The organism is Neisseria sp., from assembly GCF_041804105.1.
Taxonomy (GTDB): Bacteria; Pseudomonadota; Gammaproteobacteria; order Burkholderiales; family Neisseriaceae; genus Neisseria.
On the sequence record NZ_JBHCJY010000070.1, the window covers coordinates 1 to 49,377 of the forward strand.

At 56.9% G+C, this 49,377-nt stretch carries 47 protein-coding genes; 17 read left to right on the forward strand and 30 right to left on the reverse strand.

Features of this window, described 5'->3' with window-relative positions:
- From acnD to prpB, 11 genes are all read right to left on the reverse strand, one after another.
- Positions 1-2,102: Fe/S-dependent 2-methylisocitrate dehydratase AcnD (gene acnD, locus ACEYDX_RS06645; RefSeq protein ID WP_373741235.1), on the reverse strand; the 2,102-nt coding region annotated here is incomplete at its 3' end.
- 269 nt (positions 2,103-2,371) lie between these two features.
- A complete protein-coding gene (locus ACEYDX_RS06650) occupies positions 2,372-2,767 on the reverse strand; it encodes a hypothetical protein (protein WP_373741236.1) in 396 nt (131 codons plus the stop codon).
- Entirely contained in the window at positions 2,764-3,183 is a 420-nt protein-coding gene (locus ACEYDX_RS06655; protein WP_373741237.1) for a nuclear transport factor 2 family protein, read from the reverse strand. Before ACEYDX_RS06655 ends, ACEYDX_RS06650 begins: the two co-directional genes overlap by 4 nt.
- A gap of 179 nt (positions 3,184-3,362) precedes the next feature.
- The gene (gene tam, locus ACEYDX_RS06660; protein ID WP_373741238.1) at positions 3,363-4,151 is read right to left on the reverse strand and encodes a trans-aconitate 2-methyltransferase; all 789 of its coding nucleotides are present in this window, start codon (positions 4,149-4,151) and stop codon (positions 3,363-3,365) included.
- Between the two features lie 18 nt (positions 4,152-4,169).
- The gene (locus ACEYDX_RS06665; protein WP_373741239.1) at positions 4,170-4,700 is read right to left on the reverse strand and encodes a hypothetical protein; all 531 of its coding nucleotides are present in this window, start codon (positions 4,698-4,700) and stop codon (positions 4,170-4,172) included.
- 347 nt (positions 4,701-5,047) lie between these two features.
- Positions 5,048-5,761 carry an SDR family oxidoreductase gene (locus ACEYDX_RS06670; protein WP_373741240.1) on the reverse strand — a complete coding sequence of 238 codons (714 nt, stop codon included), beginning with the start codon at positions 5,759-5,761 and terminating at the stop codon, positions 5,048-5,050.
- A gap of 245 nt (positions 5,762-6,006) precedes the next feature.
- Positions 6,007-6,468, reverse strand: a complete 462-nt coding sequence (locus ACEYDX_RS06675; RefSeq protein WP_373741241.1) for a hypothetical protein — start codon at positions 6,466-6,468, stop codon at positions 6,007-6,009.
- 201 nt (positions 6,469-6,669) lie between these two features.
- The gene (locus ACEYDX_RS06680; RefSeq protein ID WP_373741242.1) at positions 6,670-7,188 is read right to left on the reverse strand and encodes a hypothetical protein; all 519 of its coding nucleotides are present in this window, start codon (positions 7,186-7,188) and stop codon (positions 6,670-6,672) included.
- A 166-nt stretch (positions 7,189-7,354) separates the two neighbouring features.
- Positions 7,355-7,939: an O-methyltransferase gene (locus ACEYDX_RS06685; RefSeq protein WP_373741243.1), complete on the reverse strand. Its 585-nt coding sequence runs from the start codon at positions 7,937-7,939 to the stop codon at positions 7,355-7,357.
- A gap of 429 nt (positions 7,940-8,368) precedes the next feature.
- The gene (gene prpC, locus ACEYDX_RS06690) at positions 8,369-9,523 is read right to left on the reverse strand and encodes a 2-methylcitrate synthase (protein WP_373741244.1); all 1,155 of its coding nucleotides are present in this window, start codon (positions 9,521-9,523) and stop codon (positions 8,369-8,371) included.
- 337 nt (positions 9,524-9,860) lie between these two features.
- Positions 9,861-10,736: a methylisocitrate lyase gene (gene prpB, locus ACEYDX_RS06695; RefSeq protein WP_373741245.1), complete on the reverse strand. Its 876-nt coding sequence runs from the start codon at positions 10,734-10,736 to the stop codon at positions 9,861-9,863.
- A 198-nt stretch (positions 10,737-10,934) separates the two neighbouring features.
- Here prpB and trkA point away from each other — a divergent pair, with 198 nt between their 5' ends.
- A complete protein-coding gene (trkA, locus tag ACEYDX_RS06700) occupies positions 10,935-12,344 on the forward strand; it encodes a Trk system potassium transporter TrkA (RefSeq protein WP_373741246.1) in 1,410 nt (469 codons plus the stop codon).
- Positions 12,345-13,199: 855 nt separating this feature from the next.
- Here the strand turns inward: trkA and ACEYDX_RS06705 are convergent.
- A complete protein-coding gene (locus ACEYDX_RS06705; protein ID WP_373741247.1) occupies positions 13,200-15,440 on the reverse strand; it encodes a nitric-oxide reductase large subunit in 2,241 nt (746 codons plus the stop codon).
- Between the two features lie 404 nt (positions 15,441-15,844).
- On the opposite strand from ACEYDX_RS06705, the gene nirK reads away from it, so the two are divergent.
- From nirK to ACEYDX_RS06720, 3 genes are all read left to right on the forward strand, one after another.
- The gene (gene nirK / locus ACEYDX_RS06710) at positions 15,845-17,035 is read left to right on the forward strand and encodes a copper-containing nitrite reductase (protein ID WP_373741248.1); all 1,191 of its coding nucleotides are present in this window, start codon (positions 15,845-15,847) and stop codon (positions 17,033-17,035) included.
- Positions 17,036-17,276: 241 nt separating this feature from the next.
- Positions 17,277-17,738: a c-type cytochrome gene (locus ACEYDX_RS06715; protein WP_373741249.1), complete on the forward strand. Its 462-nt coding sequence runs from the start codon at positions 17,277-17,279 to the stop codon at positions 17,736-17,738.
- A 120-nt stretch (positions 17,739-17,858) separates the two neighbouring features.
- The gene (locus ACEYDX_RS06720) at positions 17,859-18,611 is read left to right on the forward strand and encodes a formylglycine-generating enzyme family protein (RefSeq protein ID WP_373741278.1); all 753 of its coding nucleotides are present in this window, start codon (positions 17,859-17,861) and stop codon (positions 18,609-18,611) included.
- A gap of 569 nt (positions 18,612-19,180) precedes the next feature.
- On the opposite strand, the gene ACEYDX_RS06725 is transcribed toward ACEYDX_RS06720, so the two are convergent.
- Positions 19,181-19,699 (reverse strand): TetR/AcrR family transcriptional regulator, encoded by a 519-nt coding sequence (locus ACEYDX_RS06725; protein ID WP_373741250.1) that lies wholly within the window; start codon positions 19,697-19,699, stop codon positions 19,181-19,183.
- A 77-nt stretch (positions 19,700-19,776) separates the two neighbouring features.
- Between ACEYDX_RS06725 and ACEYDX_RS06730 the strand changes: the two genes are divergently transcribed.
- Positions 19,777-20,286 (forward strand): HPP family protein, encoded by a 510-nt coding sequence (locus ACEYDX_RS06730; RefSeq protein WP_373741251.1) that lies wholly within the window; start codon positions 19,777-19,779, stop codon positions 20,284-20,286.
- A 125-nt stretch (positions 20,287-20,411) separates the two neighbouring features.
- Here ACEYDX_RS06730 and ACEYDX_RS06735 read toward each other — a convergent pair whose 3' ends face one another.
- The 6 genes from ACEYDX_RS06735 to rpsF form a co-directional block, all read right to left on the reverse strand.
- Positions 20,412-21,257 carry a 23S rRNA (adenine(2030)-N(6))-methyltransferase RlmJ gene (locus ACEYDX_RS06735; protein ID WP_373741252.1) on the reverse strand — a complete coding sequence of 282 codons (846 nt, stop codon included), beginning with the start codon at positions 21,255-21,257 and terminating at the stop codon, positions 20,412-20,414.
- Positions 21,258-21,351: 94 nt separating this feature from the next.
- A complete protein-coding gene (fghA, locus tag ACEYDX_RS06740; protein ID WP_373741253.1) occupies positions 21,352-22,194 on the reverse strand; it encodes an S-formylglutathione hydrolase in 843 nt (280 codons plus the stop codon).
- A gap of 706 nt (positions 22,195-22,900) precedes the next feature.
- On the reverse strand, positions 22,901-23,353 hold the full coding sequence (gene rplI, locus ACEYDX_RS06745; RefSeq protein WP_373741254.1) for a 50S ribosomal protein L9: 453 nt from the start codon (positions 23,351-23,353) through the stop codon (positions 22,901-22,903).
- An 18-nt stretch (positions 23,354-23,371) separates the two neighbouring features.
- Positions 23,372-23,602: a 30S ribosomal protein S18 gene (gene rpsR, locus ACEYDX_RS06750; RefSeq protein WP_054599043.1), complete on the reverse strand. Its 231-nt coding sequence runs from the start codon at positions 23,600-23,602 to the stop codon at positions 23,372-23,374.
- A 5-nt stretch (positions 23,603-23,607) separates the two neighbouring features.
- The gene (gene priB / locus ACEYDX_RS06755; RefSeq protein WP_373741255.1) at positions 23,608-23,904 is read right to left on the reverse strand and encodes a primosomal replication protein N; all 297 of its coding nucleotides are present in this window, start codon (positions 23,902-23,904) and stop codon (positions 23,608-23,610) included.
- A 12-nt stretch (positions 23,905-23,916) separates the two neighbouring features.
- Entirely contained in the window at positions 23,917-24,291 is a 375-nt protein-coding gene (gene rpsF / locus ACEYDX_RS06760; protein WP_373741256.1) for a 30S ribosomal protein S6, read from the reverse strand.
- Between rpsF and ACEYDX_RS06765 the strand changes: the two genes are divergently transcribed.
- Positions 24,290-24,490: a hypothetical protein gene (locus tag ACEYDX_RS06765; protein WP_373741257.1), complete on the forward strand. Its 201-nt coding sequence runs from the start codon at positions 24,290-24,292 to the stop codon at positions 24,488-24,490. The genes rpsF and ACEYDX_RS06765 overlap by 2 nt on opposite strands.
- 81 nt (positions 24,491-24,571) lie before the next feature.
- On the opposite strand, the gene ACEYDX_RS06770 is transcribed toward ACEYDX_RS06765, so the two are convergent.
- Both ACEYDX_RS06770 and ACEYDX_RS06775 read right to left on the reverse strand, forming a co-directional pair.
- On the reverse strand, positions 24,572-25,003 hold the full coding sequence (locus tag ACEYDX_RS06770) for a hypothetical protein (RefSeq protein ID WP_373741258.1): 432 nt from the start codon (positions 25,001-25,003) through the stop codon (positions 24,572-24,574).
- Positions 25,004-25,162: 159 nt separating this feature from the next.
- Positions 25,163-25,888 (reverse strand): 16S rRNA (uracil(1498)-N(3))-methyltransferase, encoded by a 726-nt coding sequence (locus ACEYDX_RS06775; protein ID WP_373741259.1) that lies wholly within the window; start codon positions 25,886-25,888, stop codon positions 25,163-25,165.
- Between the two features lie 110 nt (positions 25,889-25,998).
- Between ACEYDX_RS06775 and ACEYDX_RS06780 the strand changes: the two genes are divergently transcribed.
- Positions 25,999-26,787, forward strand: a complete 789-nt coding sequence (locus ACEYDX_RS06780; protein WP_373741260.1) for an inositol monophosphatase — start codon at positions 25,999-26,001, stop codon at positions 26,785-26,787.
- A 381-nt stretch (positions 26,788-27,168) separates the two neighbouring features.
- Here ACEYDX_RS06780 and hpnD read toward each other — a convergent pair whose 3' ends face one another.
- The 5 genes from hpnD to ACEYDX_RS06805 form a co-directional block, all read right to left on the reverse strand.
- On the reverse strand, positions 27,169-28,020 hold the full coding sequence (gene hpnD / locus ACEYDX_RS06785; RefSeq protein WP_373741261.1) for a presqualene diphosphate synthase HpnD: 852 nt from the start codon (positions 28,018-28,020) through the stop codon (positions 27,169-27,171).
- 166 nt (positions 28,021-28,186) lie between these two features.
- Positions 28,187-29,899: a proline--tRNA ligase gene (locus tag ACEYDX_RS06790; RefSeq protein ID WP_373741262.1), complete on the reverse strand. Its 1,713-nt coding sequence runs from the start codon at positions 29,897-29,899 to the stop codon at positions 28,187-28,189.
- 147 nt (positions 29,900-30,046) lie between these two features.
- Positions 30,047-31,201, reverse strand: coding sequence for an NnrS family protein (locus tag ACEYDX_RS06795; protein WP_373741263.1), 1,155 nt, complete (start codon positions 31,199-31,201; stop codon positions 30,047-30,049).
- 332 nt (positions 31,202-31,533) lie between these two features.
- Positions 31,534-32,070 carry a hypothetical protein gene (locus tag ACEYDX_RS06800; protein WP_373741264.1) on the reverse strand — a complete coding sequence of 179 codons (537 nt, stop codon included), beginning with the start codon at positions 32,068-32,070 and terminating at the stop codon, positions 31,534-31,536.
- A gap of 4 nt (positions 32,071-32,074) precedes the next feature.
- On the reverse strand, positions 32,075-32,452 hold the full coding sequence (locus tag ACEYDX_RS06805; RefSeq protein ID WP_373741279.1) for a hemerythrin domain-containing protein: 378 nt from the start codon (positions 32,450-32,452) through the stop codon (positions 32,075-32,077).
- A 148-nt stretch (positions 32,453-32,600) separates the two neighbouring features.
- Between ACEYDX_RS06805 and ACEYDX_RS06810 the strand changes: the two genes are divergently transcribed.
- Positions 32,601-33,044 carry an Rrf2 family transcriptional regulator gene (locus tag ACEYDX_RS06810; protein WP_373741265.1) on the forward strand — a complete coding sequence of 148 codons (444 nt, stop codon included), beginning with the start codon at positions 32,601-32,603 and terminating at the stop codon, positions 33,042-33,044.
- Between the two features lie 364 nt (positions 33,045-33,408).
- Positions 33,409-34,515 (forward strand): TonB family protein, encoded by a 1,107-nt coding sequence (locus ACEYDX_RS06815; RefSeq protein WP_373741266.1) that lies wholly within the window; start codon positions 33,409-33,411, stop codon positions 34,513-34,515.
- A 483-nt stretch (positions 34,516-34,998) separates the two neighbouring features.
- On the opposite strand, the gene ACEYDX_RS06820 is transcribed toward ACEYDX_RS06815, so the two are convergent.
- The gene (locus ACEYDX_RS06820; RefSeq protein ID WP_373741267.1) at positions 34,999-35,139 is read right to left on the reverse strand and encodes a hypothetical protein; all 141 of its coding nucleotides are present in this window, start codon (positions 35,137-35,139) and stop codon (positions 34,999-35,001) included.
- A 37-nt stretch (positions 35,140-35,176) separates the two neighbouring features.
- Here ACEYDX_RS06820 and ACEYDX_RS06825 point away from each other — a divergent pair, with 37 nt between their 5' ends.
- Together ACEYDX_RS06825 and ACEYDX_RS06830 are read left to right on the forward strand one after the other, a co-directional pair.
- Entirely contained in the window at positions 35,177-35,833 is a 657-nt protein-coding gene (locus ACEYDX_RS06825) for a MotA/TolQ/ExbB proton channel family protein (RefSeq protein WP_373741268.1), read from the forward strand.
- A gap of 3 nt (positions 35,834-35,836) precedes the next feature.
- The gene (locus ACEYDX_RS06830) at positions 35,837-36,286 is read left to right on the forward strand and encodes an ExbD/TolR family protein (RefSeq protein ID WP_373741269.1); all 450 of its coding nucleotides are present in this window, start codon (positions 35,837-35,839) and stop codon (positions 36,284-36,286) included.
- Positions 36,287-37,065: 779 nt separating this feature from the next.
- Here the strand turns inward: ACEYDX_RS06830 and nagZ are convergent.
- The 3 genes from nagZ to ACEYDX_RS06845 all read right to left on the reverse strand — a co-directional run bounded on the left by nagZ (position 37,066) and on the right by ACEYDX_RS06845 (position 41,097).
- Complete coding sequence (gene nagZ / locus ACEYDX_RS06835) at positions 37,066-38,151, reverse strand: beta-N-acetylhexosaminidase (protein WP_373741270.1); 1,086 nt, start codon at positions 38,149-38,151, stop codon at positions 37,066-37,068.
- A gap of 278 nt (positions 38,152-38,429) precedes the next feature.
- Positions 38,430-39,938, reverse strand: a complete 1,509-nt coding sequence (locus ACEYDX_RS06840; protein WP_373741271.1) for a DegQ family serine endoprotease — start codon at positions 39,936-39,938, stop codon at positions 38,430-38,432.
- Positions 39,939-40,218: 280 nt separating this feature from the next.
- Positions 40,219-41,097, reverse strand: coding sequence for a chorismate mutase (locus tag ACEYDX_RS06845; protein WP_373741272.1), 879 nt, complete (start codon positions 41,095-41,097; stop codon positions 40,219-40,221).
- A gap of 580 nt (positions 41,098-41,677) precedes the next feature.
- On the opposite strand from ACEYDX_RS06845, the gene ACEYDX_RS06850 reads away from it, so the two are divergent.
- From ACEYDX_RS06850 to ACEYDX_RS06875, 6 genes are all read left to right on the forward strand, one after another.
- The gene (locus ACEYDX_RS06850; protein ID WP_373741273.1) at positions 41,678-43,786 is read left to right on the forward strand and encodes an AsmA family protein; all 2,109 of its coding nucleotides are present in this window, start codon (positions 41,678-41,680) and stop codon (positions 43,784-43,786) included.
- A gap of 405 nt (positions 43,787-44,191) precedes the next feature.
- Positions 44,192-45,562, forward strand: a complete 1,371-nt coding sequence (locus ACEYDX_RS06855) for an MATE family efflux transporter (RefSeq protein WP_373741280.1) — start codon at positions 44,192-44,194, stop codon at positions 45,560-45,562.
- A 353-nt stretch (positions 45,563-45,915) separates the two neighbouring features.
- Complete coding sequence (gene murB / locus ACEYDX_RS06860; protein WP_373741274.1) at positions 45,916-46,935, forward strand: UDP-N-acetylmuramate dehydrogenase; 1,020 nt, start codon at positions 45,916-45,918, stop codon at positions 46,933-46,935.
- Between the two features lie 9 nt (positions 46,936-46,944).
- A complete protein-coding gene (locus ACEYDX_RS06865; protein WP_373741275.1) occupies positions 46,945-47,763 on the forward strand; it encodes a TetR/AcrR family transcriptional regulator in 819 nt (272 codons plus the stop codon).
- A 122-nt stretch (positions 47,764-47,885) separates the two neighbouring features.
- Positions 47,886-48,458, forward strand: a complete 573-nt coding sequence (locus tag ACEYDX_RS06870) for an SCP2 domain-containing protein (RefSeq protein ID WP_373741276.1) — start codon at positions 47,886-47,888, stop codon at positions 48,456-48,458.
- A 349-nt stretch (positions 48,459-48,807) separates the two neighbouring features.
- On the forward strand, positions 48,808-49,377 hold a 570-nt coding region (locus tag ACEYDX_RS06875), incomplete at its 3' end, for an NAD(+)/NADH kinase (RefSeq protein WP_373741277.1).

A 49,377-nucleotide genomic window follows, 5' to 3' on the forward strand; every position in this document is an offset into this window, starting at 1 on the left:
ACCATTTCGTTGAAGAGTTTGGGGTTGGCGAAGGTGGCGCGTTGGGCGGTCAGGTGGTCGCCGCGGTGGGTGGCGTAGCTGTTGAAGTCTTCTTCGGGCAAGCCCATTTTGGCGAGGTATTCGCCTGCCGCGCTGGTGGGCAGGATGGCGTTGCTCGGCGACAGGTGGTCGGTGGTGATGTTGTCGGGCAAAATCGCCAGCGGGCGCATGCCTTTTAAGGTGCGCTCGCCTGCCAGCGCGCCTTCCCAGTAGGGCGGACGGCGGATGTAGGTGGACATCGGCCGCCAGTCGTAGAGCGGACTCGGGGCTTTTTCGGCTTTGCCGGTGTCGAACATGGGGACGTACACGTCGCGGAACTGCTGCGGTTTGACGTATTCGGCGACGATGGCGTCGATTTCTTCGTCGGTCGGCCAGATGTCTTTCAGGCGGATTTCGCGGCCGTCTGAAACGCCGAGTACGTCGTTTTCGATGTCGAAACGGATTGAGCCTGCGATGGCGTAGGCGACGACGAGCGGCGGCGATGCCAAAAAAGCCTGTTTCGCATAGGGGTGGATGCGGCCGTCGAAGTTGCGGTTGCCTGACAACACGGCGGTGGCGTAAAGGTCGCGGTCGATGATTTCCTGCTGGATTTTAGGATCGAGCGCGCCGCTCATGCCGTTGCAGGTGGTGCAGGCGAAGGCGACGATGCCGAAGCCGAGTTTTTCCATTTCAGGCAGCAGCCCCGCTTCTTTCAGGTAGATTTCCGCCACTTTCGAGCCGGGTGCGAACGAGGATTTCACCCACGGTTTGCGCGTCAAGCCCAAGCGGTTGGCGTTGCGGGCGAGCAGCGCGGCGGCCACCACGTTGCGCGGGTTGGAGGTGTTGGTGCACGAGGTAATCGCGGCAATGATGACCGCGCCGTCGGGCATCAGGCCGTCTGAAGGTGTTTCGTAGGGCTGCGCCAAGCCTTTGGCGGCCAAATCGGTAGTAGCGAAACGCGCGTGCGGGTTGGACGGCCCGGCCATGTTGCGCACCACGGTGGACAAATCGAACTTCAACACGCGCGGATAAACGGCGGTTTCAAGCGCGTCCGCCCACAAGCCGGCGGTTTTCGCATAGTTTTCCACCAGTTTCACCTGCGCATCGTCGCGGCCGGTCAGTTTCAGATAGGCAATCGTCTGTTCGTCAATCGAGAACATCGCCGCCGTCGCGCCGAATTCGGGAGTCATATTGGAAATCGTCGCGCGGTCGCCGATGGACAAACTGCGCGCGCCTTCGCCGAAAAATTCGACAAATGCACCAACCACACGCTCTTTGCGCAAAAATTCGGTCAGCGCGAGCACGATATCGGTAGCGGTAATCCCCGGCTGGCGTTTGCCCGTCAGCTCCACGCCGACAATGTCCGGCAGGCGCATCATCGAAGCGCGTCCCAGCATCACGGTTTCGGCCTCCAAACCGCCCACGCCCACCGAAATCACGCCGAGCGCGTCCACATGCGGCGTATGCGAGTCGGTGCCGACACAGGTATCGGGGAAAGCCACGCCGTTTTTCACCTGAATCACCGGCGACATTTTTTCCAAATTGATTTGGTGCATGATGCCGTTGCCCGCCGGAATCACGTCCACATTTTCAAACGCGGTTTTCGTCCAATTGATAAAGTGGAAACGGTCTTCGTTGCGGCGGTCTTCGATTTCGCGGTTTTTGCGGAAGGCATCGGGATCGTCGCCGCCGCACTCCACCGCCAGCGAATGGTCGACGATGAGCTGCGTCTGCACCACCGGATTCACCTTGCTCGGGTCGCCGCCCTTTTCCGCAATCGCATCGCGCAAACCCGCCAAGTCCACCAGCGCGGTCTGCCCCAAAATATCGTGGCAAACCACCCGCGCAGGGAACCACGGAAAATCGATTTCCTGTTTGTTTTCAATCAATTGCTTGAGCCAAGATTGCAATGTAGTCTTATCTACATTATCGGCTCGGTTGACGAGATTTTCTGCCAAAATGCGGCTGGTGTACGGCAGCTTGTCGTAAGAACCCGGCTTGATGTCTTCGCACGCCGCTCGCGCGTCGAAGTATTCCAGATTGCTGTTGGGCAGGGGTTTGCGGTAAATCGCGTTGGTGGTCATGGCGTTGCTCCTTAAAAAATGTTTTTCTTGTTCAACAGGTTTTTCAGACGGCCTTGGGTTCGGTAACGGTTTTCAGGCTGCAAGGCCGTCTGAAAATCAGGTTTCAGGCAGCCTGAAAGGGAATCGGTGGCGGGTTGGCCACCTTACGGGGTTGCGGGTAGGACGGGGTACCCGCCTTTTCGTATGTTCAGTCTGTATTTTTCAGACAGGCATTTGCTTTACAACTCAGGCCGTCTGAAAAGTCCGTAGGTCGGGCATCAATGCCCGGCCTACGCGGCTGTTTTTATTCCCGACACCAGCAGCGCGGTAATCACGCAAAAGAGCAGCCATTGCCCCTGTTTGCCGTATTGCACGGCAGGCGCGCGCGAGACGGCAAGGGTGCCGAACCAGAAAACGGCGTAGGCGGCGTACAGTAGCGTGAAAAAACCGATCAGCGCGGTGCTGTACGGCAATAAGTCCAAGCCCGTCAGCAGGATGCAGCCGCCCGAGAGCAGCAAATCGGCACTTACCATCTGAAACGAAGCGCGGCCGCACAGCCAGTAGGCGAAATGCGGCGTGTCGTCGCGTTCGGGGCGCAGGCGGCGGTATTCCTTGTCGCCGATGAACATATGCACGGGCTGGGCAAGCAGGATAAGCAGCCCTGCGGCAATCAGCCAGCCGTTCATGATGCTTCCCCGCCCAACAATGCCGCCGCATCGCCGACAGGCAGCGAGATGTGTTCGTGTACCAGCTGCCATTGTCCGTTCCGTTTTTCAAAACAGTCGGTTTGGCGCACGGTCATTTCCTGCCTGCCGCCGTCGGCGCATTGCACCCATACGTTCTGAATGCCGGCCACCACGCCGACACCGCCGCCGATAAAACAACGGCTGCTTTGGATGGTTGCCCCGCTGTTGCTGATTTGGGCAAACTGCGCGGCAATTTCGGCGCGGGCAGCACCGCTGCCTTCCAAACAGCGGGCGGCGGTATCAAAATGCAGCACGTCCTGCGCCCAATGGCGCATCAGTTCGTTTGCATTCTTGGCTCGGGTCATTTCTTCCACCATACCGAGCAGTATGGTGCGGTCGTCTTCTTGCATGGTCATGATTGTCTCCTTGTTCAATCTTACGGTGTCCAATAAGTTTCGTAGGTCGGGCATTGATGCCCGACATTGCCTAGTGCCGCTTCATTCCGTCGGGCATGAATGCCCGACCTACGGGGTTTTTCGTAGGGTGGGTGTGAACCCACCGTTTTGCCGTTTTGTATGTTCAAGCTACCCGCGTTTCAGACGGCCTGCCCTTTGTGCGCCACGATAAACATTCGCGGCAGTGCGAGCAGCACGTTGCCGTCGTGCCGGCGCGGGTAGTATTGGTTTAACTGCTCGATGTATGCCTGCATAAATCCGCGTTGCTGCGCTTCGTCCAGACAGGCCAGATAGGGGCGCAGCGCGGTGGCGGCGAACATATCGGCGATGGCCTCGGCGTCGGGCAAAACGTGGTAGTACACCGTGCGCCAAATATCGACTTCGCAGCCTTGCGCCGCGAACAGGTCGTAATAACGGCGCACCTCCCACACGGGCGGACGGCTGTCGGCGGTTTGGGTCAGGTGCCGCCATTCGGGCAGGGCGGCGGTTTCGCGCATGAGCAGATGCGAAGGTTCGTCCAAATTGTCGGGCATCTGCGCCGCCAGCACGCCGCCCCGTTCCAATTGGCGGATAAGGTGCGGCAGCAGCGTTTGCGGCGTGTCCGACCATTGCAGCGACGCGTTGGCGAACACAATGTCCTGCGGCGTTTCCGGCTGCCAGTCATGGAAATCCTGCAATACGAAACGGCAGTCGGGCAATTTTTCCCGCGCGGCGGCGAGCATGGCGGGCGAACTGTCCACGCCCGTGATGTCCGCCTGCGGCCACGCTCGGCGCAACAGGGCGGTGCTGCTGCCCGAGCCGCAGCCCAAATCGGTTATCCGCCGCGCCTTGATGTGTGCAATCCGCGCCAGCAGCTCGGCCGGCGGGCGGTTGCGTTCTTTTTCGAAACGCTGGTAGTGTTGCGGATTCCAGTCTTGGTTCATGTGCATGGTTTCAGACGGCCTTAGTTAAAGTTTCCGCATCCTGCCGGCCAACCGCCGCACCAGCAGCACTGCCAACACGGTAAACGTCAGCATTCCGGCTGCGGATTTGGCGACGGTAAAAAACGGGGCGGCTGCCGCAGCAAGCTGCGGTGTTTCGGGATGGGCGGACACCGCCGCAATCACGCAGAAATTTTCCAGATAGTCCGACACCGCCGCGGCAACGGGCAGCAGCGGCAGCCGTTTCGACAGCATGGCCGGAAGGCGTACTCCCGCAGACAGCAATCCGGTCAGACGGGAATAGGTATAGCCGAACAGGGCAGGGTAAACCATGTCGGCGGCCATCTGCCGGTACAGGAAAAACCGCCTGCCCTCTGCCCCCAAACGGTCGGCATACGTTTGCAGATATTCGCTGCCGTAACCGCCCGCCAGCATATCGGGCAGGGTCAGGCCGTCTGAAAAACGGCTCAGTTCGGGCAGCGTGTAAAACAGCATCAGCAGGTAAACGGCGTTGGTTGCCGCAAGCCAAAACCAGATGGAGTGCCAGTATTTGTTCATCAAACCTCCGTTTCTCAGGATTTCAGGCAGCCAAGGGTACGCACCGTTTTTGTATGTTTGCACCGGGTTGCATTCAGACGGCCTGTTCTGCTTTGCGTATCCGCAGCCCCGTTGCGTCGGTTTTCAATGGGTTTTTCCTTGTCGGGCATGAATGCCCGACCTACGGTTTTTTTTCGTAGGGCGGGTGTGACCCCACCGTTTTGCCGTTTTGCATTTTCAGGCTGCCGGAATGTTTTTCAGACAGGCATTCGTTTTGACGGTTGAGGCCGTCTGAAAAGTTTGGTGTCTGACCTGCCAAGTTCTCTTCCGTTCCTTCCGATTGACCCACCCTATTTGAGCGGGACGGCTCACAGCCCTTTGCGCATGATTTTTTGCGCCAAGCCCGGGGCGATGCGGTTAATCAGGTGAAGCAGTTTGGTTTTGCCGCCCATGATTTCGTATTTTTCGCGGGTAAAGGCGTGCCAGAATTCTTCGGCGAGCGCGTCGGGGCTGATTTTGCCTTTGCCGCGTCCGTGGGTCATCGCGGTATCCACCAAGGGCGGCATGAGTTCGTAAACGCGCACGGATGTACCTTCCAACTGCCAGCGCAGGGTTTGCGAAAAGCTGTGCAGGGCGGCTTTGCCCGCGCAATAGAGTGCGGCCGCTTCTTTGGGTACGAGTGCCAGTCCTGATGTGATGTTGACCACTGCGCCGTTCGGCTGAGCTGTAAGTTGCGGCAAAAAGGCGTGTGTGAGCAGCACGGGGGCCAGCAGGTTGGTGTCCAGTTCGTGCCGGATGTCGGCTTCGCTTTGTGCGGCGAAAGGCTGGTTCAGTTGGATGCCGGCGTTGTTGACCAGTACGGATACGTCGGGATGGTTGCGCAACAGGCGTTCGCGGTCTTCGCGCAGGGTAATGTCGGCGGTTTCGTAACGTGCGCCGGAAAGCTCCGCCGCCGCTTTCTGCAAAACTTCGGCGCGCCTGCCGACCAAAATCACGCGGTGGCCTGCGGCATGGAAGCGGCGGGCGAGTGCGAGACCGATGCCCGAGCCGCCGCCGGTGATGAGTGCGGTGTGTAGAGTCATGAGATTTTCCTTCGGTTCAGGTTTCTCGGATTGTACTTCAAAGCTGCCTGAAAACCGTTTGCGGCTGCCGCAGGTCGGGCATGAATGTCCGACCTGACGGGTTTTTTCGTGGGGCGGGTGTGAACCCGCCGTTTTGCCGTTTTGCATTTTCAGGCTGCCGGAATGTTTCGGACGGCCCGAATGTTTTTCAGAGAGGCATTCGTTTTGACGGTTGAGGCCGTCTGAAAAAACGTCCGAACATCCGCTCACCCGTCCAAATCCGCAAAACGGGTTTCGGCCAGTTGCCGCCAGCGTTTTTGACGGTGGCGGTAAAACCGTTCGGCAAACAGGTCGACGGCGGGGGTGAGGATGCCTGCGTCGATTTCCACGCTGTCGCGGTACAGACAGCCTTCCTGCTGCGGCGTAACGGTGATGCGGTGCCGCCATGTTTTGACCAGCGCGCTGTGGCCGTCGTCCAGCAGCGTGAAGCAGCCGTCGGTTTGCGGATAGGAAATCACGACGGCCTGCCTGCCCAGCGGCAGGATGCCGAACAGTTTCATGTCGAGCAGGTAGGTGCCCGGCTGCCAATGCTCGGGCAGGATCGCGGGACGGTGCGGCGCGAAGCGGATGAGCGGCGCGGCGATGTGCAGCAGCAGCTTGGTTTTTTTCACTTGGCGGACGGCTTCGTCTGCGGTGCAGGGCAGGCGGGTGTGTAACTCGATTTTCATGTTTTCGGGCTGTCCGGGTTTTCAGACAGGCATCGGTTTTTCGGTTTTGCGGGGCGGGTGTGAACCCGCGGCTTTTTGTTTTCGGGCCGTCTGAAAGTTTTCAGACAGGCATTTGTGTTTTTCAGACGGCCTCGGGTGTTGGGCGGTGTGCCGTCGGTTTCCTGTTTTTTACCGTTATTCCGTCTGCTTCACACGGTTCCGTTAGAGGTCCGGATGCCAGCCTTTGATGTGGATGTGGGGCGCGGCGCGGTGGATGCTGCGGACAATTTCGTCAGGCGGTGCGTCGAGAAAGCTGATGTCGAATTTGACTTTGCGGCCTTGCTGGGGTTGGACGTACAGGAAATGGAGCTGTCGCCGTCCTGCGATGTCTTCCGTGCGGGTGTTGCGTTTGCGTACGACGTATTCGATGTGGCCGATTTGCGGCCAGTCAAACCGGTGTTTGCGTCCCAGCCTGATGGTTTGGCCGTCGCAGGAAACGGCGGGGGCGGACGTTGCAACCACGGTTACGGCTTGGACGAGGCCGTACAGTGCGACGGCGGCGGCAAGCAGTATGAGAACGGCGAAAAAGACGCGCAGTACGGTCAGCATGCCTCCGCCGTCGGGCAGGGTGTAGAGGCCGGCGCTTCCGTAGGCGAAGCCTCCGACGAAAACGAGCATGGCCGTGCAGCCCAGTGCCTGTATCAGGTAGCGCGGTTTGCTGTAATGGAATTCAAAAGCCATGGGTTTGTTCCGTTGGGTGGTTGCGGATGTTTCTGTTTGTCGGGGCGGGTGTGGACCCGCCGTACCGTATGTTCAGACAGGCATTGTGTGTTTCGGTTCGGGGGATGGGGGTAAATCCGCGGTTTTTTGTTTTTGGGCTGCCTGAAAAGCTCCGCAGGCCGGGTATTTATTTCCGTGTGACCAGCAGCAGACCTGCGCCTGTGGGCAGGGTGGTGCTTTCAAAGCGCTCATCCGCCTGCACCAGCGCGATAAATTCCTGCACTTGGCCGCCGTGTGAAACGACGTTGTCCACGACCAGCAGCGCGCCTTTTTCAGACAGGCATTGTGTCAAATGCGGCCAGTAGGCGGGATAGGCGGGGCGTTCGGCGTCGAGCAGGATGAAGTCGTACGGCTCGGCGTGCTTTTGCAGGAAATCGGCGGCGTCGGTGCACAGCAGCGTGGCGCGGCCAGTCAGGCCGTTGGCTTCGAGGTGGCCGAGGGCGGTTTGCCGACGGGCTTCTTCGATTTCGAGCGAGGTCAGGTGTCCGCCGGTTTGTTCGGCGGCGTCGGCCAGCCACAGGGCGGAATAGCCGCCGGAGGTGCCGATTTCGAGGATGCGCTTGGCCTGCTTCGCCAGTATCAGGATGGCGAGCAGTTCGGCGGATTCGGGTTCGATGCTGCGCCAGCGGTTCAGGCGGTCGGCTTGGGCGGCATCGTCGCGGCGGTAGCTTTGGTAAAGTTCGGCGGCGTAGGCACGGCGTTGTGGGTTCATGGGGTTTGTCGTTTGGTTGAAAGGTTTTTCGGGCTGCCTGAAAACAGGCTTCGGTTTCATATTCGTAGGTCGGGCATTGGTGCCCGACTATGTTTTGTTCTGTATCAGGGTTTGCGTCGGGCATGAATGCCCGACCTACGGTTTGCGGGGTGGGTGTCAACCCACCGTTTTGTTTTTAACCGGTCTGCCGAAGTTTTTCAGACAGGCATTTGCTCTAAATGGTTTTAGGCCGTCTGAAAAGTTTGGTGTTCCGCCAACCTTGTTCCCTCTCCTGCGGGGAAGGGGGATGGTGGGTTGACACCCACCCTTATATGTTGAAACCAATGTACCATAGCAATCAAACAGGTTATCTACGTGGGTTGGCATTGGTGTTTTTCAGACGGCCTTTGCGGGAAAGGCCGTCTGAAAGCGGCTTGACGCCCGCTGGTGTTAACGCTCGTTCATGGGCAGGAAGGGCAGATCGTCGGGGCCGGTGTAGTTGGCGCTGGGGCGGATGATTTTGCCGTCCTGCCGTTGTTCGATGACGTGCGCGCTCCAGCCGGTGGTGCGCGAAATCACAAAGAGCGGGGTGAACATGGCGGTGGGTACGCCGAGTTTTTGGTAGGACACGGCGGAGAACCAGTCGAGGTTGGGGAACATTTTTTTCTCGTTCCACATCAGGGTTTCGAGGCGTTCGGCGATGTCGAACAGGCGCATGTCGCCGGCTTCTTTGCTCAGGTCGCGGGCGACTTCTTTGATGACGACGTTGCGCGGGTCGGACACGGTGTACACGGGGTGGCCGAAGCCGATGACGATTTCTTTGCGGCCGATGCGTTCGCGGATGTCGGCTTCGGCTTCGTCGGCGTTGCGGTAGCGTTTCTGGATGTCGTAGGCGACTTCGTTGGCGCCGCCGTGTTTCGGGCCTTTGAGCGCGCCGATGGCGCCGGTGATGCAGGAGTAGATGTCGGAACCGGTGCCTGCGATGACGCGGCTGGTGAAGGTGGAGGCGTTGAATTCGTGTTCTGCGTATAAAATCAATGAGATGTGCATGGCTTTGACCTGCGAGGGGGTGGGGCGTTTGCCGTGCAGGAGGTGCAGGAAGTGGCCGCCGATGCTGTCTTCTTCGCTTTCTACGCTGATGGTTTTGCCTTTGTGCGAGTAGTTGTACCAGTAGAGCAGGACGCTGCCTAGGCAGGCGATGAGTTTGTCGGCGATGTCGCGCGCTTCGCTTTCGGGCTGGCTTTCGCGCTCGGGGTGGACGCAGCCGAGCATGGATACGCCGGTGCGCAAAACGTCCATCGGGTGGGTGTGCGCGGGCAGGTTTTCGAGGTTTTTGATGACGCGCACGGGCAGGCAGCGCAGGGATTGCAGTTTTTCTTTGTAGGCGGCCAGCTCGTATTTGTTGGGCAGGTGGCCGTGGATGAGCAGGTGGGCGACTTCTTCGAATTCGCAGTGTTTGGCGAGGTCGAGGATGTCGTAGCCGCGGTAGCTGAGGTCGTTGCCGGAGCGGCCGACGGTGCACAGCGCGGTGTTGCCTGCGGCTACGCCGGAGAGGGCGACGGATTTTTTGGGCTTGACGGCGGGGGTTTGGGTTTCGTTTGACATGGGGTTTCTCCTGTTGGTTGGACTTATGGTGCAGACGGCAGGGTGCTGCATACAAGTCCGCCGCCGTCTGCATGGTGCGGAGCTTGCGGGAAAGGGTGCGGGCCGTCTGAAAAGTTTGCGTTTTTCGGCAAGCTGTTTCTTCATCCCGCGGGGGAGGGTTCTGTAGGTCGGGCATGGATGCCCGACGTTACTTTGTTCCGTGTGCCGTTTTGCTGTCGGGCATGAATGCCCGACCTACGGCGGCTGTTTTCAGGCAGGCTTTCAGACGGCCTGCGTGCAGCGATACGTATCCCCGACTGCCGCGCGGGGCGGCAGCCGTGGAGCCGTCTGAAACGGGTTATTTGCTGAACAGTTTGTCCAGCTTCTGCTCGAAATCGTGGTAGTTGAGATGTTCGTAGAGTTCGGCGCGGGTCTGCATGGTGTCGACCACGTTGGCCTGCGTGCCGTCGCGCATAATCGCTTCGTACACGTTGAGCGCGGCTTTGCTGGCGGCGCGGAAGGTGGAAAGCGGGTAGAGCACCAGCTTCACGCCGTTGTCGGCCAGCTCCTGCTGCGTGTAGAGCGGGGTGGCGCCGAATTCGGTGATGTTGGCCAAAACGGGCACTTTCACCGCGTCGGCAAACTGTCTGTACATGGAAAGCTCGGTCATCGCTTCGGGGAAAATCATGTCCGCACCCGCTTCCACGCAGGCCTGCGCGCGCTCGATGGCGGCGTCCAGCCCTTCCACCGCCAAAGCGTCGGTGCGCGCCATGATGACGAAGTTTTCGTCCACGCGGGCATCGACGGCGGCTTTGATGCGGTCGACCATTTCGCTTTGCGGAACAATGGCTTTGTTGGGGCGGTGGCCGCAGCGTTTCTGCGCCACCTGGTCTTCGATGTGCACGGCGGCCACGCCTGCGCGTTCGAACTGGCGGATGGTGCGGGCGATGTTGAACGCGCCGCCCCAGCCGACGTCGATGTCGACCAGAAGCGGGGTGTCGACGTTGTCGGTGATGCGTCGCGCGTCGATCAGCACGTCTTCCATGGTGGTGATGCCCAAGTCGGGAATGCCGCACGAACACGCCGCGACACCGCCGCCGGAAAGGTAAACGGCTTTGAAGCCGCTGTGGGTGGCGAGACGGGCGAAATAGGCGTTGATGCAGCCGACGACGGCAAGGGGATGGGATTCTTGAACGGCCTGGCGGAACCGCAGGCCTGCGGATGGGTAGGTCATGGTGGTTCTCCTGTGGTATGTTTTTCTTGTGTAGTCGAATGTAGTTTGAAATCGAGCGGCAAGTAAAATTTTATATATAAATAAAAATCGGAAATTCGATTTATTTTTTCAAAACAAGGATGGGGCGGCGGCCAGATTTTTCAGACGGCCTGTTCCGTATTGCCTTACAATAAACCTTTGCAAACAGTTTTGCGGCTTATGAAAATCCTGATTCTCGGCAGCGGGCAGGTTGGATCCACCGTTGCGAAAAACCTTGCCGAAATGCCCAACAACGACGTAACCATCGTCGATACCGACGAGCGCGCGCTGCACAATATCGGCAGCAAGCTCGACGTGCGGACGATGCACGGCAACGGCGCGTCGCCGTTTGTGCTCGAACAGGCGGGCGCGGCCGATACCGACCTGCTGCTCGCGCTCACGCGCAGCGACGAAACCAATATGGTTGCCTGCAAAATCGCGGCCGACCTGTTCAACATTCCCGGCCGTATCGCCCGCGTGCGTTCCACCGAATATCTCGAATACGGCCGTAACGACGAAAACGGGGAAACCGGCAACGGGCTGGACGTGTTCAGCATCACCGAATCGTTCAGCCCCGAGCAGCTCGTTACCGAACAGCTTGTCGGCCTGCTGAGCCATACCAGCGCTTTGCAGGTTTTGCGTTTTGCCGACGACCGCGTGCGTATGGTGATCGTGCAGGCGCGCAAAGGCGGGCTGCTGGTGGATACCGAAATTTCGCGCATCAACAGCCACCTGCCCGACGGGGTCGACTGCCAGATTTGCGCCATCTACCGCAACAACCGCCTGATTGTGCCTTCGGCGAAAACCGTGATTATCGAAGGCGACGAAGTGTTTTTTACCGCCAGCACCGAAAACATTTCCGCCATCATGCGCGAGTTGAGGCCGTATGAAGCCCGCAACCGGCGCATCATGATTGCGGGCGGCGGCAAAATCGGCTACCGCCTGGCCAAACAGCTTGAAAGCGGGTTCGACATCAAAATCATCGAAAACAACCCCAACCGCGCGGCGTGGCTGGCGGAAAATCTGGACAACGCGCTGGTGTTGCAGGGTACGGCCACCGACGAAACCCTGCTCGACGAAGAATACATCGACGAAATCGACGTATTCTGCGCGCTGACCAATGACGACGAAAACAACATCATGGCCAGCTTGCTGGCCAAAAACCGCGGTGCGAAACGTGTGATTGCGATTGTCAACCGATCGAGCTATGTGGATTTGCTCGAGGGCAACAAAATCGACATCGTCGTCTCGCCGCATATGGCCACCATCGGTTCCATTCTCGCCCACATCCGCAGCGGCGACATCGAAGCCGTGCATCCGCTGCGGCGCGGTACGGCCGAAGCCATCGAAGTCATCGTTCACGGCGACGAAAACACGTCGGCCATCATCGGACGCCGTCTGAACGATGTAAACTGGCCGCACGGCTGCCACATCGCCGCCATCGTGCGCGGGGAAGAAGTGGTGATGGGGCATAAGGAGGACACGGTGCTGGCCGACGGCGACCACTTGATTTTCTTCGTTTCCCGCCGCCGCGTATTGCGCGAGTTGGAAAAACTGATTCAGGTGAAGATGGGCTTTTTCGGGATTTGACGGGATGCGGTGAAAGGTCGTCTGAAAAAGTTTTCAGACGGCCTTGTTGCAAACAGAGGTTCGGGAAGCCGGCCTGTTAAAAATTGTGTGAACAATCCTTTTTGGACAAAGTGTTTATTTGTCGGGCAAAGTGTGGAAGACCGTCATTCCCGCGCAGGCGGGAATCCGTTTTTGAATTTAAGAAACCGCGGATATTTGCCGTCGGTTGGAGCCGGTATGGCTGTGGCTGTGGATTCCCGCCTGCGCGGGCATGACGGTAGGGAAAGTGCCGTTGTCCGGCTGAAGTGCCGTACTGTTTGCCCGTATGGGGTTGACGCGGGAAAGGCCGTCTGAAAAAGTTTTCAGACGGCCTTTCTGTAAACAAGGGGTTGGGAAGTCGGATCAAAAATCGTTTGGGAAACTTTTGTTTGCAGAACGCATTAATCTGCTTGTCGTCATTCCCGCGCAGGCGGGAATCCATCTGTGAGTTTTAAGAAGCTGTGGATGTTAACTTACTGATATTCAAGGGAACATAACCGTTGGCTGGATTCCCGCCTGCGCAGGAGTGACGGGGATGGCAGGGTAAATCACGGTTTGGCTGAAACGGCGGGACTGAAGTGCTGTGGCATCGTCAAGGCCGTCTGAATTTCCGGAAGCGGCGGCATGACTGAAACGGAGGGACGGAAACGGTGACGGGGAAAATGCCGCTGCGTCGGCTTGTTGGCGATCGGTGTTTTGGTTTGCCGTATGGCTGGCGAACGGAACGGGCAGGGCGGTATCGACGCCGTTTGAATAAAGGCCGTCTGAAAGTTTTTCAGACGGCCTGCTTTGTTTCCAACGTTATGTTTTACCTATGTTTTAACCCGCAACGGTTTTTCAGGTTCTGTGTTTGGCAAAGACCATTTTGGTGGCCTGCCATGCGAAGCAGAATGCGCCGCCGATGAAGACGAGGTCGGAAACGGTGCGTATCCAGCGCAGGGTGTCGAGCAGTTCCATCTGCATGAACTCTTCGCTGCGGGCGTACCACAGGCCGTGGGTTACGGCCGCCCAGGCCTGGATGCCGCCGACGGGCAGCAGGCTGGTAACAATCATGCCGACGAGACCGCCGTTGAGCAGCCAGAAGCCGCGGGTCATGAGTTTTTCGTCAAATTCCATGTCGGGACGCAGGTAGGCGGCCACCAGGAAAATGAAACCGAGGGCGAGGAAGCCGTAAACGCCGAAAAGGGCAGAGTGGGCGTGGACGGCGGTGGTGTTCAGCCCTTGGATGTAGAAGAGCGAAATCGGCGGGTTGATCATGAAGCCGAATACGCCCGCGCCGATCATGTTCCAGAAGGCGACGGCAACGAAGCACATCAGCGGCCAGCGCAGGCGTTTGGCCCACGGGGTCAGGTTTTGGTACGACCAGTGTTCGTAGGCTTCGCGGCCGAGCAGAATCAGCGGCACGACTTCGAGTGCGGAGAAGCAGGCGCCGATGGCCATGGATGCGGAGGTGGTGCCGGCAAAGTAGAGGTGGTGCAGGGTGCCGGGCACGCCGCCGAGCATGAAGATGGACGCTGAAGCGAGTGTGCCTGCGGTGGCGGTGCTGCGGCGCAGGAAGCCTAAGTTGTAGAAAATAAAGGCGAATGCGGCGGTGGCGAATACTTCGAAGAAACCTTCCACCCACAGGTGCACCACCCACCAGCGCCAGTATTCCATCACGGTGATGGGCGAGTGTTCGCCGTAAAACAGGCCGGGAGCGTAGAAGAGGCCGACGCCTGCCATGGAGGCGACGAAAATGGCGAGCAGGTTTTTGTCGGTATTTTTTTCTTTAAACGCGCCGATGGTGCAGCGAACCATCAGGAAGAGCCACAATACCAGGCCGACGAACAGCAGAATTTGCCAGAAGCGGCCGAGGTCGAGATATTCGTAGCCTTGGTGTCCGAACCAGAAATTCAGTTCGGGCGGGATGGCGTGGCTTAAGGCGAGGAAGTTGCCGCCGTAGGAACCGAGTACCACGATAAACAGGGCGATATACAGGAAGTTTACGCCTGAGCGCTGGAATTTCGGGTCTTTGCCGCCGTTGACGATGGGCGCGAGAAACAGGCCGGCGGTCAGGAAGCCGGTGGCAATCCAGAAGATGGCGGACTGGATGTGCCACGTGCGCACGAGTGCGTAGGGAAACCAGTCGGAAATATTGATGCCGTAGAACTGCTGGCCTTCAACGGTGTAGTGTGCGGTCAGGCCGCCGAGCAAGACCTGTGCGACAAACAGCGCGGCGGTCAGAAAAACATATTTTCCCAATGCTTTTTGCGACGGCGTAAGCTGGATTTTGCCGAGCGGGTCTTCAGACGGCGCAGACACTTCTTCGTGTTTGCTCAGGAAGGCGTAGCCCCACATCAGCAAGCCGATGCCGGCCAAGAGCAGCACCACGCTGGCAATCGACCATACATAGTTTTCGGTGGTCGGCACATTGTTGATTAAAGGTTCGTGCGGCCAGTTGTTGGTGTAGGTAAAGGTTTCGCTCGGGCGGTTGGCGGAGGATGCCCATGCCGTCCAGAAGTAGAAATTGGTCAGTTTTTTGCGCGCTTCTTCGCTAGGAAGGGTGTTGTTCTTCATGGCGAAGTGTTCGCGGGTGGCAATCATCGACGGGTCGTTGCCGTAGAGCGTGATGTAATACGGGGCAACCTGTTCGATGGCTTTGACGCGCGTATCGCTCAAAACCACCGTGCCGTCTTCTTTGATACGGCTCTGCTCGCGGTATTCGTGGGCTGCACGGGCTTTGAGTACGGCCTGCTGTTCGCCGTTCAGTTCGGCGAATTTTTTACCGTGTTCGGCTTGTGCGGCAATATCGAGCCATGCAACCAGTTCGCGGTGCAGCCAGTCGGCCGTCCAGTCGGGGGCCTGGTATGCGCCGTGGCCGAAAATCGAACCGACTTCCATACCGCCCGTGGTCTGCCATGCGGACTGTCCGGCCAGAATATCGGCTTTGGTCATCACGGTTTGCCCTGAAGCGGAAACGACTTTTTCAGGATAGGGCGGCGCCTGTTTGTACACCTCGTTGCCCATGTAGCCGAGGATGGTGAAGGTAATGGTCAGTACTGCAATCAGCAGCAGCCACAGCTTTTTATACTGTCCCATTTTGTGCTCCTTGGTGGTTTTGGTTTTGGATGTTTAAATTCACTAAATATGAATGTTAAAAAATTGTAGCACAGCGTTTGTTAGAACAAGAGAGTAGGCCGTCTGAAAAAACAGGATTGTTTGATATAGGTAAAACTTTGTTGAAAATTTAGGGATTGACGGTTTCAGACGGTCTTGCTTTCCGATGGTTGGGAAGGGTGTTGGAAACGGGATTTGTCAGGGGATTCTGTCGGATAGGGGATGGATAAGGCAGGATTCGGATAATTTAGATTCAGATTTGATGCACTAATTGACGTAAGTCAAAACGGTTTGTAACGGTCCTAGACATAATACGGCAAAACTACAGACAGTTTCACAGTTGTACAGTCAGTGTTAAATAAACCGTAAAGCAAAGGAAACAAATCATGAAACGCCATACCTTAGCCGCAATCATTGCTTCAGTGTTTGTTTTGGCTGCCTGCGGACAGCAGGGTGCGCAGAAACCTGCCGATGCGTCCCAAGCCGCCGCAACTTCCGCCGCTCCCGAACAGAAAGCGGAGGCCGAAACCCCAGCGGGCGAACTGCCTGTGGTGGATGCCGTGATGACCAAAGCGCCGATGGTTCCGCCGCCGATCGACCGTAAAACGCCGGCCAAAGTGGTTGTGAAAATGGAAGTGATTGAAAAAGTCATGAAGATGGCCGACGGTGTGGACTACAAATACTGGACGTTCGGCGGCGATGTTCCCGGCCAGATGATTCGCGTGCGCGAAGGCGACACCGTGGAAGTGGAATTCTCCAACCATCCGTCGTCCACCGTGCCGCACAATGTCGATTTCCATGCGGCCACCGGCCCGGGCGGCGGTGCGGCGGCATCGTTTACCGCACCCGGCCGCACCACCAAGTTCAGCTTTAAAGCACTGCAACCCGGCCTGTATATCTACCACTGCGCCACCGCGCCCGTAGGCATGCACATCGCCAACGGTATGTACGGCCTGCTGTTGGTCGAACCGAAAGAAGGTTTGCCGAAAGTGGACAAAGAGTTCTACATCGTACAGGGCGATTTCTACACCAAAGGCAAATACGGCGAAGCCGGTTTGCAGGACTTCGATTTGGACAAAGCGGTTAAAGAGCAGCCCGATTACGTTGTCTTCAACGGCCATGTCGGTGCGATTGCGGGCGATAACGCCCTGAAAGCCAAAGTCGGCGAAAAAGTGCGTATGTATGTGGGTAACGGCGGCCCGAACCTGGTGTCTTCGTTCCACGTTATCGGTGAAATCTTCGACGAAGTCCGTGTCGAAGGCGGCGATTTGATTAACAAAAACGTTCAGAGCACGCTGATTCCCGCAGGCGGTGCGGCGATGGTTGATTTCAAACTGGATGTTCCGGGCAGCTTCACGCTGGTCGATCACTCCATTTTCCGTGCGTTCAACAAAGGCGCGCTCGGACAGCTGGTTGTGGAAGGTCCGGAAAACAAAGAAATCTTCTCCGGACAATTGAGCGACACCGCATACCAGCCTGCCGGCGGCGCGGCTTCGGGTGCAGCGCCTGCTGCTCCTGCGGCGGCTTCTCCCGCTGCGGCATCGCCCGCATCCGGTGCGAAACCGCAAGGCTATTGATTTGTTTGAGACAGCATCGGGCCGGAGTTTCCGGCTCCGCCCGATGTTGCGGAAACGGTTAAACCGGCGGGCAAAGCTCGGTGTATTGCAGGTTTCCGATTTGTTCAGGCTGTTTTTCAAAACGGTTCGGTTATTTTCCGGAACGTTGTGCAAAACGGTTTGAGGCCGTCTGAAAACGGTTTGCAGCGTACCGGAACCATCAAAGCATATTTCAAAAACAAAAACCTTTAGGAACACCGCCATGAAACGATATGCTTTTGCCCTGATTCTGCTTGTGCTGGCCGCATGCGGTGGAGGAGAGCGGCAGAGTGCCGTTCCCGCATCCGCTGCACAGACTGTCGCGCCCGCTGCGGCATCTGCTGCAGAGCCGCAGGTTGACGCCAAATATCAGGCAGGCAAAAAAGTGTACGACGCCAACTGCAAGGCCTGCCACGGAGCGGACGGCCACGGTATCACGCCGTCCATCCCGCCTTTGGCGAAATCGGATTATCTCAACGACAAATCCGCCGCCATACGCGCCGTTGCTCAAGGCATCAGGGGCAAAATCACGGTAAACGGCAAAGAATACGACAGCATTATGCCCGCCACGCCGATTAGCGACGAAGAAGCTGCTGCCGTTTTGAGCTATGTTTACAACCATTTCGGCAATTCCGGCGGCGAAGTAACGGCGGCTGAAGTGGCTAAAGAACGGGCGGCGGAGTAAAGCCGCAGCCGGTGTTCCGCGAAACCGTTCCGCCTGATGAGTACGAACCGTCCGTATCCGGCCTTTTCAGACGGCATCAGGCCGTCTGAAAACACCCGAACCCAGCAAAGGGGCACAACCATGAATACCAAAATCCTGTTTCTCGTTTTCTCTCTGGCCGCCTCTGGCAGCGTATCGGCTGCGGCGGAAATGGCAGCGGTCAAAGGCGGCAGCTACCGCCCGCTGTACCTGAAAAAAGAAACCCCGATGATTACGGTGAAGCCCTACCGTCTCGACAAATTGCCTGTAACCAACGGCGAATTCGCCGCATTCGTCAAGGCCAATCCGCAATGGCAGCGCGGTAAAGTGTCGTCGAAACAGGCCGAACCGGGCTATCTGCGCCATTGGGTGCAGAACGACGGTACGGTTGCCCCCAAAGCAGGCGAGTTGAAACAGCCCGTAACTAATGTTTCATGGTTTGCCGCCCATGCCTATTGCGCCGCGCAAGGCAAACGTCTGCCTACCATCGACGAATGGGAATTTGCCGGGCAGGCATCCGCTACCAAAGCCAACGGTACATCCGAACCGGGCTATAACCGCACGATTCTCGACTGGTACGCCGACGGCCGCAAAAAAGGCCTGCGAAACGTAGGCCAGGGCAAAGCCAATTATTGGGGCGTTCACGACATGCACGGCATGATTTGGGAATGGACGGAAGATTTCAACAGCAGCCTGCTTGCTTCGGGCAGCAGTGGTCAAAACATGTTTTGCAGCGGCGCATCCACCGGTTCCACCGACCCGGGCAACTACGCCGCATTCATGCGCTACGGCATCCGCACCAGCCTGCAGGCGAAATACGTGCTCAACAATTTAGGTTTCCGCTGCGCAAAATAACGGCGGAAAACAACGGTTTCCACGCAAATGGAAAAGCAGAGAAGCAGCTTAACGGCGGTACTCGGGTACCGCCGCTTTTTTTGCGGGTTGTTTGGATATTGATGCGGACTTCGTGATGTCCGTTCCAGCGTTCGGAGAACAGGTTAAAGCAGGAGTCTGGCTTGGATATGCAGAATTTGGATATTGCGTCGATACTTACTTGCGCCACTCCTGCATAGGCAGGGATGCATTCTTGATATTCACGAGTGCGTATTAAAAATAAAAGGCCGTGTTTAGAATATTATGTTGATGAATAACCGGCGAGATCGGTTTCTCTGATTCCCGTCATGCCCGCACGGCAGGAATCCATGTTTGAAAACCGGTATCTTGGTTTAAACAAGCAGTTGTGAATATTAAAGATGGATTCCCACCTGCGCGGAAATGACGGAAGTTTGGGGAAATCCGTCTTACCGGTATTGTCAACGACAGATCACACTACGGCCTTTCGGGTACAGGCCGTCTGAAACAGCCGCACGACTTTCGGTAGTCAGGCCGTCTGAAATGTTTTTCAGACGGCCTGTTTGGTTTGCTCAGCTTGATTGAAACACACTGGTCAAATCCCTCTGTCCGGCTTGTGCGGCGGCTATCATGCCTTCCCCGAGCAGGAAGGTGCGGTCGGCTTGCGCGGCGGCACCTGCTGTGCCTGCGTGCTGCATGCGTTCGTACAAAATGCGGCGGATTTCGCGTTTGTGCGCGGCGGCGGTACGGTTGGGTTCGCTGTCGGTTGCGGAAAATTCGGCGCAGGCGTTGAGAAACAGGCAGCCGCAGAAGCCGTTTTCCTGCGTCCAGGCGGCGATGAAATCCAAATAGGCTTCCGCGGTTTTTTCTTCGGGCCGGCGGGAAAGTGCGGCCTGCATTTTGTTGATGAAGTCGTGATGGCGGTAGTCCATTACCGCGGCAATCAGCCCGTCTTTGCTGCCGAAATGGGCGTACAGGGTACGTTTGGTTACGCCGGCCTGTTGGGCCAGCAGTTCCACGCCGCAGGCATGGAAGCCTTGCCGGTAAAAGGTTTGGTAGGCGGTTTCAATGATTTTTTGTCGTGTATCCATCGGATTTCCTTGTGTGAATATACCGAACGGTGTAGTATAAAAGTACACCGTTCGGTTTACTTTATAGGAGACGATTGATGAATTCAAACCGTAAGCTGTTTCAGCCGTATGAAAGTTGTCCCGCACGCTTGCCGTGGAAAAGTATTGCTTTTGCTTGGTTTGGTGCGGTGCTGGCAACGGCGGCATTTTCGTATGCGCATTTTTCTTTGCATCAGATGCTTATTTTAGGATCGTTCGGGGCAAGCTGCCTGTTGGTGTTTGCTTATCCGCAAAGCCCGTTTGCCCAACCGCGCAATGTGGTCGGTGGTCATTTTATCGCTACGGCAACGGGCTTGGCGTTTTTCACGGTGTTCGGTGCGGAATGGTGGAGCATGGCTTTGGCAGTGGGGACGGCGGTTGCTTTGATGCTGGTCACCCGTACGGCGCACCCGCCTGCGGGGTCGAATCCTTTGATTGTGGCTTTGGCAGGTGCCGGTTGGGATTTTCTGTTCACACCTACGTTGTTCGGTTCGTTGATTTTGGTATCGGTGGCGCTGGTTTACAACAATTTCGGTCAAGGACGGCGTTATCCGTCTTACTGGTGGTAGGCGGGCGAAAAGTAACATTCGGGAAAACGCTGTGCAGACACAGAATCGTTGCTGCCGTTGTTTCCATGCGAATGGGAATCGCGGCAGTGTTTCGTTACGCCGTTGCGGTGCGGTTGGAAAAACCGTCAGGCCGTCTGAACGTCCAATACAAACCGCGCGCCGCCGTCCTGTGCCAGCAGGCCGGTCAGGGACGGCAGGTTTTGCTGCAACTGTTCCGCCAACAGATAGGGCGGGTTGGCGATGAACATTCCGCTGCCGTGCATGCCGAAGCCGTCGGCGCGGGGGCTGCGGACGTGGAGTTCGGCATGCAGGTAGTTTTGCGGCGACAGCTTTTTCAGGGTGTCGGGCAGGGTGTGGCTTTCTTCGCGGCTCAGGCAGGGATACCAAATCAGGTAACAGCCTTGGGCGAAGCGTTTCAAGGCGTTTTTCAGCGCATCGGCGGTGCGGCGGTAATCCTGTTTTTCTTCGTAGGGCGGGTCGATCAGGACGACGGCGCGGCGGGTCGGCGGCGGGAGCAGGGCGGTCAGGCTTTGCCAGCCGTCGCTTTGGCTGACCGTGCCGCGCCGTTTCAATCCGGCTTCGGCCATGTTGTTTTGCAGGTGTTGGAAGTCGGCGGGGTGCAGCTCGAACAGGCGCAGTTTGTCGTTGTCGCGGGTCATGGCTTGAGCCAGCCACGGGGAACCGCAGTAAAGATGGTCGGCGGGAAGGATGTTTTTCAGACGGCCTCTGAATGCAGCCAGTTCGGCAGGCAGGTTTTCCGCTTGTTGCAGCCGCTGCCAACCTTGGCGGTATTCGCCGATTTTTTGTGCTTCGCTGCCGTTCAGGTCGTAAAGCCCCGCACCGCTGTGGGTATCGATATACCAATAGGGTTTGTCTTTGCGGTTGAAATAGGCGAGCGTGAGACAGAGTACGAAATGTTTGAGCATATCGGCATGGTTGCCGGCATGGTAGGCGTGGCGGTAGCTGAGCATGGTAAGGCCGTCTGAAAATCGGAATGGGGCCGGATGGTCGGAATGGGCCGTCTGAAAAGTATCCGGCGGTTTTCAGACGGCCTGTGTGCGGACGTTACAGCCCTAAGGCATCGGCGTGGAATTCGATGTGTACGTCGATAAAGCTGGCAAGGAAATGGTAGCCGTGGTCATAGCCGTCGCGCAGGCGGTATTGGATGTTGAAACCGGCGGCGCGGGCGGCGGCAACAAACGCTTCTGGTTGCAGGGTGTCGGGATAAAGCGGGTCGGCGCTGCCTTGGTCTATCAGTACGGGCAGTTTGTGCGCAGCGGTTTTGACCAGCTCCGTGCTGTCGTACTGCGCCAAAACATCGGGACGGTTGCCCAAATAGGCAGCCAGTGAAGCTCGGACGCGAGCATCGGCAGTCGGACGGCAGAGCGGAGCGAAGGCGGAAACGGCGGCATAGCGGCCGGGATTTTTCAGCGCGATTGCCAATGCGCCGTGGCCGCCCATGCTGTGACCGCCGATGCTGCGCAAATCGGTAACGGGAAAATGCGCTTCGATCAAGGCGGGCAGTTCGTGCACGATGTAGTCGTACATGCGGTAGTGTTCCGCCCACGGATTTTCGGTGGCGTTGACATAGAACCCCGCACCCTGTCCGAGAAACTCGTCTTCCGAATCGGGAACGTTTGCACCGCGCGGAGAAGTATCGGGCATGACCAGCGCGATACCCCATTGTGCGGCAAAACGCTGCGCGCCTACTTTAAGTGTGAAATTTTCGTCATCGGAAGCGATGCCTGATAGCCAGTACAGAACGGGGACGCGGTAACCGAGTGCAGTTTGCGGCGGCAGATACACGGAAAAAACCATTTCGGTACGGCAGCTTTCCGAATCATGACGGTAACGCGCCTGGGTGCCGTTGAAGAGTTTGGATTGGGAAATTAAAACGGGGGCGTTCATGGTTTTTCTTTCGTCTTTTTCAGACGGCATGATAGCAGAAAAAGGCCGTATTCAGGCCGTCTGAAACCGTGTTGCAAAACGCATAAAAATCTATGCACAAACTCTGTGGATAACTTTGTGTATAAGCCTTTAATAAACTGAAAAAAACCTTTAGCAACAAACCTGCCATTAAACTGCCTGAAAAATAGTCAATTTTTATTTAATAAAATCAATGATTTATTATTTTTTAAGTTTAGGGTTAGCAGTTGGCGGAAAATTCTAAGGGAAATCAAAGCGGTGGAAAATTTTTCTGGAAAGGCGGTTGACAGGGGTGAAAACAGCGGAAAAACAGGACGGAAAACAACCCGTCTTTCCGTATTCCTTTGTCCCTTAAAGGTTTATGACAAATTGGATTTTTGTCATAAAAAAACCGGCTGGTAATGAAGGCTGTATTTGGAGATTGTGCAGGCAGTACAGGTAAGACGGATTTCGCCAATTTTCATCATTTCTGTGTAGGCAGGAACTCATGTCTGAAATCCGGTATCTTTAGATTTTTAATACGTACTTGTAAATATTACAGCCGGACTCTTACCTGCATGAACATGAGGAACGATGAAAATTCAGACGGCCTTTTAGTTATGTAAGCATCAACACTATATCCAAACACGGCCAAACTAAAAGGCCGCCTGAAATTCTCAGACGGCCTTCGGGTGCGGATAAAACCGTATTATTCGACAGCAGCTACCACGGCTACGGTAATTTTCGCTACGGCATCGGTGTGCAAAGCCACTTCGACTTCGTATTCGCCGACGGCTTTGAGCGGGCCGTCAGGCAGGCGTACATTGGCTTTAACGGCTTCTACGCCTGAAGCAACTATTGCAGCAGCGATGTCGGCATTGGTAACGGAACCGAACAGGCGGCCGTCAACACCGGCTTTTTGCGCGATGGTAACGGTTTGACCGTCGAGTTTTTCTTTACGGGCGGTTGCATCGGCAACAATTTCAGCCTGTTTGGCTTCCAGTTCGGCACGGCGTGCTTCGAATTCGGCTTTGTTGGCTTCGGTGGCGCGTTTGGCTTTGCCGCTGGGAATCAGGAAGTTACGGGCGTAGCCGTTTTTCACGGTTACGATGTCGCCCAAATTGCCCAAGCCGCCGATTTTTTCTAACAGGATAATTTGCATTTCACTAATCTCCGTGAATTACTTGTGTTGGTCGGTGTAAGGCAGCAGGGCAAGGAAACGCGCACGTTTCACGGCAACGGCCAGTTGGCGTTGGTAGTGCGCTTTGGTGCCGGTGATGCGGGCGGGAATGATTTTGCCGTTTTCAGAGATGAAATCTTTCAGCAAATCAACTTGTTTGTAATCCACTTCTTGGATTTTTTCAGCCGTAAAACGGCAGAATTTTCTGCGTTTGAATGATTGACGGGCCATGATGGTTAACCTTTATATTCTTGAATATTCTGTATCCGCAGTACCGGATGGGGGAAGCGGTGGTTTCTTTGGGCCAGAAAACCCGTTACTTCGACCGCTTCGTCTTGCCGGAACTGCCACGCTTCAGCGTCTTTGCCGAGTATCCTTGCCGATATTTCAAACGTTACCAGACATTGCTGGCCGTTTTCCTGCTGCCATGATTCGTGTTTGAGTAGCAAGTCCAATATGGGTATACCTGCGGGAGTGTATCTCAAGGTGCCGCATTTGGCGATTCGGGCGGTAAGGACGAGAAGGTTGTTCAACGGTTCGGGTGGTTAGGCTTCAACGGTTTCTTCAGCGGGAGCCGATCCGTCGAGCAGGTTTTTTGCTTTTTCGCCGCCAAGCATCGGGGATGCTTCGGTAACGGCGTGTTTGGTTTTGATGGTCAGGTGGCGTAATACCGCATCGTTGAAGCGGAAAGCGGTTTCCAGCTCTTCAACCACTTCGGGGGTGGTTTCGATGTTCATCAAAACATAGTGTGCTTTGTGGATTTTGTTGATGGGGTAGGCCAGTTGGCGGCGTCCCCAGTCTTCCAGACGGTGGATGGTGCCTTTGGCTTCGGTAATCATGGTTTTGTAACGTTCGATCATGGCCGGCACTTGCTCGCTTTGGTCAGGATGAACGATAAACACGATCTCGTAATGACGCATGTTATCTCCTTACGGTTTGAAAACAGCTTTCCGTCATGCGGAAACGGAAAGCAAGGTTGGAAAACAGCGGATTATAGCGGTTTTAGGCATGCAGGGCAAGCGGTGTCGGCAGTTGTTTTCTGAAAAGATATGGCTGTCGCAGGGACGGATATCGCAGGATATTTTGATTCCGATGTTTATTTTACAACCGACAGGATGACTGCAATTGGCGGTATATGGTTTTTCAGACGGCCTGGGTATGGCGGCCGTACATCGTAGAATGGTTTCAAAGAAGGTGTTTTTAAGGATGTAACTCTTTTACTTTTCTGCCTTTTTTGTCGTAGAAAACCCGCCGTACCGATGTCCCTTTTTGATAGAGCACGCGCATTTTGCCTTGTTTGGTATGGATGGTTGCCCAGCCTTGTGCGACGCCGTTTTTCAGGGGGGTATGGGAGTGCAGCGAACCGTCGGCGTTGTAAACGTCGAAATAACGGTCGTAGATGCCGTTTTTGACTACGGTTTTGAAGGTGCGGCCGTTGCTGGCTTTGCCGCTGAATTTGCCGTCTTTCTGGCCTTTGGGCGCAAGAATCAGGTGCATGGTGTAGCCCTGTTTTTTGCCCGCCCGTTTCGAGGGGATGGAAAGTTTGTCGGCCAGATTTTCGAATTTTTCCGACAAAATGCCGCAGCCGCCGAGCAGGAACAGCAGCGGAATAAGGAATATGCTGTTTTTCATGAAGATACCTGTGGTGTAATGTGTCCGCAATTAAGTGCGGTAGGTAGTTTTGCTTTAAATTATATACGTATGGAATAGTTTTGTGCAGGCCGGCGGATGTACGGTCTTTTTTCTGAACAGGCCGTCTGAACGCATCTGTCTTGCCGCAGCCGTTGCATTCTAACCAAAATCTCCCCACAGTGTCTGCATGGCTGCGATGGCGGCAAGGCTTGCGGTTTCGGTGCGCAGGATGCGTTTTCCCAGTGTAACGGCTTGAAAACCCGCATCAAATGCCTGTGTTTCTTCTGCCGCCGTCCATCCGCCTTCGGGGCCGACCATGAAGATGATGCCGTCTGAAAGCGGTTGGATTCGGGTGAGTGTTTGGGGACGGTTGAGGCTCATCAGTAGTTTGGTGCGGTTGTCGGGTAGAGTGGCGAGTGCGTCGGAATAGGACAACAGCGGCAGTACTTCGGGAATCACGTTGCGCCCACTCTGTTCGCACGCAGAGATGACGATTTCCTGCCAGCGGGAGATGCGTTTGTCGGCGCGTTCCCCTGTCAGACGGACGATACTGCGGCTGCTGATGACGGGTTGGATGCGGTTTACGCCCAGTTCCACGCTTTTTTGCAGGGTAAAATCCATTCGCTCTCCCGAGGAAACGGCCTGTATGAGCGTGATGTCGAGCGGGGATTCGTTGCAGACGGCCTCTTCGCGCAATACTGTGGCGGTGGCGCGGCGTTTTTCAAGTATGTCCAAACGGGCGGGATAGGCGTTGCCGTTGCCGTTGAATAGGACGATTTCTTCGCCGCTGCGCAGCCGCAGTACATTCAGGTGTCGCACGACATTGTCGGGCAGTTCGGTTTGGCCGCCTTCGGCCAACTCGGCGGAAACGTAGAATCGGGACATCTCTTTATTTCGGGGCTTGACGTATAATATATGCCGTATTATCGGCATGTGTGCGGCAAAATGGCAAGCTGCGGAACGCATGGGATTGAGTTTTGCAATAGGTAGAAAAAGTGTTAGACCGATTGTTGGAAGTGGTGCGCAAGATAGCCGCCGAAGAAGTGATGCCGCGTTTTCTGAATACGCCGTCTGAACGGAAAAGCGACGGTTCTCTTTTGTCGGAAGCGGATTTGGCCGCCCAAGATGCGTTTGCGGCGGCATTGCCGCTGTTGCACGACAGCCCGATGCTGGGCGAAGAAATGACGCCGCGCGAACAGGAAGATTTGTGGCGGCGTGGTGCGCGCGGGCTGTGGATTGTCGATCCCATTGACGGAACCAACAATTTTGTCAACGGATTGCCGCACTTCGCCGTGTCGGTGGCTCTGGTCAGGCAGGGACGGCCGCTGTTGGGTGTGGTTTACAATCCTGTCAGCGGAGAATGTTTTTATGCCGAACGGGGAAAGGGCGCGTTTCTCAACGGCCGTCCGCTGCCGTTGCGCAGTGTGCCGAAAAAACTGCATGAAGCCGTTGCGGGGGTGGAAATCAAATATCTGCGTTCCGGAAAACTTTCCAGCCGTCTGAACACGCTGGCACCGTTCGGAACCATCCGCAGCATGGGCAGCAGCACGCTTGACTGGTGTTATCTTGCCAGCGGCCGTTACGATATTTATGTGCACGGCGGCCAAAAATTGTGGGACTACGCCGCAGGTGCTCTGATTTTCGAAGAAGCCGGCGGCATGCTGGCCACGCTTGAAGGCGATGAATTTTGGAGTGGCAAACACGTTTTCAAGCGTTCTGTTGTTGCCGCGCTGCAACCGGAACTGTTTGACTTGTGGTTGAAATGGATTAGAAATAACCAATAAGCATTTTCTTGTGGGCGCAATTTTATATGGAATATGATGATTTTCTGAATAGCTTTCAGCATAAAATAATGCAGACAGGCCGTCTGAGGAAATGAAAAATCATATTCGGATAATTTTAGGCTTTAAATGCTTTGCTCTAAACATTCAAATCATTGCACAGCTTAACGGCATTTAAAACTTAAGCGGTTAGAATAGACCCTGCTGATGAACACCGCTCTTTTATCCCTTTTGGGCGGTGCAGCAAGTAAGACGTTTTCCCGCAATGTATTGGCCATTCATACTTCTCCCTTGGTATGAATGGTTTTTTTTATCCGAAAAAAGCAAAGGCCGTCTGAAAATATTTTCAGACGGCCTTTGTGCTGGAAGTCGAAATGTTTTTGTCTAAGGCTTGAAACCGAGCAGCCATGTTTTCAACGCAATCCGTTTTTTGCGGGAAGAAGGGATGGCGATTTTGTATTTCAACACGTTTTGTGCGCCGTCGCGGTCGATTTCGTTCAGCAGGGCATAGTAAATCGCGGCCATCACCAAGCCCGCTTTTTGCGGTTTTCTGTCGGCAGCGGGAAGAAGTGCGGCGGCTTCGCGGTAAATCTCGCGGGCGCGTCGGATTTGGAACTGCATCAGTTCGGAAAACTCGGGCGTGGGGGTGTACCGCAATACGCTTTGGGCGGGTACATTGAAGCGTTGCAACTCTTCGACAGGCAGATAGATGCGGCCGTTGCGGGCATCTTCGCCGACATCACGGATGATGTTGGTCAGTTGCAATGCAAGGCCGAGTTTGTCGGCATATTCCAAAGTTTGCGGGTCGGAAAAACCCAGTATGCGGGCAATAAGCCGGCCGACGACACCGGCCACACGGTAACAGTAAAGCTGCAAATCGGCAAAAGTACCGTAGCGGGACTGTTCCAAATCCATCTGCATGCCGTTGATGATTTCTTCCAACTCGTTTACCGGAAAGGAAAAATTCCGGGCAATGGTTTTCATCGCTTGGTTGGCCGGATGTTCGGGCGTTGCGCCGTCAGTAAAAACCTTGGCCAAATCCAGCCGCCACCATGCCAGCGCAGCCGCAGCGACTTCGGGATTGGAGCAGCCGTCCACCGCATCGTCCAGTTCGCGGCAGTAGGCATATAAAACCGTCATCGCATCCCGCTTTTGCGGCGGCAGAAAACGGAATCCGGCCAAAAAACTGGATTTGCTTTCGGCGGCTTTGAGTCGGCAATATTCAAGCGGCTGCACGTTTTTTCCTGTGGCGGTTTTAGGGTGGGGGGATTTTATCGGGAAACGGATGCGATAACAAATCAGGCCGTCTGAAAACTTCCGGCTGTGCAGAAACTGCACGGCGTTTGTTTTCAGACGGCCTTTTTCAGACGGCCTGTGTTTGTCATTAAAGTCAAACGGCTATTCAACCTTTCAGAGCGGCAACTACTTTGGCAGCGACTTCCGCTACGGAAACGCTTTGCGCTTCGGCATCGGTGCGGCGGGCGTATTCCACCGTGCCTTCTTTCAGACCACGGTCGCCGATGACGATGCGGTGGGGGATGCCCAAGAGTTCGCTGTCGTTGAGCAGCACGCCGGCGCGTTCGTCGCGGTCGTCGAGCAGCACGTCCACGCCTGCAGCCAGCAGGTCGGCGTAGATTTGGTCGGCGGCCTCCTTTACGGCTTCGGATTTTTTGTAGTTCATCGGTACGATAACGGCGGCAAACGGTGCCATGGCGTTTGTCCAGATGATACCGCGGTCGTCGTGGTTTTGTTCGATGGCAGCGGCCACGATGCGGGTGATGCCGATGCCGTAGCAGCCCATTTCCATGATCTGCGCTTTGCCGTTGTTGTCCAAAAACGTGGCGTTCAGGGCTTTGGAATATTTGTCGCGAAGCTGGAACACGTGGCCGACTTCGATGCCGCGCGCGAGTTTCAGACGGCCTTGTCCGCAGGGGCTGGGGTCGCCTTCGACGACGTTGCGCAGATCGACGAATTCGGGTTCGGCGGCATCGCGGCCGAAGTTGAAGCCGGTGTAGTGCCAGTCGTTTTCGTTTGCGCCGATCACGGTGTCGGCGAGTTTTTCGCAGGCGTAGTCGGCATAGACTTTGCCTTTGAAACCGACGGGGCCGAGCGAGCCGCCGTCGGCGCCGAAGGCCGTCTGAACGGCTGCGGGCGAGGCCATGGTGAGCGGGGATTTCACGGCGGCCAGTTTTTCGGCTTTGATGTCGTTGAACTCGTGGTCGCCGCGCAACAGCAGCAGCACGAGTTCGCCTTCTTCCGCGCCTTCGACGACGATGGATTTGAGCGTTTTTTCAATCGGAATGTTCAGGAATTCCACCAGTGCGGCGATGGTTTTTACATTGGGCGTGTGCACTTTGGCGAGCGTTTCCTGCGCGGCGGCGCGTTCGCCCGTTTGCGGCAGGGTTTGTGCCAGTTCCACATTGGCAGCGTAATCGGAAGCGTCGCTGTACGCAATCACGTCTTCGCCGCTGTCGGCCAAAACTTGGAATTCATGCGAACCGGTGCCGCCGATGCTGCCGGTGTCGGCGGCGACGGGGCGGTAGTTGAGACCGAGGCGGTCGAACACGCGGCAGTAGGCATCGTACATATCCTGATAAGTCTGTTCCAGCGAAGCGAAATCGGCGTGGAACGAGTAGGCATCCTTCATCACGAATTCGCGCGCGCGCATCACGCCGAAACGGGGGCGCACTTCGTCGCGGAATTTGGTTTGGATGTGGTAGAAATTTTTCGGTAGCTGTTTATAGCTGGTGATTTCCTTGCGCACGATGTCGGTGATGACTTCTTCGCAGGTCGGCCCCATGCAGAAATCCGCGTCTTTACGGTCTTTGATGCGCAGCAGCTCTTTGCCGTAAAACTCCCAGCGGCCGCTTTCCTGCCACAATTCGGCGGGCTGGACCACAGGCATCAGCAATTCAATTGCGCCCGCGCGGTTCATTTCTTCGCGCACCACGTTCTCCACTTTGCGCAATACGCGCAAACCCATCGGCATCCAAGTGTACAGACCGGAGGCGTTGGCTTTGATCAAACCCGCGCGGATCATGAGCTGATGGCTGGGCAGCGAGGCTTCGGCGGGCGCTTCTTTGAGGGTGGAGATGAAGAATTGTGAGGCTTTCATAATGTTTCGGCGGGTGTGTAAAATAAAGTCGGCATTGTACCGCAATGCGGGCGGTTTATGGAAAGGTAAGGCCGTCTGAAAAAGTTTTCAGACGGCCTGATGTTTTGCCTGTGGTTTGGACGGTGTGGAACGGAGGCAGCGTTTTGTTTAACCTGCTTTGCCGTCGGCACGGGGCGTTAGCAGCCACGGTATGTAACGCCAGGCATACAGCAGCAGCGAGGCGGCGAACAGGACGGCGGACGTGCGGACGCTGTGGGTATGCCCCGTGCCGGAAAGAAAAGTGGACACGGCGCGGACGAAGGTGGCGGCCACCATCAGCCAAAACGCCAACGGAATGGGTTTGGGTGCAGGATAAATCGGGTGGCCGGTGTGTCCGAGCGCGGTGCGCGCCATCATGCCGACGGTCAACAGGCCGATGCCGCCGACGCCGATTAAATGCACGCCGAGATTGAAAAGGCGGGAAAACCACGGTTGCAGTCCGACGGCAATCAGCCCCAGTGCGGTAAAGAAATAGCCGGCAAACAGAATCCACAGCATCGGTTCTTTCGCTACGCCTTTATGCCACCAGCGGAATACCTGCACCAAATTGATGATGCCGGCGGCCAGGGCGAGCAGGCCGGCGAGCGAAGGCAGCAGCCGGTGGGCGGTCAGCATGGCGGCGGCCATGGGCAGCACGAGTGCGGACAGCATCACCCACATCGGGCTTTGGACTTGCGGGATGGCGAGCCGTTTTGCGGTAAAAAACGGCATGATGCGCATCCCCACCAAACCGATAAATCCCGCCACCATCATCAGTCCGGCCGTCAGGCCGTCGAGCATGGCGGCGGGATCGAGCGGCATCAAGTTGAGATGGAACACGGCATGGGTACCGCCGAATACGAAAAGCGCAAACACGGCGATGTAGTTGCGCGAATTTTTGGTGCGGAAAACGGGCAGGGCCATGCACACCGCGCCGTACCAGAAAAACAGCGTGCCCGTGATACCGCCGACGGTTGCGCCGTTCGGCAGGAAAGCCGCCGCCCGCGCAATGAGCCACAGCGCAACCAAACCCGCCAATGCACCGCCGCGCGTGGGCGGCTGGTTGGTCCAAGTGGCCACGGCGGTCAGCAAAAAGCCGACGACCACCGCCCCCGCATAGCCCCAAATCATTTCATGCGCATGCCAGTAAAATCCGGGCAGTTCCGCCGTACCCTGATAGCCGAACCCCCACAGCAGGATAGACAATGCGCCGTAGAGTGCGGCCAGCGAATAAAACGGGCGGAAAGCCATCGCCCAAACGGGGTGTTTGAACAGAGTATTCATGCGGATGTTCCTTTGGTTGGTTGTGGGACTGCCGTGTTTATCATGGGCCGTGTTTGGATATTGTGCGGATACTTGGTTTTTCGTTATTCCCATCTGCACAGACATGGTGGAAGTTGGAGAATTTTGTCTTAAGCGGAGAAACGTGAAAATCGGCATCTTGGTTTCCGCCGCCGTCATTCCCGCCCAAGCGGGTGCTTGGTTGTGATGCCCGTAATTGTTCGGGCCGCAACCGTTGTTTGCCGAAAATTGCCGCCGGTTCAATCATCCGCTACGGCAGGTGTTTTTCAGACGGCCTGTAACGGCATTGCTGCAATCACAGGCCGTCTGAAAAACTAAGGCAGACATTCGGCAGGCATCATGGCGACATCCGCTCCGCCGATGTCCACGATTTCGCAACCCGACATCAGGATGCCGAAATGGTGTTCTTCATCCCAACTGCAACGGAATTCGTAACCGCAGTATGCCAGCCCGTTTCGGCCTGTCGAATGCAGATGCACCGCCGCCAAAGAAAGTAGAGGCTTCAAATCGTCGGGATTGGAAATTTCGGGAACAACCGTTGCCATCAATTCGGGTGCGGTTTCCCGATAAACCTGCCGGTAAGCCGGATACGTTTCCGTCAGCAGGCTGTGCAAAACCGCTGTTTGGATGTCCGATTCATAACGGATTGCATAAAGATAGGCTGCACGGCATTCGGGTGTGATTGCGGCGGCAGGCAGGCCGTCTGAACCGAGAAATGCCAGTTTGAAATATCCGTCCTGAAAATCAGACGGCCTGCCGGATTTTCGTGCAAAACGGAAATCCGCCCATCGCGGCAGGTAAATCGTCCGTTGGTTCAGCGACGGAATTTCAGGATAAATTGCCGTTACCATATTTTCAGACGGCCTCGGGCGGCAGGAAGGGTTCGATTTCGGGAAACAGTTCCCGCTCTTCAAACCGCGCATGATCGCGCAAGGTGGTGGCGAAGTCTTTGTTCCAATCTTCGCTGTCGAACTCGGGCGCGGCAATCATCGCGCGCAGTTTGGCGTGATCGTGGTCGAAACGGGTTTTCAGCGCCGCCCCGATATGGTGCCAATAAGGTGCGAACTGCCGTTCTTCTTCGTCGAAATGGCTCAGCAGTTCGGGAAACTGCGCTTCGATGTCGCTGCGGTGGTTTTCAGACGGCGTCCGCAATACGCGCACGCACAGCGACAGCGCATGATGGTGTTCGCGCGAAAGCCCGATTAGGGCGGGGTGGCGTTTGAGCGGTTTCATGGCGGTACGGCTGGAAAAATCGTTAACTTTCATATATTATGAAACTTCGGGCTGCATAAAGTCAAACGCACTACATAACACTTTTATGCTGAAAAGAAAAAGCACACGTCATCCGGATAACGTTTATATATAAACAGAAGGGGCTGCGATGTACCTTACCCAGCATACCGACTACGGCCTGCGCGTCTTGATTTACACCGCCGTCAACGATGATGCGTTGGCCAATATCAGCACCATTGCCGAAACCTACGGCATCTCCAAAAGCCACCTGATGAAGGTGGTGGCCGCGCTTGTGGCGGGCGGTTTTCTCAACAGCGTGCGCGGTAAGGGCGGCGGGTTGAAACTTGCCCGTCCGGCGGAACAGATTAACATCGGTGCGGTGGTGCGCCATCTTGAGCCTGTGCCGTTGGTCGAGTGTATGCGGCCCGACAATGCCTGTCTGATTACACCCGGATGCCGTCTGATGGGTGTCGTGCGCGGCGGCATGAAGGCATTTTTTAACCATCTCGACGCGTTCACGTTGGCCGATTTGGTCAACAAACGGACTTACGATTTGCTCTATCAGCCGAAAATAGAATTGGTGGTGCGGTAGTTTTCCGCCGTTTTTCGGGTTGCCTAAAAGTGTAAAAATATGAAACCGTCGTCAAAAACGGTTTCGCAGATAATCTGATTAAAATCAAAATGCTGTTTTGATTTTATTTTGCAGAAATCATCCGGCTTCTTTCGGGAGCCGGATTTTTTGCGGAACTTTATCCGATAATGCCTATCAGAAGCCCGCAATATTCCGATTTTCCGCATCAACCCATTCCGGCTGCCGGATGCCTGTATCCATGCTTTGAATGCCGTTTTCCCGATTTTCCGGATTTGAACCCGAATTTACCGTTTGGTTTGGAATTCCGACCACTTATGGTAAAAAAGTTGCAAACAGGAATAATTGGCATTAAGATGGTAAGACTATGAATAAAGAACGAAATTTCAATACGGCCATTTACGCCGCAGTAACGCTTGTGCACATCGGGCTGGGCATTTTACTGTGGCGTATGCATGTGCAGCCCAAGCTGGAGGAAATCACCATTGAGATGGTGGATTTAGGCGATTTCGGCGGCGGCGACGGCAGGGCGGAAGGTGCGGGAGAGGCCGGAGCGGGCGAACCTGCGCCCCCGCCTGCGGCGGAGAAACCACAGCCCCAAAAACCACAGCCCTTGCCCGCGCAACCTGAACAGCCGCAACCTCAACCTAAGCCCGAACAGCCGAAGCCGCAGCCCAAATCTGCGGAACAGCCCCGGCCCGAAATCAAGCCTGTGATTACCAAAAAGGCCGATGCCGACATCCGTCAGGAGCCTGAAAAAGCGAAGCCTGTGGAACCGCCCAAGCCGGTTGAACAACCGAAACCTGTGGAGCAGCCGAAACCCGTTGAACCACAAAAAACCGTCGAACCGCCAAAACCGGCGGAACAGCCGAAGCCGGTTGAAAAACCAGTTGAACAGCCTGCCGAAAAACCTGCGCCCGCAGAAAGGCCGGCTGAAAAACCCGCAGCCAAGCCTGCGGCAGGCGGTGCGAGCGTGGGAGAATATAAGCGTTCCGGAGGCGGCACGACACCCAATGCTTCGGGCAGTGGTGGCGGCGGTGCGGAACGCGGCAAGGGCAATGCGGCCGCCGACGGAGAAGGCAGGGGCGGCGGCAGCAAAGGTGCGGGTGAAGGCCGCGGAGAGGGTGAAGGCAAGGGTACGGGCGGCCGTCGCGGAGACAAAGGCGAAGGAGACGGCAGCGGTTCGGGCGGTGGTAGCGGTAAAGGCAGCAGTGCCAGTAATCCGAACCGCAAGGTTTTCGGTTCGATGAGTTGCGCGTATCCGCCCGCTGCCGAAGAAAACGGAGAAGAAGGTTCCGTCAGGGTTCAGGTAATGGTGAACCCGAGCGGAGCAGTAACGAGTGCCAGAGCCGTAGGCGGCAGCGGAATGAGTTCGCGTTCTTTGAGAGCGGCAGCCGAACGCTGTGCCAGAAACGGTAATTACAGCCCCAACGGATGGACGGCATTTACTGGTACTGTCAATTTCAGTATGTAACTTGATGCAGGCCGTCTGAAAACCTGAAAGCAACGTTTTTTCAGACGGCCTGAACCAAAGACTGTGTTTGGATTGGCGTTGACGGCATATCGGCAAAACGAAGCCTGTCAACTTCCGCCATTCCCGCGTAGGTGGGAATCCATTTCTAAACATTCACAAATGTTTGTTTGGAATATACAGATGCCTGATTTCAAATACGGATTCCCGTCTGAGCGGGAATGACGGAAGTAAACGTTAATCATCATCCAAAATACGGCCTTGAATTTAAGAAACCGTTTTTTTCATTTGGTTGTGGATGTGTTGCGGATTTCTGTCTGCACGGGAATAACGGTTGTGGGCGATGCCTGCCAATCAACATTACATGCAAATACGTCCCAACGTTTTTTGCAAACACCGCCGAATAAAAAAATGTTTGCCGTTTCCAAGCTGTTCAGGCTGTGATTTAAAGTGCTGTTATCCCGCCCAAAGCGGCGTGCCGCCTTTTTACGGCGTGGTTGGAACGATGGCGGTAAGGCGGCGGAAACCGCCTGAACAGATACAGTATTTTTTCAGACGGCCTGACAAAGCCGCCGAGATTTTCCGTCCGATGCGTTCGGGAGTTTCCCGCCCGAGTGCTGCGGACATGGTTTTCCCTTGTTTATTTTTGAAAGACCCGATTCCCATGTTAGACCACATCATTAACTCAGGCGATCCCGTACTCTACGGCGTGTCCATCTTGCTGCTGCTGATGAGCATTGTTACTTGGAGCGTGATCGTTATCCGCGCCGTAAAACTGCATAAGGCCAAAAAGGGCAACTCTGCCGCCAAAAACGCGCTGTGGCATTCCGTTTCTTTTGACGAAGCCCTGCAGAAAACGGCTTCCATCGAGTCGCCGATGAGCGATTTGGCTAAAGAAGCATCCAAAGCCTTTTCGCACTATCATCAAAGCAACCATACCACCTTGGCCAATTCCGTGCCGCTCAACGAATATCTGGTTACCCAAATCCGCAGCAGCATGAGCCAGATTATGCGCCGCTTCGACGGCGGCATGACCGCGTTGGCGTCCATCGGTGCAACGGCTCCGTTTGTCGGCCTGTTCGGTACGGTTTGGGGGATTTACCATGCGTTGATCAACATCGGCGAAAGCGGTCAGATGAGCATTGCCGCCGTGGCAGGCCCGATCGGTGAGGCGCTTGTCGCCACCGCAGCGGGTCTGGCCGTCGCCATTCCCGCTGTGCTGGCCTACAACTTCCTGATTCGCGGCAATAAAACCCTGGCGCAGGATATGGACGCGTTCGCCCACGACCTGCATGTGCAGCTTTTGAACAAAAAGGATTAAACCATGGCATTCGGTTCGATGAATTCCGGCGGCGAAGACGCGCCGATGGCCGACATCAACGTTACCCCCTTGGTGGACGTGATGCTGGTGCTGATGATTGTCTTCATGATTACCATGCCCGTGCTGACGCATTCGATTCCGTTGGAACTGCCGACCGCTTCGGAAAAAGCAGCGAAAAAAGCTGAAAAACCCGACCGGAAAAATGTGGTGAACCTAAGCATCGACGCTTCGGGCGGCTATGTACTCGGTGCCGATTCCACCGCCAAACTGACGCTCGAGCAGCTTGAAACAGGCCTGAAACAGGCGCAGGCGGAAAATCCCGATGTAATCATCGCCATCAACGCCGATAAATCGGTGGAGTACGATTTTGTTGCCAAAGCACTCGAAACCGTCAAAGAAGCGGGTATCCCGAAAGTCGGCTTCCAGACCGAAGTGAAACGCGCTGCCCAATAAGCCCGTTATCTTGCAGCCGCATTGCCGGTTGCGGTGCGAACGGTTCAAAGCAAGGCCGTCTGAAAAAGTTTTCAGACGGCCTGATTGTTGGATGGTGTGTTATGGGGATTGTCTGCCGTGGGTTTGGGTATCGGCTGTATCTTGCGGAAATATCAAGAGAAAACTTGATTGACTGACGGAAGTCGGTTTGAAAAACCGGTTGTGGGTTGCACGGCTTGCCGGTTTGTTTTGTACGGTATGCGGATTTGTTCCGTGCTGTGCACTCCGTCATTCTCGTGCACCGGAGTGAATATTCACCGCCACACGAATACGAAAAGTTTCTGAAACTTAAGGCTGGGATTCCCGCCTGCGCGGGAATGACGGTAACGGGGGTATCCATTGCGTTAAAGTTAATCCGCCGCATCGGGTTCAATATAGATGGAAAACGGCTTGAAAAGATATATCTTTTCAAGCCGTTGTGTGTTGAGACGGCCAACGCTTCTAAAGAGTTGGCGAAATACGTCAGCCGCCTTCAGGCGGCTGTGTGTTGAAACCAACAATAACCACCTCAAAACAAAGGCCGTCTGAATCAGCCGCCTGCGGGTGGCTGTGCATTGGTATTGGGGTGGGGAAAAACGGTGTCGGGTAAGGTACTTTAGAATATGGGCGGGCATGGTTAATGGCCAAATCGGATTGGCATTTGCTGCAATGAATCCCGTCCGTGCATGTTCAGACGGCCTTCAGTCAAATTGTGCCGTATTACCGTAACGGCATCAGGCCGTCTGAAGGCCGTCTGAAAATCAAAATGCTTCGCCCACTTTCACACCGTTTGCCAAATCTTTCGGCGTGGCCAGCGATGCGGTCAGTTTCTGTGCGGCTTTGAATTCGGCGGTTTCCGCCATTGCGGCGGCTTCGGCGGGGGTAAGCATGTTGGCCATGTATTGCCAACGCGAGGCCAGCTCGGGATTTTCGGGCATGGCAAAGCCGTCGCGCAGTTCGTCCACCAAATCGGGGCGGTTGCACACGAGCACGATGTCGCAGCCCGCTTCAAACGACAGGTTGGCACGCTCTTTGATGCCGCCTGCGCTAACCGCGCCTTCCATGGTCAGGTCGTCGGAAAAAATCACGCCGTTGAAGCCGATGTCGCTGCGCAGGATGTCTTTCAGCCATTTTTTCGAGAAACCGGCGGGCAGGGCATCGACTTTCGGATACACTACATGGGCGGGCATCACGGCGGCCATGCCTGCCGCGCTGAGTTTGCGGAACGGTACGATGTCGGCGGCTTCGAGTTCCTTCAAACCGCGTTCGTCGCAGGGCAGGGTGTGATGGCTGTCGCCTTCGACGAAGCCGTGGCCGGGAAAGTGTTTGCCGCAGGTTTTCATGCCGCCTCGGTTCAGACCTTTTTGCAGCGCCAGCGCGAGTTCGGACACGATTTCCGCACTTTGGTGGAAGCTGCGGTTGCCGATGACGGCGCATTGTCCCCAGCCCAAATCGAGCACGGGGGTAAACGACAAATCGATGCCGCAGGCGGAAAGTTCGGCCGCCAGCACCCAGCCGACCTGTTCTGCTTTTTGTTTGGCCGCTGCGGGGCCTTCGCTGTCCCATATGTCGCCCAACACGCTCATCGCGGGCAGGCGGGTGAAGCCGTCGATAAAACGCTGCACGCGGCCGCCTTCGTGGTCGACGGCGATGACGAGTTCGGGCGTGCGCACGGCTTTGATTTCCTGTACCAGCTCTTTGAGCTGGGCGACGTTTTCAAAGTTGCGGCGGAACAGGATCACGCCGCCGATTGACGGATCGGCCAGGCGTATTTTTTCTTCGTCGGTCAGATGAAAGGCGGCAACGTCGGCCATGATGGGGCCGCGCGGAAGGTGGGGTCGGGTCATGTGTTCGGTTCCTTCGGAATCGGGTTGGTGGGTTTTCAGACGGCCTGTTCGGGCAGGCCGTCTGAAAAATGTGTGTGATACGGTTTGGGAAGTATTGCGGTTATGGCGTTAGGCCAACCTTCGGCCGATGCTTCAATACACGCCGGCGGGCATGGGTGGAGGTTGCATTGGCACGGTCATCAATAAAGGCATCGGCCTGCCCTGACGTTTTCAGACGGCCTGCTTTACTGCACAGGCCGTCTGAAAGTGGATGGAAACCGGTACGGCCGAACCGCCCGTTACGGCAGGTTCAATGCCAAAAACAGTTCGTCGGAACCGCGCTGCACCAAAACGGGTACGTTTTTGCCGGCGGCTTCGAGCGCGCTGCGGAAAGAGGCTTCGTCCTGCACCTGAATCTGGCTCACGGCCAGAATTTCATCGCCGCGCATAATGCCCGCACGTTCGGCCGCGCCGCTAACGGCGGTTACCACCAGACGTTTCACGCCGTTGTTGGCACGGCTCTGCAAGACCAGTCCGGCCTGTTCGACTTTAAACGACGGGCTGTCGGCGGCGGGCGGCGGGTTTTGCGGATCTGCCTGCCCTAACTCTTGACTGTTGTTGGCGGCACCGAGTTTCACGGTGATTTTGCTTTCTTTCCCTTTGCGCCACACGCCCAATTCCACGGTTTTGCCCGGGGCGATTGCGCCGACCATGACGGGCAGGTCGCTGGATGTGCGCACTTCTTCGCCGTTGACGCTGCGCACGATGTCGCCCACCTGCAAACCGGCCTGCGAAGCGGGGCCGTTGGGCAGCACTTTGGTAATCAGCGCGCCGCTGGCCTTGTCGAGGCCGAACGATTGGGCGAGGCTGTAGGAAACTTCCTGGATAATCACGCCGAGCTGTCCGCGCTGCACTTTGCCGCTGGCTTTGAGCTGGTCGGCCACGTTGATGGCCACGTCGATCGGGATGGCGAACGAAATGCCCATGAAGCCGCCGCTGCGGCTGTAAATCTGCGAATTGATGCCGACCACCTGGCCTTTGAGGTTGAACAGCGGGCCGCCCGAGTTGCCCGGGTTGATGGCGACGTCGGTTTGGATGAACGGCGTGTAGTTTTCGTTCGGCAGGCTGCGGCCTTTGGCGGATACGATGCCCGCGGTTACGCTGTTGTCGAAGCCGAACGGCGCACCGATGGCGGCCACCCATTCGCCCGGTTTCAAATCTTTGGCATTGCCGATTTTCACGACGGGCAGGCCTTTGGCTTCGATTTTCAGCAGGGCGACGTCCGACTGCTGGTCGGAGCCGATGAGTTTGGCCGTGTATTCGCGCTTGTCGTTGAGCAATACTTTAATCTGCCCCATGTTCTGCACCACATGGGTGTTGGTCAGGATGTAGCCGTCAGTGCTGATGATGAAGCCCGAACCGAAATTCAGCTCGCCCCGGTCTTCGTCCTGCTGGGGCATTTCCGGAACATTCGGTACAAGGCGTTTGAAAAATTCGTAAAACGGGTCGTTTTCGGGGAACTGGCTTAAATCCATGCCGTTTTCACCGCCGTTTTGCGCTTGGGAAGCGGGCTTGGGTGCGGCCGCCTGAATGTTGACCACGGTTTGCCCTTCGGATTCCACCAGTTTGGTGAAGTCGGGCAGCAGCATCGGCACGGTGTCGCCGTTTTTCGGCGCGATTTTCTGCACCAGACTTTCTTCCGAGGGCGCTTTGTCTTTGGAGAAGAAATTGTCGAGTTTGTCGCAGCCGCCCAAAAGGGCGGCGGAAACGGCGGTCAGTGCGACGGCATAGCGGGTGGTTTTACGCACAAAGGATTCCTTCTTTTTCGGTGTCGTTATTGTTCGGTTTTTCTACTTGTCAAACGAATGGGATTGTAAACGAAAATCCCGCTGCCTGCACGGCGGCATAAGCGGAAAATGCTTCTTTAAAATAAGATTTTACAACTTGTTAACAGATAAAGGAGGCCGTCTGAAAAACCTTTTTCAGACGGCCTTGCCCGATGCGGGGCGGCTGTTGCGGCAGAGCAGGGGAAAACGGCCGCATTCTTTCATTCCTGCGGTTGCGCCGTGTCCCGCAGGTTCGGCGGCGTTAGCGCAAGCTGCTGACCACGCCGTTCACACCCGCCGCTTCGGCCAGACGGTAGAGGATTTCCTGCGGCATATCGTTGTGCCACAGGCGGGAGATGTTGGCGATAACGGGCAGGTGGCTGGTGCGGCGCACGCGCACGACGGCGTCGGTATCGAGACGGTAGGTGTGTTCCGGCTCGAAACTGAGCGTGCCCGCTTCGCCGAGAATGATGTGGTGGTTGCCGCGCACGGCGATGTGTTCGGCGGCGACCAGCCAGTCGTCGGCACGGTGGTGTTTGTCTTTGCACACGACCACGGGCGTATTCAGACGGCCTACTTCGTCCTGCAGGGCGCGGTTGCTCATCAGTTCGCCGCCGAGATACAGGATATCGGCTTCGGCATCGAGCGCGGCTTCGATTTGCCGCACGTCGCGGATGCGCACGAGCACGGGCCTGCCTGCGGCGTGGCAGCGGGCAAGTTCGTCCCGCATGGCCCGGATTTGTTCCGCTTCGCTGCCCGAAACCGTACCCGCGTAGGGTTTGGCGGGCAGGTAAAACGGGTCGGTAAACACGGCGTCGGCCCGGGCGGCGCGTTCGGGCGCGGCGGCGATGTCGAGCATCCTGCCGCCGCCGAACGCCACGCCGCGCACGGTAATCACGCTGTCTTCCGGCTGTGCTTCGCGGCTGATGATGCGCCAGTCGTTCAGTACGCGGATGGCGCGTTCCACGCCGGGCAGGGTTTCGAGTTCGTTGGCATCGAATACACGCTCGTCGCCGACGGCACCGATGATGGTGCGTTCTTCGCCGCGCGAAATGTGTTCCTGCAAACCCCGCGAACGGATGGTTTCGACCACGCGCGCCACGGCTTCGGGCGCGGCCTGTTTCTGCATCACGATAATCATGTCTGGCTCCTGAAGCGGATTTTTCCGCCAATATATAGCAAATCGGCTTATTTTTCGATACGGAACGGCACGAAACAGGGCGGCGTGCGGCGACGGCGTGCGGTGAAAACGGTTGGTGCGGCTGTTGTGCCGGAAAGGGTTTTCAGACAGCGGTATCCGCATGAAGGCCGTCTGAAAACCCGGTTTGCGGCGGACGGATGTCTTGCGGTTTGGCAATATGGCTGGGCGGGGTCGGCAACGGCGTGCGGTGAAAACGGTTTGTACGGCTGTTGTGCCGGAAAAGGTTTTCAGACGGCGGTATCCGCCATGAAGGCCGTCTGAAAGTACGGTTTGCGGCGCACGGATGCCTTACGGTTCGGCAATAAGGCCGGTTGCCGCAGACAAACGTTAACGGCTAGGGGTGTTTCTGCTGCCGCCATCCGTTTGCTCAAACTTAAAAAGCGGCGGCTGACGCTTTTCCAAACCGGTTTCCCATGCCCGTACCGCCCGACGGCTCGGGTATCCGTCCGGTCTGCGCGGAATCCGCTTTCAGACGGCCTGTGCTATACTTTGCGCCTGTTTTCGACTGACACCGCCCCTCATGAAAAATCTGCTGCATTCGGGAAAATTCTGGCTGAAAACCGCCTGCTTCGGCACGCTTGCCGCCGCGTTGGCGGCGGGCGGGCTGTATGCCGCGCTGCACTATGTTTTCAGCGAAGAGCGCATCCGCAGTTTCGCTGCGGCGGCGGCAGGAAAGGGCGGGCGCAGCATCCGCTACGGCGGCAACATCGGCCGCAGCCTGCTGCCGCGTCCGACGCTCACGCTCAACGATGTCGTGCTGACCCAGCCGCACAGCAGCACCCCCGCCGTCTATATCAAGCAAACCCAAATCGGCCTGAGTTGGCGCAATTTTTTCAGCGATGCCACCGAAATCGAAAAATGGGTGGTACGCAATGCCGATGCCGCATTGACGCTCCGTCCCGACGGCACTTGGAATCTGCAGGACATGATGTCGGCCGGCGGCAGTATCCGCATCAACCGCCTGATTGTCGAAAACAGCACGTTCGGCATTCAGACGGCCTACGGGCAATACCGTCTGCAAAACGCGGGTGTCAACGTGCGCGCGGAAGCGTCGGACGGCAGGCCGTTTGAAGCCGCCGCCGAAGTGCGCCGCGACGGAATGCCGCCCGTGCAGGCGCGCGCTTCGGGGCGGCTGCACGCCCGAAACGGCATCTGGCAAGTGCCCGAACTGCATCTGGATGCCGTGGCGCAGGTCAGCGGCCACAAACTCGCTGTGGCCGCCGATGCCGGCCTGAACCGCAGCGGCACGCGCACCGATGCCCGCAACCTGCGTCTGCGCGTCGATTCCGACTACCACAACCTCCACCTTTCCGCTCAAAGCCCGTCCGTTTTTTGGGAGACAGGCCGTCTGAACGTCAACAGTTTCCGCAGCACGTTTACCGCAGGTACGGACGAAAGCCGTTGGGACGGCACGCTCTCGCTCGACAAAACCGTTATCGGCGCAGACACCGCCACCGTCGGCAATTTCGAACTCAACACGGGCAACAAAACCGGTACGCAGCAAAGTTCCGCCACCCTGGCCGGCGCGCTGTCGTGGGCGCGGGACAAGGGTTTGCGTTCCGACAACATCCGTCTGGCCACGCTTCAGGAAAAGCAGGGAACTGCGCCTACCCGTTTTGCCGGCCTGTTTGAAGGAAAATTCGACTACCGCCAATCCGTATTGCAGGCGCAGCTCGCCGGCCTGTTCGACCGCCAGCCTGCCGCCGTCAACCTCAAATACAGTGGCGGCGGTGCGCCCAAGCTCGAAGCGGGCGTTGCCTTGCAGAAACTCTCGCTCGCGCCTTACTGGGGTGACCTGCAAAACCGTTCCGGCAGCCTTTATCCGGCATGGCTGCGCGAAGAGCGCATTCCGGAAACCGCCGTCCAATTCGAAATCGGCAGTCTCGACACGCCCGTGCTGCAACTCGACAACTTCAAAACCCTGTTCGCCGCCGACCGCAGCGGCATCCGCTTTTCCGATTTCAGCGCGGGTCTTTACGGCGGCACGGCCGTCGGCAGCATCGCCGTCGCCAACACCAGCCCGCCGCGCTACCGCTTCCAGCAGACCGTTACCGGCGTGGAAATGCGGCCGTTCCTGCAAGACCTGTTCGGCTACCACCGCATCAGCGGCAGCGGCAACGCCTTTATCGACCTGGCCGCCCAAGGCGCAAGCCGTGCCGAGCTGACCCGCAGCCTGAACGGGATATTCAGGCTCAACGTGGCCGACGGTGCATGGATAGGCATCGACATGAACCGCATCCTGCAAAGCGGCGGCAATACCGCCGTTGCCGCGGCCGCAGACGGCAGTCCCCCGCAAACCCCGTTCCGCAGCTTCGTACTCGATGCCGCCATCGAAAAAGGCATCAGCCGCCACAGCGGAACCGAATTGCAAAGCGACAGCCTGCGCATCGTCAGCAGCGGCCACACCGACCTTGCCGCGCAAACCCTGTCGGAAGATTTGCTGGTGTACAATGCCCGCAACACAGCCGCCAAGCCCGTTCCCCTGAAAATCAGCGGCGCGCCAGAAAACCCTTCCGTAACCATCGATTTCCAACGGCTGACCAGCGGGCTGACTACCCGAGCGGAAAAACAGAAAGCCCTGGCCGACACCCTGCGCGGCCAATGGCAATGGCTGAACGGGAGACAGTAAACGGCAATGAACAAAAACGGTTGGGCAAAGGCCGTCTGAAAAGTTTTTCAGACGGCCTTGTCTTTGCGTTTGGTCATGCCTGAGGCGTGAATCCGGTTTTCACCATGAGCTGTGTCCGGATATTGCGTTGATGCTTTGATTTCCCGTTACTCCCGCGCCGGCGGAAATCCGTAGCCCATATTCACAAGTATTTGTGTGGCACAATAATACCGGATGACGAACACGGATTTCCGCCTGTGCGGGAATGACGGTGCTTCGGGGGCGGCGCATTATCCGTACTGCCCTGACGCGTCATGCGGCGCAACGGCTGCGGATATGCCCCCGCTGTATGCGGTTATCCGATAAAATACCGCCTTGCCTGCCGTCAGGCCGTCTGAAAACGTCTTTACCCGAAAACCCTTCATCATGCTGTTCGACCTCAACCGCTATTCTTTCCCCGTTTTTGCCAAAGAAACCCGCAAACTTGCGGTGCTGGCGCTGCCGATACTGCTGGCGCAGGTGGCGCAGGTAGGCATCGGCTTTACCGATACGGTGATGGCGGGCGGCGCGGGCAAGGGCGATTTGGCGGCGGTGGCGTTGGGCAGCGGCGCATTCGCTACGGTCTACATTACCTTCATCGGCATCATGACCGCGCTCAACCCGTTGGTTTCCCAGCTGCACGGCCGGGGCAATGCCGAAGATGTCGGCGAAACGGGGCGGCAGGGGCTGTGGTTCGGGCTGGCGTTGGGCGTGGCCGGCATGCTGCTGATGTTTGCGCTGATTGTGCCGTTCCAAAGCTGGCTGGACTTGGATGCCGGGGTGGAACGGATGATGGCGCAGTATCTGGCGTTTACCGCGCTGGCGATGCCGGCAGCGATGATACACCGCGCGCTGCATGCCTATGCTTCCAGTTTGAACCGCGCGCGTCCGATTATGCTGGTGAGTTTTGCCGCCTTTCTGCTGAACATTCCGTTCAACTACGCATTCGTGTACGGCAAATTCGGTCTGCCCGCGCTGGGCGGTGCCGGTTGCGGATTGGCCACGGCATTGGTGTTTTGGTTCAGCGCGGCGGCGTTGTGGCTGTACGTGGCGAAAGAGCCGTATTTCCGCCGTTTCGCGCTGACGGCACGGTTTTCCAAACCCGATCCCGCCGCGCTTTCGCAGATGTGGAAGCTGGGCGCGCCCATCGGTTTGTCGTATTTTCTCGAAGCCAGCCTGTTTACCTGCATCGTGTTTTTGGTGGCGCGTTTGGGCGGTGCGGATGCGGAAAACAATGTCGCCGCGCAGCAGGTGGTCATCAGCCTGACCAGCATCATTTATATGATTCCGCAAAGCGTCGGCTCGGCGGCCACCGTGCGCGTGGGCTTTTCGCTCGGGCGGCGCGAATATGCGCGTGCGCGCTATATTTCGGGCGTATCGCTGGTGCTGGGGCTGGCGCTGGCGGTAATGACCGCGCTGCTGCTGGTTGCCCTGCGTTATCCGCTGGTGGGGATGTATACCGACGATGCCGCGGTAACCGCGATTGCCGCGGCGGTTTTGCTGTTTACCGCCGTATTCCAACTGAGCGACTGCACACAGTGCATCGCTTCCTACGCGTTGCGCGGCTATAAAACCACCAAAGCGCCGATGATTATCCATGCCGTCGCGTTTTGGGGCTTGGGGCTGCTGCCCGGCTATGTGCTGGCCGACGGTTTCGGCATGGGCATTTACGGCTTCTGGACGGCATTGGTGCTGTCGCTGACCGCTGCTGCTGCGGCCTTGGTGTGGTGTTTGGAAGTGCGCAGCAAAGAGTTTTAACGTTTTCAGACGGCCTGCCTTTCCATGCAGGCTGTTTGTACGGTGTCGGTGATGCCGTACCGTCGTTCCCGCGCAGGCGGAAACCCATTTTTGCAACCAAAGGTAATCCGGTTTGTCCGTCTGCTTGCGGATAACCGCCGCGGATTCCCGTCTGCGCGGGAATGATGAAAAATACCGGACACAGCCAAATACAGATATACGAAGGCAAAGGCCGTCTGAACCATATTTCCTGCCGCTGTTTCCGTGGATTGGAAACGGCATGACGCAGCATGGCGCAGCATTTCAGACGGCCCGAACCGTTTCCCGCTACACAGGCCGTCTGAAAACAGAATGGCCGGAGAAAGAAAGTTTCTATGCAAGTTCAACACAATACCGACCTGACCCCGCTCCATACCTTCGGCCTGCCTGCGCGTGCGCGGTATTCCGCCGTGCTCGGCGATGCCGCGGAGCTGCCCGAGATAATCAGGCTGCCCGAATTCGACCGTGAAACGGTTTTGTGGCTCGGCGGCGGCAGCAACATTTTGTTTTCAAAGGATTACGAAGGCTTGGTGGTGGCCGTGCGAAACAAGGGCATCCGTGAACTGTCGCGTGCGGACGGCACGGTGACGGTGAAGGCGCAGGCGGGGGAAAACTGGCATGATTTCGTGCAGTATGCCATTACGCGGGGCTGGTACGGTTTGGAGAACCTGAGCCTGATTCCGGGCACGGTCGGCGCTGCGCCCGTGCAGAACATCGGTGCCTACGGGGTGGAGGTGAAAGACCTGATTCACAGCGTCGAATGCTTCGATTTGGATACGGAGCAGCCCGTTACCCTGTCCAATGCCGACTGCCGGTTTGCCTACCGCGAAAGCCTGTTCAAACAGGAGGGCAGGGGGCGGTATGTGATTACGGCTGTTATATTTGCATTAAAGCAACAGTTTTCTCCCAAGCTCGGCTACGGCGATTTGGCCGCGACGGTGGCCGGAAAATGCGGCGGCCGCGAACCGACGGCGCAGGAAGTCGCCGATGCCGTCTGCGAAATCCGCCGCAGCAAACTGCCCGACCCGGCCGTGCTCGGCAATGCGGGCAGCTTTTTCAAGAACCCTGTCGTAGATGCAAGGCAGGCGGCGGTTTTGGCGGCGCAATACCCGCAGATGCCCGCCTATCCGCAGCCCGACGGTACGGTCAAACTCGCTGCGGGCTGGCTCATCGACCAATGCCGTCTGAAAGGTTTCCAAATCGGCGGCGCGGCGGTGCATGAACGTCAGGCGCTGGTGCTGGTGAACAAAAACCGTGCGTCTGCCGCCGATTTGGCGGCGTTGTCGGCGCACATCTGCCGCACCGTGGCGGAGAGATTTCAGGTAGAATTAGAGCCGGAACCCAACTGGTTTTAAGGTTTGCGGATGCGGCATCGCAACGGCAAACCGGAAACCTTGGGCATTTCAGACGGCCTGTTTGATTCGAGGCCGTCTGAAAAAATTTTACCGTCCGCATCCGAGCCGTCCGAACAACGCCGAAGCAGCGTTTGCGGCTGCCGAAAACAACGCCCGACAAGGAATCCCGCCGTGGCAAAAGAACCGAAAGTCAACACCTATACCCGCATCGTCAACGCCAGCCTCGTCCTGTTCAACGAAGAAGGCGAGCGCAACATCAGCACCAACCACATCGCCGCCCATTTGGGCATCAGCCCGGGCAACCTCTACTACCATTTCCGCAACAAAGACGAAATCATCGTCCAACTGTTCAAACGTTACAGCGAAGCGCTGTTCGGCTATCTCAACGATACCCCGCTGCCTTCGAGCGTGTCCGAAGCCGTGGACTATATGTCGGGCGTGTACGATGTGATGTGGGAATACCGCTTCCTGTTCAGCGACGTCAATACCTTGCTGGCGCGCAGCGCCGAACTTTTGGGCGAGCACAATAATTTCACGCATGCCAAAGTCGCCCCGCTTTTGGTCAAACTGCTGACCAAACTCAACGGCCTCGACATCATCCGCGCCGACGAAACCGCCATGAACGACCTGGCGCTCAATATGTGGATGATTACCAAATACTGGTTCGATTTCGACGGCTCGCTGCGCGGCCGCGCCAAACTGACCGAAGACTCGAAACAGCGCGGCATCCGCCGCACGCTCAGCTTGCTGCGCCCGTATCTGCTGCCCGGATTCGTGGCCGAGTTCGACCGCACCGTAAGCGCGGAAGAGCCGTCGGCAAAGGCCTGAACCGCCGTGCCAAACATTTTCAGACGGCCTGCCGGAACAGGCCGTCTGAAATTTCGGGCCGTGTTGGAACGGTTTGCAGAAACCGGCCGTAAACAGCCCGTATTCCAAAAGGACAACCGCCGATGCAGGCACTGATACCCGTTTTGAACCACATCATCGCGCAAAACCCCGAAGCGCAAAGCAAACTTTCCGCCCATGCCGGAAAAAGCCTGAGCCTGAACGCCGCCGCATTCCGCATCTGCGGCATCATCGGCAGCGAAGGCTTCCTGTCGCCCTGCGCAAATGCCGATGCCGTGATTACCTTCCGCAACAGCGCCGTGCAGAAAATCCTGCAAGGCAGCACACCCGGGGTCGGGGACATCGAACTGGACGGCGATACGGCGTTGGGCATGGAACTGCTGCCCGTTGTCGGCAGCCTGCGCTACCATGCGGATGCCGATTTCAGACGGCTGTTCGGTGCGGCTGCCGCCGATGCCGTCGGTACGCGTGCCGCCGCTGCGGGCAATACCGCCAAAAAAATCGGCGGCAGCCTGATGGAGCAGCTGGCCGAGTTTGCCCTCGAACCCGAATCGCCCGTGGTGTCGCGGCAGAATTTCGACGGGCGGCAGAACGAAATCGCCCGTCTGCGCGACGATGCGGCCAGGCTGGAAGCGCGCTTGGACAAGCTCGAGCGTGCGGCAGGACGGGAAGGCTGACGGAGACAGCCGCGTGAGTGTCGCTTGCGCGGTTTTTTCCGGATTTGCCGCTGTAAACACCGCCGGTTTTTCTGCCTGTGTTCCGGTAATGCGTCGAACCGCACAGGCAGCGCAGCTTGCGTCGGCCAACAACGGTCGTTGGCGGCATGGTGCCAATCCAATCTACACGCCGTACCGACACGGTTTTTCATCTGCCTGTAACGGCGGCAGTTTAAGAAAACGGGGCTGTGTTCCGATACCGTTGCCGTCCGCCGCCGCCAGCGGTCGTCGTATTCAGGCCGTCTGAAAACCGCCGCACCGCAAAAACCGCTATAATCAGCCCGTTACATCCACTTACAGCGTTCCGATTATGAACAGTCAATTCCGCAACATCGGCATCGTTACCCGGCCGCAAACCCCCGAAATCGGCAAAACCTTGCACGCGCTGGTTCAGTTTCTGCACGGTGCGGGCATCAATATCTATCTCGACGCGGACAGCGTCAACGAAGGCACGGCCGCCGCCGAAGACATCCCCCTGTGCCAAATCATCACCAAAGCCACGCTTGGCCTGAAATGCGATTTGGTTATCGTGCTCGGCGGCGACGGCACGTTTCTTTCCGTCGCCCGCGAACTTGCCCCGCACAAAGTGCCCGTTATCGGCGTGAACCAAGGCCATCTCGGTTTCCTGACCCAGGTTTCCCACGACAATATGGTCGAAGGCTTGGGCGCGATGCTCGGCGGCAGCTACCTTTCCGAAGAACGCATCCTGCTCGAAGTGGCGATGGAACGCCGTTCCGAACGCCCGCTCGCGCTCAACGATGTCGTGCTCTCGCGCGGCGGTGCAGGCCAAATGATTGAATTCGAAGTGTTTATCAACGGCGAATTTGTTTACACCCAGCGTTCGGACGGGCTGATTGTTTCCACGCCGACAGGTTCCACC

What these genes read in the sequence shown, in the direction of transcription:
- ACEYDX_RS06820 (WP_373741267.1), bottom strand. Translation starts at nt 35,139, where the DNA reads ATGTCCGCAGCACTCGGGCGGGAAACTCCCGAACGCATCGGACGGAAA.
- ACEYDX_RS06850 (WP_373741273.1), top strand. Translation starts at nt 41,678, where the DNA reads ATGAAAAATCTGCTGCATTCGGGAAAATTCTGGCTGAAAACCGCCTGC.
- ACEYDX_RS06825 (WP_373741268.1), top strand. Translation starts at nt 35,177, where the DNA reads ATGTTAGACCACATCATTAACTCAGGCGATCCCGTACTCTACGGCGTG.
- ACEYDX_RS06715 (WP_373741249.1), top strand. Translation starts at nt 17,277, where the DNA reads ATGAAACGATATGCTTTTGCCCTGATTCTGCTTGTGCTGGCCGCATGC.
- rpsR (WP_054599043.1), bottom strand. Translation starts at nt 23,602, where the DNA reads ATGGCCCGTCAATCATTCAAACGCAGAAAATTCTGCCGTTTTACGGCT.
- fghA (WP_373741253.1), bottom strand. Translation starts at nt 22,194, where the DNA reads ATGAACGCCCCCGTTTTAATTTCCCAATCCAAACTCTTCAACGGCACC.
- prpB (WP_373741245.1), bottom strand. Translation starts at nt 10,736, where the DNA reads ATGACCTACCCATCCGCAGGCCTGCGGTTCCGCCAGGCCGTTCAAGAA.
- ACEYDX_RS06845 (WP_373741272.1), bottom strand. Translation starts at nt 41,097, where the DNA reads ATGATTATCGTGATGCAGAAACAGGCCGCGCCCGAAGCCGTGGCGCGC.
- ACEYDX_RS06705 (WP_373741247.1), bottom strand. Translation starts at nt 15,440, where the DNA reads ATGGGACAGTATAAAAAGCTGTGGCTGCTGCTGATTGCAGTACTGACC.
- ACEYDX_RS06675 (WP_373741241.1), bottom strand. Translation starts at nt 6,468, where the DNA reads ATGAAAATCGAGTTACACACCCGCCTGCCCTGCACCGCAGACGAAGCC.
- tam (WP_373741238.1), bottom strand. Translation starts at nt 4,151, where the DNA reads ATGCACATGAACCAAGACTGGAATCCGCAACACTACCAGCGTTTCGAA.
- ACEYDX_RS06830 (WP_373741269.1), top strand. Translation starts at nt 35,837, where the DNA reads ATGGCATTCGGTTCGATGAATTCCGGCGGCGAAGACGCGCCGATGGCC.
- nirK (WP_373741248.1), top strand. Translation starts at nt 15,845, where the DNA reads ATGAAACGCCATACCTTAGCCGCAATCATTGCTTCAGTGTTTGTTTTG.
- ACEYDX_RS06775 (WP_373741259.1), bottom strand. Translation starts at nt 25,888, where the DNA reads ATGTCCCGATTCTACGTTTCCGCCGAGTTGGCCGAAGGCGGCCAAACC.
- rplI (WP_373741254.1), bottom strand. Translation starts at nt 23,353, where the DNA reads ATGCAAATTATCCTGTTAGAAAAAATCGGCGGCTTGGGCAATTTGGGC.
- ACEYDX_RS06810 (WP_373741265.1), top strand. Translation starts at nt 32,601, where the DNA reads ATGTACCTTACCCAGCATACCGACTACGGCCTGCGCGTCTTGATTTAC.
- ACEYDX_RS06670 (WP_373741240.1), bottom strand. Translation starts at nt 5,761, where the DNA reads ATGACTCTACACACCGCACTCATCACCGGCGGCGGCTCGGGCATCGGT.
- ACEYDX_RS06865 (WP_373741275.1), top strand. Translation starts at nt 46,945, where the DNA reads ATGCGGCATCGCAACGGCAAACCGGAAACCTTGGGCATTTCAGACGGC.
- ACEYDX_RS06650 (WP_373741236.1), bottom strand. Translation starts at nt 2,767, where the DNA reads ATGAACGGCTGGCTGATTGCCGCAGGGCTGCTTATCCTGCTTGCCCAG.
- ACEYDX_RS06770 (WP_373741258.1), bottom strand. Translation starts at nt 25,003, where the DNA reads ATGAAAAACAGCATATTCCTTATTCCGCTGCTGTTCCTGCTCGGCGGC.
- rpsF (WP_373741256.1), bottom strand. Translation starts at nt 24,291, where the DNA reads ATGCGTCATTACGAGATCGTGTTTATCGTTCATCCTGACCAAAGCGAG.
- ACEYDX_RS06815 (WP_373741266.1), top strand. Translation starts at nt 33,409, where the DNA reads ATGAATAAAGAACGAAATTTCAATACGGCCATTTACGCCGCAGTAACG.
- trkA (WP_373741246.1), top strand. Translation starts at nt 10,935, where the DNA reads ATGAAAATCCTGATTCTCGGCAGCGGGCAGGTTGGATCCACCGTTGCG.
- ACEYDX_RS06730 (WP_373741251.1), top strand. Translation starts at nt 19,777, where the DNA reads ATGAATTCAAACCGTAAGCTGTTTCAGCCGTATGAAAGTTGTCCCGCA.
- ACEYDX_RS06725 (WP_373741250.1), bottom strand. Translation starts at nt 19,699, where the DNA reads ATGGATACACGACAAAAAATCATTGAAACCGCCTACCAAACCTTTTAC.
- ACEYDX_RS06720 (WP_373741278.1), top strand. Translation starts at nt 17,859, where the DNA reads ATGAATACCAAAATCCTGTTTCTCGTTTTCTCTCTGGCCGCCTCTGGC.
- ACEYDX_RS06855 (WP_373741280.1), top strand. Translation starts at nt 44,192, where the DNA reads ATGCTGTTCGACCTCAACCGCTATTCTTTCCCCGTTTTTGCCAAAGAA.
- ACEYDX_RS06655 (WP_373741237.1), bottom strand. Translation starts at nt 3,183, where the DNA reads ATGACCATGCAAGAAGACGACCGCACCATACTGCTCGGTATGGTGGAA.
- nagZ (WP_373741270.1), bottom strand. Translation starts at nt 38,151, where the DNA reads ATGACCCGACCCCACCTTCCGCGCGGCCCCATCATGGCCGACGTTGCC.
- ACEYDX_RS06665 (WP_373741239.1), bottom strand. Translation starts at nt 4,700, where the DNA reads ATGAACAAATACTGGCACTCCATCTGGTTTTGGCTTGCGGCAACCAAC.
- ACEYDX_RS06735 (WP_373741252.1), bottom strand. Translation starts at nt 21,257, where the DNA reads ATGCTCAGCTACCGCCACGCCTACCATGCCGGCAACCATGCCGATATG.
- ACEYDX_RS06805 (WP_373741279.1), bottom strand. Translation starts at nt 32,452, where the DNA reads ATGAAACCGCTCAAACGCCACCCCGCCCTAATCGGGCTTTCGCGCGAA.
- murB (WP_373741274.1), top strand. Translation starts at nt 45,916, where the DNA reads ATGCAAGTTCAACACAATACCGACCTGACCCCGCTCCATACCTTCGGC.
- ACEYDX_RS06870 (WP_373741276.1), top strand. Translation starts at nt 47,886, where the DNA reads ATGCAGGCACTGATACCCGTTTTGAACCACATCATCGCGCAAAACCCC.
- prpC (WP_373741244.1), bottom strand. Translation starts at nt 9,523, where the DNA reads ATGTCAAACGAAACCCAAACCCCCGCCGTCAAGCCCAAAAAATCCGTC.
- ACEYDX_RS06685 (WP_373741243.1), bottom strand. Translation starts at nt 7,939, where the DNA reads ATGAACCCACAACGCCGTGCCTACGCCGCCGAACTTTACCAAAGCTAC.
- ACEYDX_RS06795 (WP_373741263.1), bottom strand. Translation starts at nt 31,201, where the DNA reads ATGAATACTCTGTTCAAACACCCCGTTTGGGCGATGGCTTTCCGCCCG.
- ACEYDX_RS06680 (WP_373741242.1), bottom strand. Translation starts at nt 7,188, where the DNA reads ATGGCTTTTGAATTCCATTACAGCAAACCGCGCTACCTGATACAGGCA.
- ACEYDX_RS06790 (WP_373741262.1), bottom strand. Translation starts at nt 29,899, where the DNA reads ATGAAAGCCTCACAATTCTTCATCTCCACCCTCAAAGAAGCGCCCGCC.
- ACEYDX_RS06800 (WP_373741264.1), bottom strand. Translation starts at nt 32,070, where the DNA reads ATGGTAACGGCAATTTATCCTGAAATTCCGTCGCTGAACCAACGGACG.
- ACEYDX_RS06765 (WP_373741257.1), top strand. Translation starts at nt 24,290, where the DNA reads ATGTTATCTCCTTACGGTTTGAAAACAGCTTTCCGTCATGCGGAAACG.